General features: G+C 48.2%; 51 protein-coding genes, 3 tRNA genes, 1 pseudogene and 2 other annotated features (1 of these 57 cut by a window edge). Of the genes and pseudogenes, 43 read left to right on the forward strand and 12 right to left on the reverse strand.

The window, feature by feature from the left end; genetic code table 11:
* The 12 genes from EDC32_RS02455 to EDC32_RS02510 all read left to right on the forward strand — a co-directional run.
* On the forward strand, positions 1-850 hold the 3' portion of the coding sequence (locus EDC32_RS02455; RefSeq protein WP_132219877.1) for a PstS family phosphate ABC transporter substrate-binding protein. Its footprint begins 83 nt before the window's first position; 850 of the gene's 933 nt are visible here — the last part of the coding sequence; the start codon falls outside the window, past its left edge; the stop codon is at positions 848-850.
* Between the two features lie 99 nt (positions 851-949).
* On the forward strand, positions 950-1,879 hold the full coding sequence (gene pstC / locus EDC32_RS02460; protein WP_022735842.1) for a phosphate ABC transporter permease subunit PstC: 930 nt from the start codon (positions 950-952) through the stop codon (positions 1,877-1,879).
* A gap of 17 nt (positions 1,880-1,896) precedes the next feature.
* The gene (gene pstA / locus EDC32_RS02465; protein WP_132220901.1) at positions 1,897-2,802 is read left to right on the forward strand and encodes a phosphate ABC transporter permease PstA; all 906 of its coding nucleotides are present in this window, start codon (positions 1,897-1,899) and stop codon (positions 2,800-2,802) included.
* A gap of 19 nt (positions 2,803-2,821) precedes the next feature.
* Entirely contained in the window at positions 2,822-3,583 is a 762-nt protein-coding gene (gene pstB, locus EDC32_RS02470; protein WP_132219878.1) for a phosphate ABC transporter ATP-binding protein PstB, read from the forward strand.
* Between the two features lie 27 nt (positions 3,584-3,610).
* Positions 3,611-4,261 (forward strand): phosphate signaling complex protein PhoU, encoded by a 651-nt coding sequence (phoU, locus tag EDC32_RS02475; protein WP_132219879.1) that lies wholly within the window; start codon positions 3,611-3,613, stop codon positions 4,259-4,261.
* Between the two features lie 219 nt (positions 4,262-4,480).
* A complete protein-coding gene (locus EDC32_RS02480) occupies positions 4,481-5,692 on the forward strand; it encodes a GTP-binding protein (RefSeq protein ID WP_132219880.1) in 1,212 nt (403 codons plus the stop codon).
* Between the two features lie 172 nt (positions 5,693-5,864).
* On the forward strand, positions 5,865-8,513 hold the full coding sequence (gene polA / locus EDC32_RS02485) for a DNA polymerase I (RefSeq protein WP_132219881.1): 2,649 nt from the start codon (positions 5,865-5,867) through the stop codon (positions 8,511-8,513).
* 93 nt (positions 8,514-8,606) lie between these two features.
* The gene (gene mutM / locus EDC32_RS02490; protein ID WP_132219882.1) at positions 8,607-9,431 is read left to right on the forward strand and encodes a DNA-formamidopyrimidine glycosylase; all 825 of its coding nucleotides are present in this window, start codon (positions 8,607-8,609) and stop codon (positions 9,429-9,431) included.
* A gap of 63 nt (positions 9,432-9,494) precedes the next feature.
* Positions 9,495-10,157, forward strand: a complete 663-nt coding sequence (gene ytaF, locus EDC32_RS02495; RefSeq protein WP_132219883.1) for a sporulation membrane protein YtaF — start codon at positions 9,495-9,497, stop codon at positions 10,155-10,157.
* Positions 10,158-10,170: 13 nt separating this feature from the next.
* Positions 10,171-10,773: a dephospho-CoA kinase gene (coaE, locus tag EDC32_RS02500; RefSeq protein WP_132219884.1), complete on the forward strand. Its 603-nt coding sequence runs from the start codon at positions 10,171-10,173 to the stop codon at positions 10,771-10,773.
* Positions 10,743-11,357 (forward strand): lytic transglycosylase domain-containing protein, encoded by a 615-nt coding sequence (locus EDC32_RS02505; RefSeq protein WP_132219885.1) that lies wholly within the window; start codon positions 10,743-10,745, stop codon positions 11,355-11,357. Before coaE ends, EDC32_RS02505 begins: the two co-directional genes overlap by 31 nt.
* Positions 11,358-11,487: 130 nt before the next feature.
* The gene (locus EDC32_RS02510; protein ID WP_132219886.1) at positions 11,488-12,510 is read left to right on the forward strand and encodes a glyceraldehyde-3-phosphate dehydrogenase; all 1,023 of its coding nucleotides are present in this window, start codon (positions 11,488-11,490) and stop codon (positions 12,508-12,510) included.
* A 140-nt stretch (positions 12,511-12,650) separates the two neighbouring features.
* Here the strand turns inward: EDC32_RS02510 and EDC32_RS02515 are convergent, their stop codons facing one another.
* Positions 12,651-13,121: a GyrI-like domain-containing protein gene (locus EDC32_RS02515; RefSeq protein WP_022735853.1), complete on the reverse strand. Its 471-nt coding sequence runs from the start codon at positions 13,119-13,121 to the stop codon at positions 12,651-12,653.
* Between the two features lie 127 nt (positions 13,122-13,248).
* Positions 13,249-14,853, reverse strand: a complete 1,605-nt coding sequence (locus EDC32_RS02520; RefSeq protein ID WP_158283200.1) for a peptide ABC transporter substrate-binding protein — start codon at positions 14,851-14,853, stop codon at positions 13,249-13,251.
* A 298-nt stretch (positions 14,854-15,151) separates the two neighbouring features.
* Between EDC32_RS02520 and nrdR the strand changes: the two genes are divergently transcribed.
* From nrdR to rplT, 12 genes are all read left to right on the forward strand, one after another.
* Entirely contained in the window at positions 15,152-15,649 is a 498-nt protein-coding gene (gene nrdR, locus EDC32_RS02525; protein WP_022735855.1) for a transcriptional regulator NrdR, read from the forward strand.
* Between the two features lie 93 nt (positions 15,650-15,742).
* A complete protein-coding gene (locus EDC32_RS02530; protein ID WP_132219888.1) occupies positions 15,743-17,197 on the forward strand; it encodes a replication initiation and membrane attachment family protein in 1,455 nt (484 codons plus the stop codon).
* 118 nt (positions 17,198-17,315) lie between these two features.
* A tRNA-Phe gene (locus tag EDC32_RS02535) sits at positions 17,316-17,391 on the forward strand.
* 3 nt (positions 17,392-17,394) lie between these two features.
* Positions 17,395-17,469: transfer RNA gene (locus EDC32_RS02540), tRNA-Gly, on the forward strand.
* Between the two features lie 10 nt (positions 17,470-17,479).
* Positions 17,480-17,568: transfer RNA gene (locus tag EDC32_RS02545), tRNA-Leu, on the forward strand.
* A 161-nt stretch (positions 17,569-17,729) separates the two neighbouring features.
* On the forward strand, positions 17,730-18,842 hold the full coding sequence (gene mqnC, locus EDC32_RS02550) for a cyclic dehypoxanthinyl futalosine synthase (protein WP_132219889.1): 1,113 nt from the start codon (positions 17,730-17,732) through the stop codon (positions 18,840-18,842).
* Between the two features lie 238 nt (positions 18,843-19,080).
* Positions 19,081-20,553, forward strand: coding sequence for a flavin monoamine oxidase family protein (locus EDC32_RS02555; RefSeq protein ID WP_246026825.1), 1,473 nt, complete (start codon positions 19,081-19,083; stop codon positions 20,551-20,553).
* Between the two features lie 123 nt (positions 20,554-20,676).
* Entirely contained in the window at positions 20,677-21,315 is a 639-nt protein-coding gene (locus EDC32_RS02560) for a metal-dependent hydrolase (RefSeq protein ID WP_132219890.1), read from the forward strand.
* A 105-nt stretch (positions 21,316-21,420) separates the two neighbouring features.
* Positions 21,421-22,314 (forward strand): putative sporulation protein YtxC, encoded by an 894-nt coding sequence (gene ytxC / locus EDC32_RS02565; protein WP_132219891.1) that lies wholly within the window; start codon positions 21,421-21,423, stop codon positions 22,312-22,314.
* Positions 22,315-22,479: 165 nt separating this feature from the next.
* Positions 22,480-22,620 (forward strand) — a sequence feature (ribosomal protein L20 leader region).
* Positions 22,621-22,703: 83 nt separating this feature from the next.
* Entirely contained in the window at positions 22,704-23,162 is a 459-nt protein-coding gene (gene infC, locus EDC32_RS02570) for a translation initiation factor IF-3 (RefSeq protein ID WP_375163176.1), read from the forward strand.
* Positions 23,163-23,181: 19 nt separating this feature from the next.
* Positions 23,182-23,379, forward strand: a complete 198-nt coding sequence (gene rpmI, locus EDC32_RS02575; protein ID WP_022735863.1) for a 50S ribosomal protein L35 — start codon at positions 23,182-23,184, stop codon at positions 23,377-23,379.
* Positions 23,380-23,422: 43 nt separating this feature from the next.
* Positions 23,423-23,776, forward strand: a complete 354-nt coding sequence (rplT, locus tag EDC32_RS02580; protein WP_022735864.1) for a 50S ribosomal protein L20 — start codon at positions 23,423-23,425, stop codon at positions 23,774-23,776.
* Between the two features lie 138 nt (positions 23,777-23,914).
* Here the strand turns inward: rplT and EDC32_RS02585 are convergent, their stop codons facing one another.
* The 3 genes from EDC32_RS02585 to thiD form a co-directional block, all read right to left on the reverse strand.
* Positions 23,915-24,337, reverse strand: coding sequence for a MarR family winged helix-turn-helix transcriptional regulator (locus tag EDC32_RS02585; protein WP_022735865.1), 423 nt, complete (start codon positions 24,335-24,337; stop codon positions 23,915-23,917).
* Positions 24,338-24,845: 508 nt separating this feature from the next.
* Complete coding sequence (gene thiE, locus EDC32_RS02590) at positions 24,846-25,484, reverse strand: thiamine phosphate synthase (protein ID WP_132219892.1); 639 nt, start codon at positions 25,482-25,484, stop codon at positions 24,846-24,848.
* A complete protein-coding gene (gene thiD, locus EDC32_RS02595; RefSeq protein ID WP_132219893.1) occupies positions 25,474-26,289 on the reverse strand; it encodes a bifunctional hydroxymethylpyrimidine kinase/phosphomethylpyrimidine kinase in 816 nt (271 codons plus the stop codon). The genes thiE and thiD overlap by 11 nt, the downstream gene beginning before the upstream one ends.
* A gap of 183 nt (positions 26,290-26,472) precedes the next feature.
* Here thiD and EDC32_RS02600 point away from each other — a divergent pair, with 183 nt between their 5' ends.
* The 3 genes from EDC32_RS02600 (at position 26,473) to EDC32_RS02610 (ending at position 27,898) form a co-directional block, all read left to right on the forward strand.
* A complete protein-coding gene (locus EDC32_RS02600; RefSeq protein WP_022735868.1) occupies positions 26,473-27,165 on the forward strand; it encodes a DsbA family protein in 693 nt (230 codons plus the stop codon).
* A gap of 20 nt (positions 27,166-27,185) precedes the next feature.
* A complete protein-coding gene (locus tag EDC32_RS02605; RefSeq protein ID WP_132219894.1) occupies positions 27,186-27,623 on the forward strand; it encodes a disulfide oxidoreductase in 438 nt (145 codons plus the stop codon).
* A 92-nt stretch (positions 27,624-27,715) separates the two neighbouring features.
* Complete coding sequence (locus EDC32_RS02610) at positions 27,716-27,898, forward strand: hypothetical protein (RefSeq protein ID WP_132219895.1); 183 nt, start codon at positions 27,716-27,718, stop codon at positions 27,896-27,898.
* 71 nt (positions 27,899-27,969) lie between these two features.
* Here EDC32_RS02610 and sspI read toward each other — a convergent pair whose 3' ends face one another.
* Positions 27,970-28,179, reverse strand: a complete 210-nt coding sequence (gene sspI / locus EDC32_RS02615; protein WP_022735871.1) for a small acid-soluble spore protein SspI — start codon at positions 28,177-28,179, stop codon at positions 27,970-27,972.
* Positions 28,180-28,281: 102 nt separating this feature from the next.
* On the opposite strand from sspI, the gene EDC32_RS02620 reads away from it, so the two are divergent.
* From EDC32_RS02620 to EDC32_RS02645, 6 genes are all read left to right on the forward strand, one after another.
* Positions 28,282-28,944 carry a potassium channel family protein gene (locus EDC32_RS02620; RefSeq protein WP_102991892.1) on the forward strand — a complete coding sequence of 221 codons (663 nt, stop codon included), beginning with the start codon at positions 28,282-28,284 and terminating at the stop codon, positions 28,942-28,944.
* Positions 28,941-29,753: a TrmH family RNA methyltransferase gene (locus tag EDC32_RS02625; protein ID WP_132219896.1), complete on the forward strand. Its 813-nt coding sequence runs from the start codon at positions 28,941-28,943 to the stop codon at positions 29,751-29,753. The genes EDC32_RS02620 and EDC32_RS02625 overlap by 4 nt, the downstream gene beginning before the upstream one ends.
* Before the next feature lie 61 nt (positions 29,754-29,814).
* Positions 29,815-30,046, forward strand: a binding site (T-box leader).
* Between the two features lie 47 nt (positions 30,047-30,093).
* Positions 30,094-31,095 (forward strand): phenylalanine--tRNA ligase subunit alpha, encoded by a 1,002-nt coding sequence (gene pheS / locus EDC32_RS02630; protein WP_132219897.1) that lies wholly within the window; start codon positions 30,094-30,096, stop codon positions 31,093-31,095.
* A gap of 15 nt (positions 31,096-31,110) precedes the next feature.
* Positions 31,111-33,525, forward strand: coding sequence for a phenylalanine--tRNA ligase subunit beta (gene pheT, locus EDC32_RS02635; RefSeq protein WP_132219898.1), 2,415 nt, complete (start codon positions 31,111-31,113; stop codon positions 33,523-33,525).
* A gap of 73 nt (positions 33,526-33,598) precedes the next feature.
* The gene (gene zapA, locus EDC32_RS02640) at positions 33,599-33,847 is read left to right on the forward strand and encodes a cell division protein ZapA (RefSeq protein ID WP_022735876.1); all 249 of its coding nucleotides are present in this window, start codon (positions 33,599-33,601) and stop codon (positions 33,845-33,847) included.
* A 9-nt stretch (positions 33,848-33,856) separates the two neighbouring features.
* A complete protein-coding gene (locus EDC32_RS02645; RefSeq protein ID WP_132219899.1) occupies positions 33,857-34,381 on the forward strand; it encodes a CvpA family protein in 525 nt (174 codons plus the stop codon).
* 60 nt (positions 34,382-34,441) lie between these two features.
* Here EDC32_RS02645 and EDC32_RS02650 read toward each other — a convergent pair whose 3' ends face one another.
* Both EDC32_RS02650 and EDC32_RS02655 read right to left on the reverse strand, forming a co-directional pair.
* Positions 34,442-35,770, reverse strand: coding sequence for an MATE family efflux transporter (locus EDC32_RS02650; protein WP_132220907.1), 1,329 nt, complete (start codon positions 35,768-35,770; stop codon positions 34,442-34,444).
* Between the two features lie 267 nt (positions 35,771-36,037).
* Positions 36,038-37,012 carry an ADP-ribosylglycohydrolase family protein gene (locus EDC32_RS02655; RefSeq protein ID WP_246026826.1) on the reverse strand — a complete coding sequence of 325 codons (975 nt, stop codon included), beginning with the start codon at positions 37,010-37,012 and terminating at the stop codon, positions 36,038-36,040.
* A 376-nt stretch (positions 37,013-37,388) separates the two neighbouring features.
* Here EDC32_RS02655 and polX point away from each other — a divergent pair, with 376 nt between their 5' ends.
* Positions 37,389-39,113 (forward strand): DNA polymerase/3'-5' exonuclease PolX, encoded by a 1,725-nt coding sequence (polX, locus tag EDC32_RS02660; protein ID WP_132219900.1) that lies wholly within the window; start codon positions 37,389-37,391, stop codon positions 39,111-39,113.
* 756 nt (positions 39,114-39,869) lie between these two features.
* On the opposite strand, the gene EDC32_RS02665 is transcribed toward polX, so the two are convergent.
* Positions 39,870-41,261 carry a helix-turn-helix domain-containing protein gene (locus EDC32_RS02665; protein WP_132219901.1) on the reverse strand — a complete coding sequence of 464 codons (1,392 nt, stop codon included), beginning with the start codon at positions 41,259-41,261 and terminating at the stop codon, positions 39,870-39,872.
* A 318-nt stretch (positions 41,262-41,579) separates the two neighbouring features.
* Here EDC32_RS02665 and EDC32_RS02670 point away from each other — a divergent pair, with 318 nt between their 5' ends.
* The 4 genes from EDC32_RS02670 to EDC32_RS02680 all read left to right on the forward strand — a co-directional run bounded on the left by EDC32_RS02670 (position 41,580) and on the right by EDC32_RS02680 (position 43,035).
* On the forward strand, positions 41,580-41,786 hold the full coding sequence (locus EDC32_RS02670; RefSeq protein ID WP_132219902.1) for a hypothetical protein: 207 nt from the start codon (positions 41,580-41,582) through the stop codon (positions 41,784-41,786).
* 8 nt (positions 41,787-41,794) lie between these two features.
* Positions 41,795-41,992, forward strand: coding sequence for a hypothetical protein (locus tag EDC32_RS02675; RefSeq protein WP_132219903.1), 198 nt, complete (start codon positions 41,795-41,797; stop codon positions 41,990-41,992).
* 460 nt (positions 41,993-42,452) lie between these two features.
* Entirely contained in the window at positions 42,453-42,602 is a 150-nt protein-coding gene (locus EDC32_RS16215; RefSeq protein WP_158283201.1) for a hypothetical protein, read from the forward strand.
* A 79-nt stretch (positions 42,603-42,681) separates the two neighbouring features.
* Positions 42,682-43,035, forward strand: coding sequence for a hypothetical protein (locus tag EDC32_RS02680; protein ID WP_132219904.1), 354 nt, complete (start codon positions 42,682-42,684; stop codon positions 43,033-43,035).
* Between the two features lie 4 nt (positions 43,036-43,039).
* On the opposite strand, the pseudogene EDC32_RS02685 reads toward EDC32_RS02680, so the two are convergent.
* Positions 43,040-43,880, reverse strand: a pseudogene (locus EDC32_RS02685) (IS5 family transposase).
* 192 nt (positions 43,881-44,072) lie between these two features.
* Between EDC32_RS02685 and EDC32_RS02690 the strand changes: the two are divergent.
* From EDC32_RS02690 to EDC32_RS02705, 5 genes are all read left to right on the forward strand, one after another.
* Positions 44,073-45,113, forward strand: a complete 1,041-nt coding sequence (locus EDC32_RS02690) for a DNA glycosylase AlkZ-like family protein (RefSeq protein WP_132219905.1) — start codon at positions 44,073-44,075, stop codon at positions 45,111-45,113.
* Positions 45,114-45,160: 47 nt separating this feature from the next.
* Positions 45,161-45,286: a hypothetical protein gene (locus EDC32_RS16695; RefSeq protein ID WP_281275206.1), complete on the forward strand. Its 126-nt coding sequence runs from the start codon at positions 45,161-45,163 to the stop codon at positions 45,284-45,286.
* Between the two features lie 315 nt (positions 45,287-45,601).
* The gene (locus EDC32_RS02695) at positions 45,602-46,090 is read left to right on the forward strand and encodes a hypothetical protein (RefSeq protein WP_132219906.1); all 489 of its coding nucleotides are present in this window, start codon (positions 45,602-45,604) and stop codon (positions 46,088-46,090) included.
* A 160-nt stretch (positions 46,091-46,250) separates the two neighbouring features.
* Positions 46,251-47,039 carry a spore cortex-lytic enzyme gene (gene sleB / locus EDC32_RS02700; RefSeq protein WP_132219907.1) on the forward strand — a complete coding sequence of 263 codons (789 nt, stop codon included), beginning with the start codon at positions 46,251-46,253 and terminating at the stop codon, positions 47,037-47,039.
* A gap of 93 nt (positions 47,040-47,132) precedes the next feature.
* Positions 47,133-49,493: an endonuclease MutS2 gene (locus EDC32_RS02705; RefSeq protein ID WP_132219908.1), complete on the forward strand. Its 2,361-nt coding sequence runs from the start codon at positions 47,133-47,135 to the stop codon at positions 49,491-49,493.
* Positions 49,494-49,651: 158 nt separating this feature from the next.
* Here EDC32_RS02705 and EDC32_RS02710 read toward each other — a convergent pair whose 3' ends face one another.
* The gene (locus tag EDC32_RS02710; protein ID WP_132219909.1) at positions 49,652-50,770 is read right to left on the reverse strand and encodes a S8 family peptidase; all 1,119 of its coding nucleotides are present in this window, start codon (positions 50,768-50,770) and stop codon (positions 49,652-49,654) included.
* Between the two features lie 174 nt (positions 50,771-50,944).
* Positions 50,945-51,443 (reverse strand): S8 family serine peptidase (locus tag EDC32_RS02715; RefSeq protein ID WP_158283202.1); only part of this gene is annotated, 499 nt, incomplete at its 5' end.

Below are 51,443 nucleotides of genomic sequence, written 5' to 3' on the forward strand. Positions count from 1 at the left end.
CGATAGCGGTGGGAAAGGACTGAGCGGAGCGATCAAAATCGATGGTTCTTCCACCGTATATCCGATCTCCCAAGCAGTGGCGGAAGAATTTATGAAAGCCAATCCAGATGTGAATGTAACCGTTGGCGAATCGGGCACCGGCGGGGGCTTCAAAAAGTGGGCCAGCGGTGAAATCGACATTTCTGACGCGTCCCGTCCGATCAAAGAGGAAGAAAAAGAAGCCGCGAAGCCAAACGGAATCGAACCGGTTGAAATTCCTGTCGCTTATGATGGCATCGCGGTAGTTGTAAATAAAGAAAACAACTTCGTCGACAAATTGACCGTTGATGAATTGAAAAAAATCTGGGAGCCCAACTCCAAAGTGAAAACCTGGAAAGACGTCCGTGACAGCTTCCCGGCGGAGCCGATCAAATTGTACGGACCTGGAACCGCTTCGGGTACGTTTGATTACTTTACAGGTGAAATCGTTGGTGAAGAAGGGAAAAGCCGCACCGACTATACTGCATCCGAAGATGACAACGTACTGGTCAAAGGGGTGCAAGGCGACAAAGGCGGATTGGGCTACTTTGGTTATGCCTACTATCTGGAGAACAAAGACAAACTGAAAATCGTTCCAATCGATGCGGGCAAAGGCGCTATTGCTCCGACTGACCAAACGATCAATGATGGAACTTACTCTCCTCTGTCCCGTCCGGTGTTCATTTACCCAAGCAACAAATCGTTGCAAAAGCCGGAAGTGAAAGAATTTGTGAAGTTCTATCTGGAAACGGCGAAAGAACTTGTCAAAGAAGTAGGCTATGTCCCACTGCCGGATGCGAAATATCAAGAGGGTCTAAGTAAAGTGAAATAATCCGGTATGGGAACACCATGCGGAAGTTGGGGCCTCTTTCTCACACGGGAAAGGGGTACCCGTTTTTCTTTCGTTTTAACGATAGAAAGGGGAGTAACCATGTCCCAGTTGGCCGAAAAGAAGAATTTTTTTCGCAAGGACAAGACTTGGCGAGAGAAGATGGAAGCCCTGATCCCCGGCTTTTTACTCCTGTGCGGGCTGTTGTCGGTACTGACCACCGTGGGGATCGTGTTTACCCTTATCAAAGAAACCGCCTCATTTTTTGCGGAAGTGCCGTTTGTCGACTTTATTACTGGAACGAAATGGACGGCGCTTTTCAGTGAAGATCAGCGCGAATTCGGGATTTTGCCTTTGCTGATCGGATCGTTGCAAATCACATTGGGCGCTGCGGTGGTCGCTGTGCCACTCGGTATCGGCAGTGCCATTTATTTGAGCGAATACGCACCGGAGCGTATCCGCCAGGTAATCAAACCGGTATTGGAGGTGCTGGCGGGCATCCCGACGATTGTGTTTGGTTACTTTGGTGTTACGTTTGTCACGCCCTTATTGCGCGATGTTTTCCCTGATATGGATTTTTTTAATGCGCTGAGCGCAAGCATTGTGGTCGGGATCATGATTCTGCCGATGATCGCCAGCTTGAGCGAAGATGCGATGCGGTCGGTTCCCCGCAATATCCGCGAAGCGGCGTACGGGTTGGGTTCTACCCGTTTGGAAGTCTCTTTGAAAGTGGTATTGCCCGCGGCGTTATCAGGTATTGTGGCTTCTTTTGTGCTGGCGCTTTCCCGGGCAGTGGGTGAAACCATGGCGGTGACCATCATTGCTGGGTCGACACCGAACATGTCTTTCAGTTATTTGGAATCGATCCAAACGATGACCGCATTTATGGTGCAGGCGTCGACGGGGGACGTCTCTTATCACAGCCTTCCTTATTATTCCATTTATGCGGTGGGTGCCACCCTTTTTGTAATCACGCTCACGATGAATTTGTTGGCGCTGTATATCTCGCGTCGCTATAAGGAGGAATATTGATGGCGGCTGAAGAGTTGATGTCCAAACACAAAACGGCTCTAAATCACGAACGGGCCTTCGACGAAGAGCGCAAAATCGCATCCCGGGCCAAACAACGCCGCGGCCGAAACCGATTGGCACATGGGCTGTTTTTCTTGGCGACGCTGGCCGGGGTGCTGGTGCTCGCCATCCTGCTGTTTGATATTTTCCAGCGCGGATGGTCTTATGTGACAGCTGATTTCATGAGCAATTTCGCCTCCAGGTTTCCATCGCGGGCGGGAATCAAAGGTGCCCTGTGGGGCTCGATCTGGTTGATCGCAATCACGGCACCGCTGACATTTGTCATCGGCGTGGGTGCTGCGATCTATTTAGAAGAATACGCCAAAAAAGGGTGGATCAGCACGCTGATTCAAGTCAATATCAGCAACTTGGCGGGAGTCCCATCCATTGTGTTCGGTATGCTGGGGCTGACCATCTTCGTGCAAATCTTGGCGTTGAAAAAAAGCGTGCTGGCCGGCGGTTTAACTCTCACTTTGCTCATTTTGCCAGTGGTGATTGTGGCGGCGCGAGAAGCCATCGCCAGTGTACCCAACTCCTTGCGTCATGCATCACTTGCAATGGGAGCAACGAAATGGCAAACCATACAAAAGGTTGTCCTTCCTTACGCCTTGCCGGGGATTATGACGGGCACGATTTTGGCCTTGTCGCGTGCGATTGGCGAAACGGCACCGCTGATCATGGTGGGGGCTGCTACATTCCTGGCATTTACGCCAGGCAGTCTGTTTGATGAGTTTTCCGCGTTGCCGATTCAGATTTACAACTGGGTGGCGCAACCCAAAGCGGAGTTTTCCAACTTGGCTGCGGCCGGAATCATTGTCTTGCTGGTCATCTTGCTCACAATGAACGGACTGGCGATCTTCCTGCGTAACAAATTTCAGCGGTAAACCGTAAGAAGGAGAGATTATGGTGAATCCAACGACGATTTCAGTGAAAAACTTGGATTTGTATTATGGCGAGAAACAAGCGCTAAAAAATATTCATATCGATATCGATGAACGGTCGGTCACGGCGTTGATCGGGCCTTCCGGCTGCGGAAAATCCACTTTTTTGCGTACATTGAACCGCATGAACGACTTGATTCCCAATGTGCGAATTGAAGGGCAAATTCTGATTAAAGACACGGATATTTATTCTGACGAAGTAGATGTGGAAATGCTTCGCAAACGGGTGGGTATGGTGTTTCAAGCTCCCAACCCTTTTCCCAAAAGCATTTATGAGAACGTCGCGTACGGTCCGCGGATTCATGGACTAAACGATAAGAAGAAGCTGGATGAGATCGTTGAACGGAGTTTGCGCGGGGCGGCCTTGTGGGATGAAGTGAAAGACCGCCTCAAGGACCGGGCGACGGGATTGTCCGGTGGACAACAACAACGCTTGTGTATTGCGCGTGCCCTAGCGGTAGAACCGGATATCCTCTTGATGGATGAACCCACTTCAGCCTTGGACCCGATCTCCACCCTGAAAGTTGAGGAGCTTGTGCAAGAGCTGAAAAAGAATTACACGATTGTTATTGTAACCCATAACATGCAGCAGGCTGCGCGCATCTCCGACAAGACGGCCTTTTTCTTGAACGGCGACCTGATCGAGTACAACGACACGGATAAGCTGTTTTCCAATCCGGATCATCAACAGACGGAAGAATATATCACTGGCCGGTTCGGCTAATGCCCGGCAGATAAGGAGGCGTTTGGCATGCGTCAATTTGACCAGTCACTTAATGAAGTGAAGCGTGTGTTGCTCACCATGGGAGAAAGATTGGAAATCGCCGTGGACAAGGCTGTTCGTTCGCTGGCTACGCAGAATGACATCTTGGCCAAACAAGTGGTGTTAGAAGATAAAGAGATGGATCGCTTGGAGACGGTGATCGATGACACTGTTGCCAAACTGATAGCGACCCAGCAACCGGTGGCTAAGGATTTGCGCCTGTTGATCGCCGCGATCAAAATCGCGTCCGACATGGAGCGGATGGCCGATTTGGCGGTTAACATCGCCCAAGTCACGATTGAGATGAAAGAAAGCAATTTGGTGCTGTTCAAAGAGTTGATCGATATTCCCAAAATGGCGCAGATCACGCAGAAGATGGTGAATGATGGGATCAATAGCTACATTGACGGCAATGCCGATTTGGCGAAACAACTGGCCAAGACGGACAATCAGGTTGACCAGATGTACTACGATCTGCTCAAAGAGCTCAGCTATTACATGCAAGAGAAGCAACATGTTGAAGTGGCGATCAAGCTTTGTTTCGTCGCCCGTTATTTGGAACGCATCGCCGATCATGCGACCAACATTGCGGAAAGCGTTGTGTATATTGAAACGGGTAAGCAAGTTGACTTGAATTAACCCCCCCTTTTTCAACATAAGCGATCATGAGATAGACAGCCCCCTCTGATGAGGAGGGCTGTTTTTGTTGCATGCAAATATAGTCCCGCTGGTAAGAAGTTGGTTGCCATAAATACGAATAAATACGTTTTATATGAGAGTTTATGGTTTATTATCGTTTACAAATCGTAATTATTACGATATATTAGGTTTGGATAAAGAGTGAGGGGGCATTAGGTAATGCAAAAGAAGATTCCAGTGACCGTGTTGAGCGGATATCTCGGTTCAGGCAAAACGACGATTCTTAACCATGTGCTAAATAACCGGCAAGGGTTGAAAGTGGCGGTGATTGTGAATGACATGAGTGAGATCAATATCGATGCAGATTTGATCGGAAAAGAAGCCAATCTATCTCGCACCGAAGAGCAGCTGGTGGAATTGTCCAACGGGTGCATCTGTTGCACATTGCGGGAGGATTTGCTGAAAGAGGTGGAACGACTGGCCAGGGAACAGCGCTATGACTACATATTGATTGAGTCGACGGGGATCAGCGAACCGATTCCGGTTGCGCAGACGTTTACCTACTCCGATGAAGAGAATGGTGTTGATCTTCCTTCCTTGTGCCGGTTGGATACCATGGTTACCGTGGTGGATGCCAACCGGTTTTGGCATGACTTCTCTTCTGGGGAAAGCCTGCTGGACCGCAAGCTGGCCTTGGGAGAAGAGGATACGCGCGATGTGGTCAGTTTATTGATTGATCAAATTGAGTTTTGCAATGTGTTGATCTTAAACAAATGCGACTTGATCTCCGAGGCAGAGGCGGATCAGTTGGAAGCAGTGTTGCGCAAACTGCAACCAAAAGCTCGATTTATTCGAGCGGTGCAAGGGCAAATCGACCCGAAAGAGATTTTGCATACTCATCTGTTTGACTTTGAGGAAGCCAGCCAATCGGCCGGATGGCTGAAAGAGTTGCAAGAGGAGCACACTCCGGAAACGGATGAGTACGGCATCACCTCGTTTGTGTACCGCCGGCGCAAACCGTTCCACCCAGCGCGCCTGAACGATTGGTTGCACCAATGGCCGGAAGAAGTGGTGCGAGCCAAAGGGATTCTGTGGCTGGCTTCGCGGAATGAATTCGCTGTGCAATTCAGCCAAGCAGGCCCGTCGATCCAGCTGGGCGCGGAAGGACATTGGATCGCGACTCTGCCAGAAGAAGAACGGCGTGAGGTGTTGGCGGAGTATCCTGAGATTCAAATGGAATGGGATGAAAAGTTTGGAGACCGGATGACAGAGTTAGTGATGATCGGCATCGATATGGATCATGCACAAATCGAAGCGCAGTTGGACGCCATTTTATTGACGGATGAAGAGATGGAGATGGATTGGTGTCTCTTGCATGATCCCTTGCCACAGGAGGAAGTGGTAGAGGAAAAATGGGTAGTTGAGCAGTAAATAAAAGTCCGGTGACGTATCAACGTCACTGGGCTTTTTATATGCCTCGAGCATTTGTTCGGTTTTTGTTACCGAAAAACTGGAAGCGTGATTTTTGCTCGTGTTACAATAGAAAAGTATGAATGAAAGAGGCATAAGGTAGCGAATTTTGGAAAAAGGTGTGAATGCATTCGTGAGCAAGTTGATATTGGTGGACGGCAACAGCATTGCTTATCGCGCGTTTTATGCGTTGCCGCTATTGACAAATTCAAGCGGCATCCATACCAATGCGGTGTATGGGTTTGCGATGATGCTGATGAAAATCCTTGAAGAAGAGAAGCCCACTCATATGTTGGTGGCATTCGATGCGGGAAAAACGACTTTTCGCCATGAGAGTTATCAGGAATATAAAGGAACTCGGCAGAAAACGCCAGGTGAGTTGGCGGAACAAATTCCGCTTGTAAAAGAACTGTTGGACGTCTTTCAAATCCCCGCTTATGAAAAAGAAAACTATGAAGCAGATGACATTATCGGCACCTTGGCCAAAGCGAGTGGAAGCCAAGGTGTTGAGACATTGATCGTTAGCGGCGACAAAGATTTGTTGCAATTGGTGGACGAGCATGTTCGGCTTTTGTTGACCCGCAAAGGGGTGACAGAGACTGAGTCTTACGACATCCCTGCCATCAAGGAGAAATACGGGTTGACTCCAGCCCAGATCATCGATTTAAAAGGGTTGATGGGGGACTCATCAGACAACATCCCCGGCATTCCTGGTGTAGGCGAGAAAACAGCGTTGAAATTGTTGGCGAAGTTTCCCACTGTAGAAGAAGTGATCGCGCATGTGGATGAATTGCCCGGCAAAAAACTGCAAGAAAAAGTGCGCGAACATCAAGAACAGGCATTGCTCAGCAAAAAGCTGGCCACGATCTATACGGAAGTGCCGCTTGATTTCGGATTGGATCACTTGCAATTGCCTGAACGGGATACAGAGCGCATCGTCGAGTTTTTCAAAAAGATGGAGTTTAAAACGCTGTTATCGAGGGTGCACAAGCAAGACCATGCGGAAAAAGGTGAGGCGGTCAAAAACGAGGTAGATGTCCGGGAAGTGGCATCCCTGTCCGGCTTGGAAGAAATGGTGGACGTGTTTAATGCGGGATCGCTTGCCTTGTTTATCGAAACATCGGAGGACAATCCCCATCACGCGGATATCGTTGGCTTGGCTATTTCAGATGGTCAGACCCAGTGGTACCTGCCTTGGGAAGTGGCTGAGCAAAGCGATGCGGTTCGGGGTTGGCTCGCGGATGAGGAACGCGACAAGCTGGTTTATGACATGAAGAAAACGCAGATTGTGTTGGCGAACAAAGGAATTATAGCCGCGGGTCTCACCTTTGACGTCTTGTTGGCGGCGTATCTATTGGACCCTTCCGAATCGCAATTGGAGTTGAGTGACATCGTGTCCCGTTATGGGAATGAGCCGATTCCGGCGGATGAAGATGTGTATGGAAAGGGGGCCAAGCGGAAGGCGATTACCGGAGAAGCGTTGGCTCGGCACTTGGCTGCCAAAGCGAAAGCCATCCATCACGTTACGCCGGTGCTGAAGCAAGAGTTGGCAAAACTCGACCTGGATCAATTGCTGTTTGAGTTGGAGATGCCGCTTGCCAGTGTGCTGGCAGAGATGGAGCGCCAAGGTGTTTTCATTGACCAAGCCCGTCTCGAGGAGTTAGGGGTGGAGCTGAAGCAAAGCTTGGATCGGCTGGAGCAGGAGATTTACGAGTTGGCGGGGGTAACTTTCAACATCAACTCTCCCAAGCAACTGGGAGAGATTCTGTTTGACAAACTTGGTCTACCTGTGCTGAAGAAAACGAAGACGGGATATTCGACGAGTGCAGATGTACTGGAAAAACTGGCGCCCCAACATGAGATCGTTGACAAGATTCTGCATTACCGGCAAGTGGGCAAATTGTATTCCACGTATATCGAGGGGTTGAAGAAAGAGATTGGCGCCGACGGCAAAATTCACACTCGGTTTAACCAAACCGTCACTGCGACGGGCCGCTTGAGTTCGACCGAGCCCAATTTGCAGAACATCCCGATTCGGATGGAAGAAGGGCGGCGTATTCGCCAAGTGTTTATCCCATCCGAGCCGGGCTGGCACATCTTGGCCGCCGACTACTCACAGATCGAATTGCGCGTGCTGGCCCATATCTCCGAAGATGAGCAGTTGCAAAAAGCCTTCAAAGAAGATAAAGACATTCACACGCAAACAGCTATGGATGTGTTTGGGGTGGCTGAAGACGAAGTCACGCCGCTGATGCGTCGGCAAGCGAAGGCGGTCAACTTCGGGATCGTGTACGGGATCAGTGGTTTCGGCTTGGCCAGAGGGTTGGACATTCCTCAAAAGGAAGCGCGTGAATTCATCGATCGCTATTTTGAAACATTCCCTGGTGTAAAACGTTACATGGATTCCATTGTGGAGCGGGCACGCAAGGATGGATTTGTTACCACGCTCTCCGGTCGGCGCCGTTACTTGCCAGCGATCAACGCGAAAAGCTTTGGTGAACGCAGTTTTGCGGAGCGGACCGCGATGAATACGCCCATCCAAGGCACGGCGGCGGATATCATCAAGTTGGCGATGGTGAAATTAGCCCAAGCGATGAACGAGCGGAAGCTGGCGAGCCGGATGTTGTTGCAAGTGCATGACGAATTGATTTTTGAAGTGCCGGAAGCTGAACTGGAGGAGATGAAAGAGCTGGTTGTAGCGGTGATGGAAGATGCGTTGCCGCTGTCGGTCCCACTGTCCGTCGATGTGAACAGTGGCAAGACCTGGTATGAAGCAAAGTGATTTGGCATCAGTCACATAGAAGATGAGACAAGCCGTCATCCTTGACAGGGTGGCGGCCTTGCGTTGATTATTGCATTGGGGAGGGAGTAGATCATGCCTGAATTGCCAGAGGTAGAAACAGTACGAAAAACATTGGAGCGGTTGGTGGTCGGCAAGACGATCAAGGATGTGACGGTCAAGCTGGGCCGCATTATCCAACATCCTGATGATGTGGAACAATTTCGCCATCATTTGATGGGTTGTACGATTACTGCCGTTCAGCGCCGGGGGAAATTTTTGAAAATCATTTGTCCGCCGTGGGTGCTTGTATCCCATTTGCGGATGGAGGGAAAGTATCGGTTAGCGGAGGAAACGGAGCCGCTGGAGAAGCATACGCATGTGATATTTCATTTTACGGACGGTACGCAGTTGCGTTATCGCGATGTGCGCCAATTTGGCACGATGCATTTATTTGCCATGGGTGAAGAGGAGCAACGCAACCCATTGAAAAAACTGGGGCCGGAGCCGTTGTCAGACGCGTTTACCCTGGAATGGTTTCAATCCACGCTGGTCAAGCGCAAGGCTAAAGTGAAAGTGGTTTTGCTAAATCAGGAATATCTCGTCGGCTTGGGCAATATTTATGTGGACGAGTCCTTGTTTGCCGCGGGGATACATCCCGAGCGTACCGCGTCTTCGTTGACGGAGGAGGAAGTGGCGCGGTTGCACCAGAGCATCAGGAAAATCCTCGCTGAAGCGGTAGAAGCGGGTGGTTCCTCGGTTCGTTCTTATTTGAACGGCGAGGGCGAGATGGGAATGTTTCAACTCAAAATCCAAGTGTATGGCCGCAAAGGTGAACCTTGTCGAAAATGCGGCGCGCCGATCGAGCGGATCGTGGTAGGTGGACGAGGCACTCACATCTGCCGGACTTGCCAAAGGTAACCCCGCCCTGATCCTCTTTCATAAGATGGGAAGTATCAGCCCATCTTAAAGAGGTGATTAATTATGTGGCACGGGTTATCGGTGATGTGGTTAGCACTGGCGGTGAGCATGGACGGGTTTGGGGCTGGAACGACTTATGGGATGAGAAAAGTTCGCATTCCTTTTGGCTCCATCTTGATTATTGCGGGTTGTTCGGGGATGGTCATTTATTTAGCGATGTTGATGGGACAAGGGATTTCTCATTTCCTTCCACCTGCGTTGACCCATGGGATTGGAGCTGTTCTCTTTATCGCGATTGGCTTATTTGCGCTGTCGCAAGCAGGGGGGGCTCCGAAGAAAGTGGAAACGAAGGCGGCCGCCCAACTGCCAGCCCAACCTGTCGAGCCCACCATTTGGACGTTTCAGCTTGAGAAGTGGGGATTGGTTGTGCAAATATTGAAAACGCCCATGGTTGCGGATATGGATGAATCCGGCACCATTTCAGGTTATGAGGCTGTTTTGTTGGGAACGGCCTTGTCGTTGGATGCTTTTGCCGCGGGGGTAGGAGCTGCGTTCATCGGGATGTCCCCACTGGTGGCGGCGCTGGCGATTGGGTTGATGAGCGCAGTCTGCCTGCGCGCGGGCATGTGGTTCGGCTTCAAGTACGCCGAACGCGCCCGTTTTCGTTGGATGGGATACGCGCCCGGCGTTTTTTTGATCATATTGGGCTTGTTACGGTTAATTTAGAGGAGCGGTGTGGATGATTTTTGGATTGACCGGTGGAATTGCGACGGGAAAAAGCACTGTGGCCGAGATGTTGCAACGGCACGGGGCAGTGATTGTCGATGCGGATAAGGTAGCCCGGCAAGTCGTCGAGCCAGGAGAAGAGGGCTTAAGTCGGATTGCGTCTGTTTTCGGCGACGAGGTGATAAGCCGGGAGGGGACGCTTGACCGGCCTGCACTGGGTCGCATCATTTTTCATGATGAAAAGGCGCGGCGCAAGCTGAATGAGTTGTTGCACCCGCTCATCATGGATAAAATGCGGCGGGACACGGAAAAGGTGAGGCAGACTGAGCCGCACGCGGTGATTATTTGGGATGTGCCGCTATTGATTGAAGAAAAAATGACCGACCTGGTAGATGAAGTGATTCTGGTTTATGTGCCGCAACAGGTTCAATTGGCTCGGTTGCAGGCGCGAGATCATCTTGATAGTGACGAGGCGGCTGCGCGCTTGGCGGCCCAACTGCCGATTGATGAAAAAAAACGGTGGGCCGATTATGTGATCGACAATAGCGGAACACGGGAAGAGACTGAGATGCAGGTGGCGCGCCTATGGAGCGAACTGTGCGCAAAAGTTGGCTGAATCCGGTCAAGGGAATATGGCCAAGCCAAAAAAAGGTCTGGGTGTTGCTGGCGCTTTTGTGGGTGTTGTGCTTGATTGTGGTCCAGAGGATGGAATGCCTGATTTATCCCTTGCGGTATGAGGAGTTGATCTTTAACAGTGCCGAAGCCACCGGTGCAGACCCGTTTTTGATTATGGCTGTGATCCGAGTGGAGTCCAGATTTCAGCTGGATCGAGAATCGGCGGCGGGTGCACAAGGGTTAATGCAGCTCATGCCGGAAACCATGGATTGGATGATCCGCCGGGGCGGATTTTCGCCGGCGCTCAAGGAGCACATCCGCGACCCGGCGATCAACATCCATATGGGCGCTTGGTATCTTGCATATTTGACCAAGCGGTACCATGGCAATAAAGTGGCGGCAATCGCTGCCTACAATGGTGGACACAACCGTGTCTCACGTTGGCTGGACCAAGGTGTTTGGGATGGAACGAGGCAAGGAGCAGTACGGATTCCGATCAAGGAGACCCGGGAATATGTGTACCGGGTTAGTCATTACTATCAGAAATATAAAGAATGTTATTATGATTTACTCAAAGAACAATAATTTGTTTAAATATGTGAACCTGTTCCGGATTTGGGACAGGTTTTCGTTTTTATATTGAAAAATGTGTTATACTGTTTATAATAAAAAAGAGAGATGGTATGTAACATATAGCGGAGGGGAGAGCGGCTACATGGCTGTGCGTATTGCAATCAATGGTTTGGGACGAATTGGACGGATGGTGTTTCGCAAAGCGGCACTTGATCCTGCTTTGGAAGTAGTGGCGATCAATGCGAGCTATCCAGCGGAAACGTTAGCACATTTAGTGAAATATGATACCATACATGGCATGTTTGCTGGTGAAGTGGAAGCGGTTGAGCAAGGGTTGATGGTGAACGGCAAACTGGTTCGCCTAGTGTCCAACCGCAACCCGGAAGAACTGCCTTGGGCGGAACTGGGTGTAGATATCGTGATCGAAGCGACAGGCAAGTTTTGCGACCGCGAGGGTGCGTCGAAGCATTTGAAAGCCGGGGCGAAAAAGGTTGTTATTACGGCACCGGGCAAAAATGAGGACATCACCATCGTGATGGGTGTGAATGAAGAAGCGTACATTCCTGAACAGCACGACATCATTTCCAACGCGTCCTGTACCACCAACTGCTTGGCCCCTGTAGCCAAAGTGTTGCATCAAGCGTTCGGGATTGAATACGGTTTGATGACGACGGTGCATGCATATACCAATGACCAAAAAAACTTGGACAATCCCCACAAGGATTTGCGCCGGGCTCGCGCATGCGCTCAATCCATCATTCCGACGAAGACGGGAGCGGCAAAAGCGTTGGGATTGGTGCTGCCAGAATTGCAAGGGAAGTTGAACGGTTTTGCGTTGCGGGTGCCAACCCCTAACGTGTCTGTAGTTGATTTGGTCGCCGATTTGAAAGTGAAGGTCACAGCGGAAGAGGTTAATCAAGTCTTAAAAGAAGCGGCCGAAACAAAGATGAAAGGCATTCTGCAATATTGTGAAGATCCACTCGTTTCTTCCGACTTCAACGGCAATGAGCACTCCTCCATCGTTGATGCTCTGTCGACGATGGTAATTGGCGAGCGCCAGGTGAAAGTGCTCGCTTGGTACGATAACGAATGGGGTTATTCCTGCCGCGTGGTTGATTTGGCGAAATATGTGGGTGAGCGATTGGCATTGGAAGTGACTGTCTAACCTGTTAAAAACCCTTCTCCACTGTCGGAGAAGGGTTTTTGTGTGCCACATGCCGAATGCAAAGGAGATGTAGCCTTAAACGCGCCGCCTGCATCCCTGAATGTAAAAAGGAATGCTGGCGGCGCGTACGCCATGTGCGTCTATCGTTTGATGGGGATATAGATGTCATACATGTTGTCCGGCGCATCAGGATCGTGGGTGACTGGCGTGTAGCGGTGATCGTACATCTCTAAGCCCAATGTACTGTGATCTTTGCGATACCCCATCTTTTCAATCCATTTCCACGCCCGCTGATAGGTAGCGGGGACGTTTCTTATCGAACCACGATGGGTGAAAACTGCGTAACGTTGGGAGGGAACGGTGAATGACAACATTCCTTCAGGCACATTTTCGGCCAACTTCACTTCAACTGCGATATAACAAGTAAAATCTGTCACCCGGTCATGGCAGGGGCAGACAAAAGAACCGGGGCGTACCTGATGCGGGATTTCGTGAATTCGTTTAACTAATTTCTCCCACACTTTGGGGATTTCCCTGGACATGGTGTACGGTCCCGTCCAACCGAATCCGACGATTTGAAAAGATTCTTTGGTAATGATCCTTCCTTGCATGAGCGCCCCCCTTGGTATATGAGGAAAGAATATATGTTCTCAGGATTATTGTAAATCATATTCAGAATACGAACAAGATTCCTGCGATATTCCCATATCAGCGCGAAATTGGGCGTCAAGTCAAAGCTTATGGCTCTTCGATATACGTCCATTTGAATGAGTACGGCGCGCCAAACGGATGGTGGACATGTCCTTTCACTCTTTGTTTGATGAGGATGGTGTCATTCACATAATAGAGCGGGATGGCAGCATGGTCTTTCTCAATCAGAAATTTTTCCGCTTGGGCCAGGTACTTTACTTGCTTTTGAACTTGAGGTGAATGGGCGGCACGTTTTAATGTTTCATCATAGGGTTTGTCTTTGTACCCTCCGGTGTTGGCGGGATGATCGCTGGTGAATGTATCCAACAGAGTGTAAGCATCGGGATAAGTGGTTGCCCAATCGGACAAGGTGAGGTCAAACTCTCCCCTTTTCTCCAATCGATACTTTTCAGCCCGCGATGTCGTGTTTAGCAACAGGTTAAGATCCAGCGCCTGTTTCAGTTGTTTTTTCAGTTCAACTGCCAGTTGCATGCGGTCATCCTCGTAGCTGAGCATGACCAGGGCAGAAGGCGGTTGGCTGATCCGCAGTTCTTGCATGCCTTCTTGCAATAGGGTGCGGGCTTGGCCTGAGTTGGCCTTATCTGGTGGCAAAGGAGCCTCTTCACGAAACGCGGAGCGGAAACCTTTCACAGACGGTGGAATCAGTCCGCCTGCGGGTTGCGCTTGGCTTTTCAGTACAGAGACCAACTGTTCCCGGTCTATGGCCAGGCTGATCGCTTGTCGAATCTTTTCATTTTGAAAAAAACTGTTTTTACTGTTGAACCGAATATATTGGGTTGTCCATAGTTGGATGGAATGGAATTCGGGCGTATTGGCGTAAGCTTGGGCGAATTCACGAGCGATGCGGGTGATGTCTATTTTGTCGGCATTGTACAAATTAATCGTTCGCGTGGGGTGGTTGGACACATAGAAGATGATATAATCCAGCTTTACCTGTTCCTGATCCCAATACAGTTCGTTTTTTTTCAGGACGATGGTGCCGTCGGCCGACACATCAAGAATGACAAACGGGCCGTTGTGCTTGAGGTTAAGTAGGGTGCTTCTGTTTGTGCTTGGCGGCTGGGTAAATGAATCGCGTTGCGGCAAAAAGGGAGTGAGAGCCAGCAATGTCAAGAAGTTGCGCGTAGGTTGGGACAATCGGACTTGAAGCGTTTCTTCGTTGACCACAGTGATGCCCACTTTATCGGCGCTAACTTCCCCGCGATGGTAATTCTGCGCGTTGACAATCGGATAAAACAGGTAAGCGTTGGGTGAATCGGTTTTCGGGTGCAGGGTGCGCTTCCACGCGCGGGCGAAATCGTACGCCGTAACGGGTTCCCCATCTTGCCACACGGCGTTTCTAAGCTGAAATGTATATACGGTTTGGTCGGCGCTGACGTTCACTTTTTCTGCTAAAGCTGGGATGGGCCGGTTGTTTTGATCCAACCGCATCAAACCTTCAGCCACTTGATTCAGGATCAGCGTCTCGTTGGCGTCCACGGCGAGCGAAGCGTCCAATCGCCAGATTTCATGGGGAATCGTCAGCCGCAGGGTTTGCCGATTGGTTAAGATGTCGTCCGCGGCGGTGGTCGATTGGCATGCGGCCAAACTAAACAATGAGAAGAGAAGTAAACAATTGCGCAACATAGACATGGGATTCCCTCCTTCACTTGCATGGAACCAGAGCATATGAGTTATTATAGAGTGCGGGTTTGAATGACAAATGGTAGAGCATGCGTGTTTTCATTAAGCCTTGGTTAATTTATGGTTGAGGATAAACAGAGAACATGTGACGAGCGAATAACGAAGGGGATAGGATTTTTCTGTTGACAAAATAGCATTGATTTGCTGACGTTTATCTTTAAAATGATAATATAGTCGATATTTGTGATTTTTAGGTATCGCATTCCTTCCGTTGCCAAGGCAGGTAGGATAAAGGAGGAACGGATTCTTGAGATGTCCATTTTGCAATCACAATGGCAGCCGGGTGCTGGATTCGCGTCCAGTACATGAGGGACGTGCCATTCGCCGCCGCCGGGAGTGCGAAAAGTGTGAGCAGCGCTTCACCACGTTTGAAATGGTGGAGGAGCAACCGTTGATAGTTGTCAAAAAAGAAGGAAGCCGCGAAGAATTCAGCCGAGAGAAGTTGCTTAGGGGTTTGATTCGCGCCTGTGAAAAGCGTCCGGTACCCTTGGAACGACTGGAGTCGCTCGTAGTTGAAATCGAGCGGGCTCTGCGGCAGGCAGGAGTGACGGAAGTGCCTTCCAAAGAGATCGGGGAAATGGTGATGGAGCGGCTGATGGAAATTGATGAAGTGGCCTATGTCCGGTTTGCATCGGTCTACAGGCAATTCAAAGACATAAATGTTTTTGTAAATGAACTGGAAGAGTTGTTAAACCGTTCAAGAAATGCGTTGGCAGAAGAGAAAAAGCGGGGCGGCGCCGTATAATTCATTGCCAAATAAGGTTTGGCTTCAAGCGTTGGTTGTATGTTACAATGATACAACCTGACTGAGGCAACATTGGTTCGAGGAGGCCGGTTGATGGCGATATTCTGGAAAGATATCGGCTGGCGCTGCCGCTCGGGACGCCCTGTCCACAGTGCTGATCTTATGAGTCTCATCCATTTGTATCAACCGATGATCGGCGCATCGGCCATGTCGTTATACATGACCTTGGCGTATCAGCTTCCCCTGACCCGTGCGGGGGTATCAGAGATTCACAGCCACGCCTATCTGTTAAAGCTATGTTCGTTTAATACAGAGCAACTCTTAAAAGCGCGCCATCTGCTGGAAGGAGTGGGGTTGCTCAATGTATATGAAAGAAAAGATTCCCAACACGGCTCATTCTATGAGTATGAGTTGATCGCGCCGCTTTCTCCGGTGAAATTTTTCCAAAGCGACATATTGAGCATGACGCTGTATCATTTCTTGGGAAAAGAAGGTTACCTTGCGGTGCGGGAGTTGTTGATTGATAAAGAAGCGGTTGCCAAACAGTCGGATGGCAGCCAAGTAAAAGATATTACCAAGTCGTTTCAAGAAGTGTTTGAAAGCCTTTCTCCCGCAGATTTGGCTAGGGCTGCGGAACAAAACCGCGACACCGTCTGGTCAGGCGTGGAAGGCGATGAGAGCTTGACGGAGGGAAAAGAACCGCAACTGTGGGAAGACATTGATTTTGCGATGTTGAAAATGCGACTTTCTTCCATTGTTGACGATGATTGTTGGACAAACGAATTGATGCGGGATTTAATGCAGATTCGCTTTTTGTATCAATTGGACGATTGGGCCTTGTTAAAAGCGTTGCAAAATCCCTATGTGACCAGACATGGGCGCATTGATGTAGATCGGTTGCGTGCTTACATCAAGAGCGAATATCGCTTGCGATTTGGGGGAGCACCGATTGTATCGCATCGTGCTCCCAAAGAAGTGGAAGCGACCGCACCGGTAACTGTGTCAACTGCCAGTTCGGAGCCGCTGTCTGAAGAAGAAAAGCATTTTCAGCAATTGGCGCAGATCTCCCCGTTGGAGTTATTGGCTTTTTACCAAGGCGGTTCGCGTATTCCCGACAGTGATGTGGAATTAGTGGAGACATTGGTCAGGGACTACGGTTTACCGCCTGAAGTGATCAATGTGCTGTTAGAATACGTCCTCCTGAAATATGATTACCGCCTGCCGCGCAATCTGGTGGAGAAGATCGCCGGCCATTGGAAAAGACGGGGAATCAAAACGATTCAAGAGGCGTTGGAGCAAGCCCGGAAAGAGACGTGGGAGACAAATAAGAAAAAAGAAGCCCCGCGCAAATCCAAGTCTAAAGCCAACAAAAGAGAAGAAAAACTGCCGCAAGCGTTGCAATCGCAATGGGACGCCAACCAGGAGGATGAAACGGCACTTCCCGCCTCGGAAGAGCTTGCCGACAAACAGGCAGCGATTCAAGCCAAGTTGCGCCTGATGAATGAACGGTTGCAAGCCAACAAGACGGGCAAGGAACCTATGCCATAAACACGTGTTTGGCCGGGGGTTTGATAAAAATCAAAAAAACATTAAAAAAGTATTGCTTTTGCATCAACCCCCGTGCTATAATCTTTTTTGTCAGCAAATGATTCTCTTATTCTTAAATGGTTCGGTAGCTCAGTCGGTAGAGCAGAGGACTGAAAATCCTCGTGTCGGCGGTTCGATTCCGTCCCGAACCACCATTCGCGGAAGTGGCTCAGGGGTAGAGCATCGCCTTGCCAAGGCGAGGGTCGCGGGTTCGAATCCCGTCTTCCGCTCCAATTTCAATATGCTGGGGTGGCGGAATAGGCAGACGCACAGGACTTAAAATCCTGCGGTGGGTGACCACCGTGTCGGTTCGAGTCCGACCCTCAGCACCAAATGCGTGCCCCCGAATGCACACGGATTGATGCCGTTGTGAATTCGGGGGCTTTGATTGTTGATGGAGCAGATTGTGGGCACGGGCAGACAAGGTTTTCTGTTTGTGATAACATTAGCATATTGAATCGAGTTTCGACCGAATGGTTGGAGGGTGGATAGCATGTCAAACATTGATGCGATCTTAAAGCGGGCTCTGGACGGAGAGCGTCTCGGGCTTGAGGATGGGATCGCTTTATGGGAAAGCAATGAGATAGAGAAGCTGGGCCACGTGGCCAATCAGCTGATGTTAAGAAGACATCCCGAACCGATTACCACCTTCGTAGTCGGACGCAATATTAACTACACCAATGTGTGTGACACTTATTGCCGTTTTTGCGCTTTTTACCGAGCACCAGGCTCCAAAGAAGGCTATGTGTTGCCGAATGAAACGATTTTCCAAAAAATACAAGAGACGATCGACGTCGGCGGCACCGAAATTCTGATGCAAGGTGGAACCAACCCAGACTTGCCGCTGTCCTACTATACTAATTTGCTTCGCGAAATCAAAAAGCGGTTTCCAACGATCCATATGCACTCCTTTTCGCCAGCGGAAGTGATGAAGATGAAAGAGGTTTCCGGCTTGTCGCTGGAAGAGGTTGTGAGGGAATTGAAGGAAGCCGGGCTGGACTCTATTCCCGGAGGCGGAGCGGAAATTCTGGATGATGAAATCAGACGGAAAATCAGCCGCTTGAAAGGCTCTTGGCGGGATTGGATGGATGTGATGCAGACGGCCCAACGCCTCGGCATGACAACGACCGCCACCATGGTGATCGGTTTTGGCGAGACATTGGAGCACCGCGTCAAGCATTTGTTGCGTATCCGGGAGGCGCAGGATCAGACCAAGGGATTCTTGGCGTTCATCGTCTGGACATTCCAACCGGATAACACCAATTTGAAGCGCGAAAAGCTGGGGGCGGAAGAATACCTCAAAGCAGTCGCTGTCAGCCGCATCATGTTGGACAACATCCCCAACTTGCAGTCTTCCTGGGTAACGATGGGACCAGAAGTGGGCAAGCTGTCCCTGCAATACGGATGCAATGATTTTGGTAGCTCGATGATTGAAGAGAATGTTGTTTCGGCGGCGGGAACCACGCACAAGGTGAACAACAACCTCATCTTGCGGCTGATTCGGGAAGCCGGTAAAATTCCGGCGCAACGCAATACCCACTATCGCATTTTGCGCGTGTTTAAGGATGATGAGCAATTTGAGCATGACTTTGTGATGCAGAACTAAGGTGCCGTGTAGCGAGGTGCTCATCAGGAAAAGATGTCTTCATCAGACACATGCTAAAACCGCTGATGCTTTATAAAAACTCCGCAACGGTTGCGGAGTTTTTTTGTATTCAATAACGGCTTGTCCGCGTGAATTGCTCAATTGTGGCAGATGCCGCGACCGCCATTTCTTTGGATGAATAAATTGTTTTGGAAAAATCCAGAGGGCTCGTTTGGCAGAGCCGCAAAGGGGAAACGACATGAGTGTGTTACAAATGACTGATATGAGCACAGGACGAATGTTGTCCATCATTCGTGACGGGTTGCGGAAAACAAGGCAACCCAAAAAAGTGATCGTTGTCGGGGCCGGTATGGCCGGGTTGGTCGCTGCTTCGCTGTTAAAACAGGCGGGGCATCAAGTAAAAATCATTGAGGCCAGCTCTCGGGTAGGAGGGCGTGTGTACACGCTCCGCAGTCCATTTACTCAAGGGGAATACTTGGAAGCGGGGGCGATGCGCATCCCCAATGTCCATCAGTTGACACTGGCTTACATCAAGAAGTTTGGTTTGCCGATCAATCCGTTTATCAATGCCACCCCCAATGACCTGATTTACACCAACGGGGTGCGGACAACGGCCAAGGAGGCTGAACGCAATCCCAATATCCTGCGGTTTCCCGTAGCGGCGAAAGAAAAGGGCAAGTCCGCGGACGAATTGTTCCTGGCTGCTTCGCGGAAAATTCTCGACTTCGTCAAGCGCAATCCGAAGCGCAACTGGCCCATTGTCGTGAAGCGGTTTGATCACTATTCACTCGACACGTTTTTAAGACATAATCCAGTGGGGCCCAAACTCTCTCATCAGGCGATCGACATGATTCAGATCATGCAAGATACCGAAGGCATTTCGCAACTTTCATACATTCAGACCCTGCAAGCATTTCAGCTACTTTATCAACCAAACATCCGGTTTTATGAAATCACGGGTGGCAACGATAAACTGCCCAAAGCGTTTTTACCCCAGTTGCGGCGGGATATCTTGTTTAACCACAAGATGACGAAGATCTCCCAACGCAATGGAACGGTCACCATCCATTCAGTGAATACGAAAACGAAACAGCCGGTCAAAACGATGGGGGATGTGGCGATTATCACGGTTCCTTATTCGCTTTTGCAATTGGTGGAAGTAGAACCCAAGCACCTTTTCTCCTACGGCAAACGTAAAGCGATTCGCGAATTGCATTACGCGCCAGCCACCAAGATTGGAATCCAGTTTAAACGCCGTTTCTGGGAGCAGGAGGGGCATTTGGGTGGCAAGATTGTGACGGACTTGCCGGTGCGTTATGGATTTTATCCCAGCCATGGCTTGGGCAAGCGGGGACCAGGCGCGGTACTGGCCAGTTATACATGGGAGGATGATGCTTTGCCCTGGGATGCGTTGAGACAGGAAGACCGAGTGCGACAAGCGTTGGAAAATTGGGCGAAGTTGCATGGGAAAAAGGTGTTTCGCGCGTTTGACTCCGGAACGTCGTGGAGTTGGTCCCAGTATCAATACAGCGGTGGCGCGTTTGTGTTGTACCGGCCTGGGCAGCAGAATGAGCTGGGTCCTCACTTGGCCAAACCGGAGGGGAGAGTCTTTTTTGCTGGTGAGCATGTATCTTCCACTCCGACTTGGATTCAGGGGGCGATCGAGTCAGCGATAAGAGCAGCGGTCGAAGTACATCAATTTAAAGGATGAGACAATAAAATATCTCTATTTCATAGATTTGATTTTTTGAATTTGATATTTTTAATATAAAACCAAATAGTAACGTTTACCAACTGTTCGCCCCTTGATACAGAGAGAGGGAGGGAAAGATCGGTGGAAGGAAAAACACATGCGGCGATTGGCATGGCCACCGGCGTGGGTTTGGCGTGTGGCATGGGTGAATCAGCTGATGTGGCGGTGCTTGGCTTAACAGTAGTGTCAGCGGTGATCGGATCGCTTTTGCCAGACATAGATGAAGATGGGAGCATGATCAATAATTTTTTGTTTCCTTCGCTTAAACGAACATACCGCTCGTTTGCGCTGGCAGCCTTGGGTGCTGTGATGGTACTGTTTTATTTCCTCAAGGGTTTGCCCGCATGGGTGCTTTGGTTGGGGCTGTACGCCGCGGTGGTCGCTTATGTCCCCCACCGCACCGTCACGCATTCGCTGTTGGCTTGCGCGTATGTGGGCTGGGTCGTCTACACGATCGCGCCCACATACACATGGGCGGTGGTATTGGGATATTTGTCCCATTTAATTGCCGACACCATGACCAGCGCCGGGGTTCCTTACTTGTGGCCGTACAAGAAGCGGTTCAATCTCAAAGGGTTTGGCGTGAAAGTAAAAACAGGAGGGGCGGGGGACCGCCTCATCGGCACGGTAGCCATCATTGTGGCGGCCTTGGGCTTTGTGTATTTGGTAGGACAGGTCTTGTATGATGAGGCATTGACGGCCGGGTGGATCTCACCCTAAGGCAGACTGGTCCGGACAAGGTCTTTCTTTGGTCAATTGAAGTATACACTTCCTTTATCTCCCATATACTATTATCAATTTAAGGGAGGAGGAAGGAGGAGCCAGGTGGCTTATGTGATCTCGCTAGATCATCATGATCGCGCGAAAATCATTTGTCTGAGCGCCCATTTGAAGGAATGTGTCGCCCTTTTCCAAGAAAATGTGCTGGGTTGCCATATAGATGAATCCATATGGGGAACGCGGTATCGATGTACCATCGGACTGGAACGCCGTAGCCGGTTTCAGGAGAGGGAATTTCGCAAACGGCTGGGGCGAGCAGTGGCCGAATTCATTTGCGAACACATGGAACCGGAAATGATTCGGCAAATCATTCAACACGAACACGGCTTGCGACAACAGGAAGAAGTGAAGCAAATTGAGGGCCGAGTGAGGCGCTTGCTTGAAACAAGTGCCTGGGAATGCGCAAAGGTGGTGTATGCCAACCGCCGGGATAAAATCGCCCGTCAAGTCAGCTCTTTTTTAAAAGGATCGGCGGAATTGGCCATTGATGGATTCGCTCGGTTCAGGATGAAAACCTATCGTTACGTGCTGGCAACATGCGTGCAAGAAGCGTTACACGACTATTTGTTGGATCAAGAATACAAGGAATTCATCCACTTGTTGCGTTCGTTTGTGGAGGTGCAACCACCCAAACTGGATTTCGTCCACCTGATCCATGAAGGGAGGGGCGCATTCCGGTTGATGCAAGCGGATGGCACACCGTTGGCATGGAAAGAGGGAACCGAAGCGTTAAACGAGATGTTTGAATTTTCCCTTTCGCGTGAGGATATGATTGTCAGCACCCTGTTGTCGATCGTTCCACAAGAAATGTGCCTGCATACGCAGAATCCTCAAGAAAATGTGATCCGCACCCTGATTCAGATTTTTGAGGGGCGCCTGCACCTATGCGAAGGATGTCATCTTTGCAGACGCCCGGTGCATTGTCAGGAAGATGCGTGATTCCGGCGTGAGACGCAGAAGTGATCAGCTTGGTATACATAGTGGGTGAATTTTTTCCAATTGACGCCGGTGCTGTTTTTCGGTAAGCTAATACTCGTTGATTCTAGGAAGGCAATAAGCCGTATCCTTGACATATGACTTGTCAGTGTGCTAACATAATGACATTGTTCAAAGCAGAGGCGCCCGCTTCTCACCTGGTCGACGCGAACGCAGTTGGCAGGTTAATGGTTCGGAAGACACATTTCCTATGTTTGCGCAGGGAAATTGAATGTGGGCGTTATCTGACGCCCACATTTTTTATTTGCCTAAAATTTTTTTGGAGGTGGCAGGTTATCAGCAAGGATCAACAACACCAAGTCAACGAGGCGATTCGCGCTCGTGAGGTTCGCTTGATTGGAGTCGACGGCTCACAATTGGGTATCAAACCGCTCAGAGAGGCGTTGCATTTGGCGCAAGAAGCGAACTTGGATCTGGTGAACATAGCCCCACAAGCAAAACCGCCGGTTTGTCGTATCATGGACTATGGTAAGTTCCGTTACGAGCAAAGCAAGCGGGAGAAAGAAGCGCGCAAGAACCAGAAGATCGTTCAGGTCAAAGAAGTGCGCCTGAGTCCGACCATCGAGGAAAACGATGTTAAGACCAAGCTAAACCATGTGCGCAAGTTCTTGCAAGGCGGAAACAAAGTCAAATTGTCGATTCGTTTCCGCGGTCGGGAAATCACCCACCAAGACATTGGTCGCCGCATTTTGGATCGTTTGGCTGACGAAGTGAAAGATATCTCTGATATTGAGCGCCAACCAAAGTTGGAAGGCCGCCAAATGATCATGATCTTAACACCGAAACAGTAGTTGCAAGGAGGAGCATCCAATGCCAAAAATGAAAACGAAACGCGCTGCAGCAAAGCGTTTTAAGAAAACGGGTACCGGCAAAGTAAAACGCAATCACGCGTTCAAAAGCCATTTGCTCGGAGGTAAAACGGCGAAACGCAAACGTCATCTGCGCAAAGACGCTGTTATGCACTCCGGCGATGTGAAACGCATTAAACAACTGATCACATACATGTAAGGTTCGCTTAGATAGGAAAGGTTTACTTCAGGAGGGATTTACAGTGGCAAGAGTAAAAGGTGGTACCGTAACTCGCGCTCGTCGCAAAAAGGTACTGAAACTGGCTAGAGGATATTTTGGTTCCAAACACAGACTGTTCAAAACGGCGAAACAACAAGTGATGAAATCCTTGATGTACGCTTACCGCGATCGTCGCCAACGCAAGCGTGACTTCCGCAAACTGTGGATCACACGGATCAATGCTGCGGCACGCCTGAACGGTTTGTCCTACAGCAAATTCATGCACGGCTTGAAAGTGGCTGGTGTCGACATCAACCGCAAAATGCTGGCTGAATTGGCTGTTACCGATGCAAAAGCATTTGCTGATCTGGCTAACATCGCAAAAAACGCGAAGTAATCATACAGCAATCATCATGCAAAACCCCCCCGGTTCATCATGAATCGGGGGGGTTGTCTTTTGTATCAGAAACGGAGCCGATGAGGATTAAACCGATCATCAAAGGCGGTTTTTCACCTATGATGGCAACCGCGAACGTTAGCTCCAGTCGATTTTGTTAAGCAGGTTGAGCAGGGTTTCAATTTCATCGGTAGCCAAGTGTTCAAATTTTTCCCTGTAGTATTCCGTTTTCCGCTGTGCCAATTTTTCAATCACGTCTTGCCCCTGTTTGCTGATGTGAAGCTCCACCACGCGCTTGTCCAGCTGCGAACGCTTGCGGTAAGCCAAGTTTTTCTTCTCCAAGTGGTCAGCGACGTGAGTGATGTGGCTGACGGAGCAATCAAATTCTTGCGCCAGAGCTGTCACGATTTGCGGACTTTTGTCTTGCAGACTTTTGAGCACGTTGAATTCGGCACCGTTGATTTGTTCTTCACAAATGTCCGCCATATCTTTGCGCATTTGGCGGAACATGTGGCGGAAAGATTGTTCCAACTCTAAAATCATTTCTAAGCGATCTGGCATGTCGGATCTCCTTAATGCTTGTTTCATAAAGTCGAGTAATTGCGCTGTGCTGTATTATAACGTTCTGATGATGTTTGGGCAAATGGAAAATTTGTAAACGTCAGTGCGGTTTTGCAAAATTTCTATGCTTATAGTGGCAAAAGCTAATGAATGCGCATGCCCACGATAGAGATTGCGGTCGCCGGGATGCCTTGTTACGACTAAAGAAAGAACCAGCCGGTGGGACTGGTTATGATCATCAAGTTGAGTTTAGGTTATTTTTTGCAATCGCAGTCTGGGCATTGGCAATCGGGAGTGCCGCATTTGTTGCATTTGGAAGTGCGGGGTTCAACAATGGTGTTCATATGGTTCACCTCCACACAGGTATCCAGGTTGTTATATTTCATTTTATTATATTTCTTTGCTGTTGTAAATTGAATATGCATAATTTATTGAATAATCAGCGGATAGATATGCCCACCCGCCATGTCAAGTCGGCGGGTGAGACAGGTGACCGAGCGAATGTGCATTAACGATAGCATTGTCGCAACTGTTGCGCGGCCTGTTTGGGGGAGTCGGCGCGAGTGATGGCGGAGATGACGGCAATGCCATCTGCCCCAGCTTGACGTACTGCAGCCATGTTATCAACGGTGATGCCACCGATACCGACGATCGGAAAGTCACCAAGTGCTTGGCGAATCTCAGCTAATGCCTTTGGCCCAATTGGCTGTTTGGCATCAGGCTTGCTCGTCGTGGCAAACATGGGACCGATGCCGATATAATCCGCTCCTTCTTGCTGTGCTTGTCGTGCTTCAGGGATGCTGCGGGCGGATACCCCAATTACACAAGACGGGGGAAGGATGCGTTTGGCCTCGGTCACGGGCAAGTCGTCTTGGCCGAGATGAACTCCGTCGGCATCGAGGATTAAAGCCAAATCCACCCGGTCATTCACCAGAAAGGGAATCCCATGTGTGCGGCAGAGGGCGCGCAGGCTGTGACCCAACTCCACCGTTTCACGCAAATTGCGCGCGGAATGTTTTTCACGAAACTGAAAACAGGTGATGCCCCCTGAGATGGCGGCCTGAAGCACGTCAACCGGATCACGGTCGAGGCAATCTTGGCTGCCCATCACCAGATATAGGCGCAAATCTTCTGCTTTAATCGGCATACAGCTCACCTCCTAGGCGATGAGCCCAATGATTGGTTGGCCCATGGCCGCTTCCCAGCGGAAATGCATGAGAAATGGCAGCTGAAATGAACTGCTTTGCCTGGGAGACGGCGTTGGCCAAGGTAAAGCCGCGGGCCAGATAGGCAGCAATCGCAGCTGAAAGCGTGCATCCTGTTCCGTGAGTGTGGGGGGTGTCAAATCGGGGTGAACGGAGAAAGACGAACTCTTTGCCATCATAAAAGAGATCGACTGCTTCATCATCTTCAAGATGCCCACCTTTGATTATCACGGATTGGGCGCCGAGTGCATGCAAGGCTTGTGCCGCTTGTTTGCGTGCGTTCAGATCGGTAAGCGGCGTTTCCGTCAATGCTTCGGCTTCAGGGATATTGGGGGTGATTACGGTAGCGAGCGGAATCAGTTCTTCTATGAATTGTTTTCTGGCCGCCTGATCCAACAGCAGATGCCCGCTGGTCGAGACCATCACGGGATCAACCACCAAAGGAAATAATTGGTGCTCCTTCACCTTGCGGGCGACAAGAGCTGTAATCTCGGCATTGGCCAGCATGCCGGTTTTGGTCGCGTCCACACCGATGTCTGTTGCCACAGCATCTAGCTGCTTGGCGACAGCCTCTGCAGGGAGGGTTTGTACATCAAAGACCCCCAGGGTGTTTTGTGCCGTCACGGCCGTGATCGCGGTCATGCCGAAAACCCGGAGTTCTTGGAACGTTTTTAAATCCGCTTGGATGCCGGCGCCTCCACCACTGTCTGAACCGGCGATGGTCAGGGCCCGTGCAAGTTGAGTCATCTGGGTTCCCCTTTCTATCAGTTGTGTGAGATCCGGTGTCTTCATTTATACAACCACATTCTATCAGAAATAAAGGGGTTCAATATTAATTTGAATAGTTCGTCTATAGTGAAAGTGGGCAACTGGCATATATAGAAATTTACAAGTTTTTATTGTACCATCTAGAAGAAGGAGTGTGAAAACATGGCCAATAAGCACAAGAAGAAAAGCGTGTCTGATCGAATGGGCATGATTACCATGGTTACCGTTTTGCTGGTCTTTTTGGGTTTGGGCATTTTTGCGGTGATCCAATCCATCACCCAAAGCGGTGAACAGGCGAAAGAAAAAGTGAACATCAAGCTTGACGGTCAACCGGTTGTCGGGAACCCCAATGCGCCGATCAAGCTGGTTGAATTCGGTGATTTCAAATGCCCGACCTGTAAAATGTTTCACGATGAGATTTATCCTCTGCTGAAAAAAGAGTATATCGACACCGGCAAAGTGCAAATGGCATTTATCAATTATCAATTTTTGGGTGCTGATTCCGTGACTGCTGGCATTGCGGGCGAATCGGTATACAAGCAAAATCCGGAAGCTTTCTGGAAATTTTATGACGCAATTTACAAAAATCAAGGGGATGAAGCAAAAACCTGGGCCACTCCTGAGTTTTTGACTGAATTGGTCAAGAAGAACATTCCGGAAGTGAATGCGGATCAAGTGAGCAAAGACTTGAAAAGCAAAGCTTACGAGAAAGATGTGCTTGCGGACAACCAATTGGCGCAAACCTATAAAGTGGATGGTGTTCCGACCGTCTTTATCAACGGTGTCATGATGGATAACGCGATGGATTATGCCGCCTTGAAAAAAGCGATTGACGCCGAGCTGAAGAAAAAATGAGAGAGGGAAACTGATCCAAGATGAAGCGGATATTGTCTACATATGGTCTTTACTTTGCCTGGCTGGTCGCGCTTGTGGCCACAGGAGGCAGTCTGTATTTCAGTGAAGTGTTGGGCTTCATTCCCTGTACCCTGTGCTGGTATCAGCGGATTTTAATGTATCCGCAAGTGATTCTGCTCGGAATCGCCTCTTATCGCAACGACCATCGTATTATCCCTTATGTTTTGCCGTTGTCGGTGTTAGGGGGATGTGTTTCGCTCTGGCACTATATGGAGCAGAAAGTGCCGGGTTTTGCGACGATCCTGCCTTGCCGCGTCGGCGTGCCTTGTGCGCAAGCCTATATTGATTGGTTTGGATTTATCACGATTCCATTTTTGGCATTGGTCGCGTTCATCTTGATCATTGTCTTTCTCTCATTTGCCCGCAGTGGTTCAGTTGAAGACGAAGCTTCAGAATAAACGGGCGTATTTCCCTTGGCATTTGCCGGAGCCTGTTGTGACGGCGGGTACATAGACTAGTACTGAAGTCACAACGAAGGGAGATCGTATCCGTGAAAAATGGAACGTTGAAGACAAGCGGCATAGGTTTTGGCGGCTTCGGCGGGATAGGGTCGGCAATCGCCATCGCGATCATCGTCATCCTGATCATCGCCTTCTTCTGCTTCTGGGGCTTTTTCGGAGGCGGCTGGGGTTTCGGTGGGGGCTGTGGTGGTTTCCCCGGATTCTGCCTGTAACGCATAACAACGAAAAAAGCAAGCCTGTTCGTCAAAAACGAACGACGGGCTTGCCTGTTTTTTTTAAAGCCTTATTTAGGAAGCGCTTCGTGCAGTGTTTCGATGAGTTGATTGCGCTCGGCGTCTGAGCTGTTTTTCCAGATGACTTCAAACAGTACACCCAGTCCGGGCAACAATTTTTCTTCGCCTTGTTGAATAGAGTCCACCACTAATTCTTGCAGTTGTTGCGGATTCATGGTATGAATGTTGTGTATTACTGCACCGCGAATGTCAAAATTCATCCTGATAACCCCCTTTTACATAAGTCTGTACGGAAAAAATAACTTTATCCCTGAACGATTTGGGTTAAGCTAATTTGCAGAGGCATTGCGGAGGCGACAAAAGTGAGTAAAACGTTTGCAATTATTGGTTTGGGTCGATTTGGAGGGAGCGTGGCCAAAACGCTTCATTCCATGGGATACGAAGTGTTGGCCATTGATAAAGACCACCAACGCGTTCAGGATATGTCCCAAGTCCTGTTGCACACCGTGGAAGCGGACACGACCGATGAAAACGCGTTGAAAGCGCTGGGAATACGCAATTTTGACGTAGTGGTGGTTGCCATCGGCAATGACATCCAGGCCAGCATCTTGACCACGTTGGTGCTCAAAGAGATCGGATGCCCGAAAGTCGTGGTGAAAGCGATCAACGAGATGCATGGTAAGGTATTGAATAAGTTGGGAGCCGACCGCGTGGTGTTCCCGGAACGCGACATGGGGGTGCGCGTAGTTCACAGCTTGATTTCACCCAATATCCTGGAGTATATCGAACTATCCGATGACTATAGCATCATTGAGGTAATCGCCGGTGAATTTTTCAATGGGAAAACACTGCAGGAATTAAATATTCGCGCGAAATTCGGCTGCAATGTGATGGCCATCAAAAACGGGTCGCAGTTTAACATTAATCCTGCGGCGACCGATATGATACATAAAGGTGATACGTTAGTTGTGATCGGCCATAATGACGATTTGAAAAAATTACAGGAAAAGACAGATGACCAATGACGATAAAAAAACGCATTTCCATTACATCTCCTCATAATGAGCAAGTAAAACGCTGGAAAAAGTTGAACACCAAAAAAGGGCGGGCGCAAGAGAAGGCGCTGTTGATTGAAGGTGAACACCTGGTATTGGAAGCGGCGCGGGCATCTGCACAGTTTGAAGCGGTGCTGGTCCACAGGGATAAAGAAGAGGTTTACCAACGCATCAAAGGGGAATTGCCGCCCGATGCGCCCGTGTACGAACTGGCTCCTGCTGTATTTGGCGCACTGGTGGATACTGAAACGCCGCAAGGGTTGGCAGCTGTCATCACTGCGCCAGTTTGGCCACATGACGTTTGGCTGGACAAAGATGGTGATTTGACCGTGCTACTGCTGGATGCTGTCCAAGACCCTGGCAACTTGGGGACAATCATCCGTACAGCTCAAGCGGCGGGAGTGGATGGCATCCTGCTGGGGAAAGGGACGGTTGATCCATTCAACGCCAAAGTGGTTCGTTCGGCGATGGGTGCGTTGTTTCGCATGCCGCTTATCCAGATTGATTTGGCGGAAGCGATTCCCATGTTGCAGTCCCGGGGAGTGACAGTTGTGAATGCCTCTCCACATGCTGGCACACACCATTTTGATTATGCTTTTCCAGCGCGGGTGGCACTGTTATTGGGCAATGAAGGCCGAGGTGTCGATGAGAAATATCTGCCGCTGGTGGATGCGGACGTCACCATCCCCATGCCGGGTGGAACCGAGTCATTAAATGTATCCATCACCGGCGCGATTTTGCTGTATGAACGAATCAGGCAACATTTTCAGGCAAGGTAACTGTTGCAGGTTGACTTTGCCATGGCTTATAATATTAAATAATTTAATCTGACAATGGATTTGAAAAGCGATGACAGAGAAGAGTAAGCAGTGCATCCTTTCAGGGAGGGGACACCATGACTGGAAGTGTTCCTAAGGAACTGGCTGCTGAAGTTCGCTCTGGAGCTGTCCCCTGAACGGACGTGAACGCGAGTAGGGGGAACCGGTTTGACCGTTATCTCTGTAAGTGGAAAAGAAGGAGAAGACTGCCTTCTTTTCAAAAAGGGTGGTACCGCGAATCTCTCGTCCCTTTGGACGCGGGATTTTTTTATTTTCCATCAAAAAGAGGGGAGTATCAATGATGCGCGAACGTTTAACAAGTTTGCAAGATGAAGCGGCCATTGCGATCGCTAATGCGGAGAGCTTGGACGCACTGAGGGAACTAAAAGTAAAGTATCTGGGAAAAAAAGGCGAATTAACAAGTGTATTGCGCGGCATGGGGAGTTTGCCCCCGGAAGAGCGGCCGGTGATTGGCGGATTGGCCAATGAGATTCGGGCACAACTCGACCTGTTGATCGCGGAGAAAGAAGCAGCCTTTGAAGAGGCGGCGCTCAATGAGCAGCTGGCCACGGAAACGATTGATGTCACGTTGCCAGGAACCCCTGTTAAGTTGGGTTCGATTCATCCATTGAATCTGGTGATTGAACAGCTGGAAGACGTCTTCATCGGCATGGGATTTGAAATCGCCGAAGGGCCGGAAGTGGAGACGGATCAATACAACTTTGAAGCGTTAAACCTGCCCAAAGACCATCCAGCACGCGACATGCAAGATTCGTTTTACATAACGCCAGAGACGTTGCTTCGCACACACACTTCGTCGGTGCAAGTGCGCACCTTGGAGAAAAAAGAAGGGCATGTGCCAGTAAGAATCATCTGTCCTGGTAAGGTGTACCGCCGCGATGATGACGATGCGACACACTCACATCAATTCACCCAAGTTGAGGGTTTGGTAGTTGACCGCGGTGTGTCGATGAGTGAGTTAAACGGTGTCTTGTTGGCTCTGATTGAAAAGATGTTTGGCGAAGGAACCGAAATGCGGTTGCGCCCCAGTTATTTCCCATTCACTGAGCCGAGTGTGGAAGTGGACATCTTTCATCCGGAAAAAGGCTGGGTAGAGATCTTGGGAGCGGGCATGGTTCATCCGCGCGTGTTGGAGAAAGCTGGTTACAATCCGGAACGTTATTCTGGTTTCGCCTTCGGCATCGGGGTAGAGCGGATCGCCATGCTGAAATACGACATTGATGACATTCGTCATTTTTACAATAATGATCTGCGTTTCTTGCGCCAATTTCGTTCTGAGTGAGAGGAGTGACATCTAATGCTAGTATCTTATGAATGGTTGTCTCAGTATGTGGATTTAGAAGGGATTTCTCCGGAAGATATCGCTGAAGAGCTGAATCGGACGGGGATTGAAGTGGAAGTAATCTACACCCGCGATCCCGGCGTGTCTGGTGTCATCATCGGGGAAGTAATGTCAGTGGAACGCCATCCCGAAGCGGATCGGCTCAATGTTTGCTTGGTCAACGTAGGGAAAGGGCAAGTGTTGCAGATTGTGTGTGGCGCGAAAAACGTGGCCGCCGGACAACGGGTGCCCGTCGCTTTGGTCGGAGCCAAATTGCCGGGCGGTTTGCACATCAAAAAAGCCAAACTGCGCGGGGTGGAGTCAAATGGTATGATTTGTTCCGCTCAAGAATTGGGCTTCCCGGAAAAAGTGCTGATGAAAGAACAAACGGAAGGCATTTTGGTGTTGGAGCCCGACGCGCCGATTGGCATCGATATCAAAGAATTCCTGGGCATGAATGACCAGGTGATCGAATTGCAATTGACGCCGAATCGTTCCGACTGCTTGGGAATGATCGGAGTTGCTTATGAAGTGGCGGCTATTTTTGACCGTGAGTTGCGTTTGCCCATGACACAAGATATGCCGCTACAATACGAGGCACCCATCAACGTGTACATTGAATCGGAAGAAGATTGTCCTTTTTATGCGGCGCAAGTGGTACATGACATTAAAGTTGGACCATCCCCGCAATGGATGCAAAACCGCTTGATTTCGGCGGGTATTCGTCCGATCAACAATATTGTGGATATTACCAACTACGTGATGTTGGAGACGGGCCAGCCGTTGCACGCCTTTGATTACAACCGCGTACAAGGAGGGCAAATTATTGTCCGCCGCGCGCTGTCCGGCGAACAAATCGTGACATTGGACGGTGTGACCCGCACGTGTGACGATCAAATGTTGCTCATCACCGACGGTGAACAGCCTCTGGCTTTGGCCGGAGTCATGGGCGGAGAATCTTCCGAGGTGACCGACGAAACGGTAACCATCTTGTTGGAATCGGCGTTCTTCGATCCGCAAATGGTTCGGCAAACCTCCCGCAAAGTGGGATTGCGTTCCGAGGCGAGCGCTCGCTTTGAGAAGGGGGTCGATCCGGAAGGGATTTTGCCAGCACTGGCGCGGGCTGTGCAGTTGCTCTGCCAAATCGCCGGTGGCGCGGTAGCTTCTGAAGCGATCGTGAAAAAAGTGGGCGATGTTGAGGAGATGGTGATCAATCTGCGCCATGAACGTTTGGTCAATCTGCTGGGAGTGCAAATAGATCCGGAAGAAGTACTTAATATTTTCCGTCGTTTGCAGTTCCCGACCGAAGTGACCGATGAGGGATATGCTGTGCAGATCCCGACACGGCGTCCTGATATCACGATTGAAGTGGATCTGATAGAAGAAGTGGCTCGGTTGTACGGATATGACCGAATCCCGACGACACTTCCGTGGGGTCAGCAACCGCCTGGGGGCTTGACTGAGGAACAGAAGGCGCGTCGGGTGATTCGCCACACATTGATGGATTTGGGATTGCATGAGGTGTTGACGTACAGCTTGACTTCAACGGAGCTGGAACAAGAGGTGGCCTCTTTGTTTGCGGTGGAGAACCATGTATCCTTGGCCATGCCGATGAGTGCGGAGCATGCTGTATTACGTAGCAACCTGCTTCCACACTTGATTGAAACTGCTTCATACAACCACCGCCATGGAAACGAACGCGTGCAAATCTTTGAGTTGGCTCATGTGTACTTGCCTGGACAGGCGGACGAGACGTTGCCAGAAGAACGGTTGTTCTTGGGTGGGTTATTGACAGGGAAGCAACCCGCCAGCATCTGGAAAGAGCAGCCGTTGCCTGCCGGTGAATTCTACAAGGCCAAAGGGATTTTGGATGCTTTGTTCGCTCGCTTGGGTGTGGTTGATGTGGAATATCAAGCTGTTGCACCCCACGGTTTCCATCCGGGACGTACCGCCCAGATATTGATTGGTGGCGAGGTTGCTGGACTGCTTGGTGAACTTCATCCGCAGCTGGCCAAAAAACATGATCTCTCGCGCCCTGTCGCATTCCAGCTAGATGTGGAGAGATTGTTCGCAGCAATCGAGGGGCCGTTGGTGTATCAGCCGATTCCGCGTGTTCCAGCGGTTACGCGTGATTTGGCCGTCGTTGTCGATGAAGCCGTTCCAGTCGGATTGTTGGAAGAAGGAATTTGGCAAGCTGGCGGAGAATTGGTTGAGTCTGTGGTGTTGTTTGATGTTTTCGCCGGAGAACAGATTGGAGTCGGCAAGAAAAATGTCGCCTTCTCATTAGCTTATCGCGCGGCGGACCGCACGTTGACTGATGAGGAAGTTTCGGCAGTGCATGAGCGTGTGATTTGCCATCTGGAAGAGACGTTTGGCGCCAAGTTGCGTTGACGGATTGCGGCTTTTTTGGACCTGTGAATCCATTGGGCATAAAGGCCTTCACCTTCTGTGAAGGAGGCGTAAGATGAAAAATAGACTGAGTGTGGAGATATACGGTCAGCAATACAATTTAACCGGCAAAGCGAGTCCGGGGCACATGCGCCAAGTAGCCAGCCATGTGGATGAGAAGATGCGGCAAATCGCCGACAAAAACCCCCGGCTCGATACGACGCGACTGGCCGTGTTGTCCGCGGTCAACATTGCCGACGAGTTTTTGAAATTAAAACAAGAACATGATGAAATCATGCACCTGATCGAAGATGAAGAACCGTAGGAGGATCATATGGGATGGTTTGATCTGATCGTACTGCTCTTCTTGATCGGGGCTGTGTTACAAGGTTACAGGCGGGGTTTGGTGCTGCAGGCCGCCTCGCTCGTCTGTTATGCGGTAAGCATTTGGCTTGCGTATCTGTTTGCCGATGATTTGGCCCCTGTCTTGGCCGAAAAGTGGCCTTTGCCAAAGACGGGCGAGACCGCTTTGCTTACTTTCCTGAAGGTGGATAAACTGTTGTATACGGTCTTGGCGTTTTTTGTCCTGATGATCGGCATTCGGCTTGTGTTGTCTTTGGTAGTTACCTTAATCAATCAAGTGACCAAACTGCCTGTGGTGTCCACCTTGAACCGTTCCGGAGGCGTGCTGTTTGCGGTGGCCAAACTCATGGTGATAATTGTGGTGATCGTGCACATGCTGACGGTCTTGCCATGGGAGACTGGCCAAACGGCGATGAAAGAATCGGTTGTTGCTCAGGCTTGTATCCAAATGACCCCGATGTTGGCTGAAGAGCTGACGAGTTGGTTGAAACGGTAAAGTAAAACACCTTGCCTTTGTGGCAAGGTGTTTTTTCTTTGTGTTCATTACATGGACTGATTAATGAATCAGACTGGTGATGCTCTTTTTCTTCCAAGACCAACGATAGTAGGCGTATTGCAAGCCCAAGTTGACGATGAATGCGGCAGGGTAGCCGATCCAGATCCCGATGATGCCAAGACTGGTGAAATTGGATAGGAAATAAGCAACAGGCACTTCCACTAACCAGATAGAAGTGACACTGAACACGGTCGGCCAAAAGACGGTGCCACTGGCGCGCATGGTGGCACTGATAATCATGGCCTGGCCGAAAATCAAATAACTCCACAGCGTGATCATGAGCAGATCATGGGCGATGGTTAGCGTCTGTTGGTTGGTCAGGAATAAGGATAAAATTTCTTTGGAGAGCAGATAGACCAAGGTGATTAATATGCCACTCATGACGACGTTGAGCAACGCACCGGCTCGAATGACTTGTTTCAGGCGATCCAATTGCTTAGAACCAATTGATTGGGCTGCGAAGATAGAGACGGCAATCCCCAAACTGATGGCTGGCATCGATACATAACTTACCACTTGATTGACTGCGCCATAGGCGGCAGTGGCGTTGGAGCCAAACTGATTCACAAAGGAGATGACGGCGATTTCCGACAGTGAAATGAGGATCATTTGGATACTGGACGGAATCCCGAGGCGAAGGAGCAATTTCAATAAATCCCAATCCATCCGCAAGTGTTTGCGCACAGAGGCATCAAATTGCAACGGATGTTTGGTTTTGCTAAGGTAGATCAGCGTAATGATAAACGTCAGTACGGTGGATATCACAGACACGTAAGCAGAGCCGTAGACGCCCAGACGGGGCAAACCCAACCATCCGAAGATGAGAAACGGCATCAGCGCCACATTCAGCAACGTACTGACAATCAGTGAGTAAAATGGCGTTTTGGAGTCCCCGATCCCTCGGATAAACGTGGTGTAGGAGATATATAAAAACATGACCGGCAGAGACCAAAAGAGGATGCGCGCATAATGTACGCTAACGGCGATGATATTCTCGGGTGTGCCGATGAAGCGCATGATCTCCCAAGTGAACAAGCTGCCAACTACGGATGACACCACGCCGAGAAAAAAAGTAAAGGTGAGCGTAGTGCCGACGATGGCTTTTAAGCGCTCTTCGTTTTTCGCGCCATGTGCCTGACCGATCAGAATCGAACTGCCTGAACCGATTCCGATGGTGAATGAGACAAGTAGAAAAAATAGTGGAAAGAAGGACGAGATGGCGGCTAAGGCTTCCACACCAAGCCAACGACCTACAATCAAGCTGTTCACAAACTGGTTGATTGATTGCAGTGCATTACTGAGGATCAACGGGATCAGAAAGATAAACATTGCGCGCCAGACGGGGGTATCTGGTTGATTGTGATTTTCGTGCACTGATTCCACTTTAATACATCCTTTATTTTATTATTACGACCGAGCATATTTTTCCCGATGACAGCGTGACTGAAACGAGATGTTGTTACCAATGCTTTCTACCCTTTCATGGAATGGGTGAATTTCCCCTCTTGTCTTTTCGGCAGTGGGCGCTTTTTTAAACAAAAAAAGACCCCAGCCGTTCTCAGCTAGGGTGTCAAAGTCAAATGACGGAAGTTGGATTCAGGCATGACGATGCTCTAACAATTTTTTAATCAACGGGTTTAATCGTTCTTGGCCGCGAAGTTCGGAGCGCCAATTAACAGGAATCGATTGGATGCCATCACGCAATCCGGCCAGGCCGCCGGCGATCGCTGCATTGGTGTCGGTATCCCGTCCTAAGAGAATGGCCGCCTTCACCACATCGGGATATGTTTTCTCCTTTAATGCTAAGCGGGCAGCGTGCAGACTTGCGACAACATAGCCGCTTCCGTCACTGAATGGTTCGCTGTCGGGGCGGATTTCCCATTCCAAGGCCTGTTCATGTGACGGCAGGTTTCGGTATAGGTCGCGCAACGTGCGTACAGCATCACTGTAAGCTTCATCCCATGCCAGGCCTTGTAGAAGGCGCCGTGCCCACAAACAATACAGGGCACAACAAGCTTGGTTGGTCTCATGCCCATGCGTGACGACGGATTGTAGATGTGCATCCTGTACCAAGTCTTCATCTGTGCCATGATGCCACAGGGCGAGTGGCAATACGCGCATCAATGATCCATTGCCTTTTCCTTCAGGACGGAGATATCCTGCTCGAGTCGGGGGTACCCCGTGGTGTTGAATGGCGCGCAATGCTTCACTGGTCTGCACACCGATATCAAAGACGCGGTGATCGACTGCATATTCCCCACGCTCAGCCCAAGCGATCAACCGTGACGAAAAGTCGTCAAGATCCAATTGTTCGCATGTGAGCAAGGAATCGAGCAGAGCCAAGGCTTGCGCACCGTCATCTGACCAGGTGCCTGGCGGAACGGTTGGATAAGTGCGGGGATACCCGGCTGGCGGGTGGAAGTCGATCTGACTAGCCGGGGGTAGCTCGCGTGGTTGCTTAAATTCGTACGGAACTCCGAGTGCGTCGCCGATCAAGAGACCCCACAAGCCTCCTAAGATGCGGTCTTCTATGTTGATTTGAGCTTGTGCCATGGCATTGTTCCTTTCCATTAGATGAATTCCCCTATATTATAAATCAAAAAGGGAACGGGCGGTCGTATGCCGAAGCGATTTGAATGAAATCGGAACGCCGTCTGGAAAGTGGCTAATTGCATTCAGCTACCAGGAGAGGTTATGTGTTTGATGTCAAGGAATTTGCAGTGGATTTACTATAAAATGGATTATGGTGGTATCATGGTTATCGAACGTATCCTGATGAAAACAAAGGTACCATATTGTTGATCCCAAGTGGGTTGCGAAAGAATAAGTGTAGAACTGAGAAAAACGGAGGAAGCATAGAGGTACTCTGATAATAGAAAAAAAGTACACAAAGTGGAGCTATTAGTGATTATTTTGTCTAGAATAAGGAAAGGTAGGAGGGAATTAGATGAATAATAAACAGATCGTGGCAATATTAAACCAGCTGGCTGATTTGATGGAACTAAGCGGTGAGAACGCTTTTAAAGTTCAAGCTTATCGTAGAGCAGCACGCACAGTGGAGAATAGTCGTACACCGGTAGTTGAGATGAGTGACGAATTGGAAAAACTATCAGGAATAGGAAAAGGAACTGCATCTGTGATTCGGGAGATTATTGAAACAGGACGTTTAGCACAACTAGATGAATTAAGACAACAGTTGCCTCCCGAACTTCCTGACTTACTCGCACTGCCGGGAATAGGTCCGAAAACCATTTATACCTTATATAAAAAATTACATATTACCAATATGGAGGAATTGAAACAAGCGGCTAAACAGGAAAAAATTCGTAGCTTGGCTGGATTTGGACCGAAAAAGGAACAAAAGATACTCGAAGCAATTGAACAATTTTCAAATCGCCCCAAACGAGCGCATCTTCATGTGGCGATGGCTGTTGCTTCTGCAATCAAAAAGCGATTGGAAGGAATCGCTGAAATTGAGAATATTGAATTAGCAGGAAGTATACGGCGATATAAGGAAACAATCAAAGATATTGATTTTGTTGTAGCTACAGATCATCCTGTAGAAGTGGCTGAGCAGATTGCTAACTTACCTGAAGTAATACAAATTGTTGGGCAAGGTGAAACCAAAGTAAGCATTGTTGTTGACGTAGATGGTATGGTGATGGGAGTAGACGTACGGCTAGTTACCTCAGACCAATTCGGTAGTGCTTTAAGTCATTTCACAGGATCTACAGAATTTAATATACTCATCAGGCAACGAGCGAAGCAATATGGCTGGAAAGTAAGTGAATATGGCATTTATGATCCTGATACAGATCAAACAATGACTTTTAAAGATGAGGCTGATTTTTTTGCTCAGTTGGAGTTACCTTTTATTCCACCAGAGTTGCGTGAAGATCGTGGTGAAATAGAAAAAGCTGAACTGGGAGCATTACCTGCATTAATTCAGTTAAGAGACTATCGCGGAGATTTACATGCACATACACTCTATAGTGATGGTTCTCATTCGATCAAAGACATGGCGTTAGCCGCAAAAGCAAAAGGATATGAGTATATTGCGATTACAGATCATTCACAGTCGCTGAAGGTAGCAAGTGGTTTGACAGTGGATGAGGTCTACGAACAATGGGCTGAAATCGATCAACTGAACCAAGAAGGTTTAGGGATCACAATTCTTAAAGGTGCTGAAGTAGATATCTTAGCAGACGGAACACTTGATTATCCAGATGAATTGCTGAAACAAATGGATTTGGTTATTGCATCTGTACATACTCAATTTAAACAAGACGAAGAAACCATGACACGTCGAATAATCAAAGCGATGGAAAATCCTTATGTAAATATCATTGCACATCCGACAGGACGACTGTTATTGCGGCGGGATTCATATGAAGTCAATGTGGATCAATTATTTAAGGCTGCACAGGAAACGGGTACTATTTTGGAATTAAATGCTCATCCTCATCGTCTGGATTTAAATGACCAGTTGTTAAAGAAAGCCAAAGAAGAATATGGATTAAAATTTACCATCAACACGGATGCACACTCGGCCGAGGGCTATGATTATATTATTTATGGAATTGCTACAGCACGTCGGGGTTGGTTGGAAAAGAAAGATGTGATTAATACATATTCATTGGATCAATTAAGAACCGTCTTAGCTAAAAATTAATGTTTAATATCAGAAACCATGCCAAGTTGGTCTGTGTCAGGTCTAACCCACACCGTTCAGCTTGGCACTAACAAGAACTATCTTAAACAAGAACGAATTAAAACTAGAATAATGATTACGAGACTTTTCAGTCCAGTAGGCGCAGCAGAATTATAATATTTACTTTCGTTCAGGGAAAAAAAGTAAATGTAAACGATGCGATAGAATTGGTTTTTCGGTTGGTTCAATGTTCGACTGACTATCGGTTAGGCGCGTTAAAAATACTGCGACATACCAGCGTAAAATATAGGCGAATATAGGGTTTGCTAGGTTGGTGCTAGTCGAAAGGGATGTCACTAGCCACCTTTTTTTCGCTTGTTTAGCGCTTTTTCGTAATGAATAATGGCAGTTTTGGAATCGTTCATTTTTTAGTAGTCACCGAGAGCAACCAGCGCGTGATGATAACGGACAATATCATCACTTTTTTTTGCTAACTCAATGGCGGCCTGTTATTATGAAAGAGAATGTTCAAAAAGACTCCGACTAAATTGCGCCCAAACGAGGAAATTGCTTTGGTTTTAATTTTTCTTGGATCGTAAAAAACTGGAGTTTACACTTATTTTAAATATAGGATATAATAATGATGGTTGTTTGATAAACGATAAATAAATAATCCTCAGAACCTTTAAAAAAGGTAATGAGGACTAATAAAAAATGGATCAGCTCTTATAACTCAGGAAAATAATAGGTGTTTTCTCTGAGTTTTTTTATTTTTTCTTAGCCAGATGGCGGTTCACCGATAGATCTACGGATCATCTTTTCTTCACCTCCCTCCAGAGTATCAGCATAGTCATCAAAGAACTCTCGTATAAACTTATTCGCATTGGGGTCACCTAATTTCACTAGTTGTTTACCCAAAATTAGATTAATTCGGTTCTTTAAATCTTGGAATGAATGTTGCTTACTTAATTCCCGAGCTTCATTCAAAATTTGAATGGCCTCGTCGTTTTGATGTTCCTTAAAATAAAGCTGTCCTAACATGATAAGTGCTTCACAATATCTAAATGCGTTATTGGCTTTTTTGGCGAATTTTGCTGCCCTTAGTGAATTGTCTATTGCTTTTTTGTTTTCTCTACTTTTAGAGTACAACAGGCCTAACTGGTTGTAAATATACGATAGCAGAGATTGACTGTCAATGAGCTTTTCGAACTTTAACGCTGTTTCAAAACAAAGCTGAGCTAAGTCAAGCTTATTTTTTTGTACGTGGATTTTACCCAAAGTGGTCCAAAGTTTACATAAACGGTTGTACATTTTATCAATACGAGCGAGCTCTATGCCTTTAAGTGCGTATTGGATAGCTTGTTTGTACATTTTAGATTTCATAAAAAGACTTGAGCGAACATCATACATATTTAGTGCGGCTTCTTTACTAAAGCATTTGCGATGATTTCTCTCTTTAGGAAAGATTATGTTTTCCATTTCATCAAGGGTTGATTGTGCACCATCAATATCATTCAGATTTTGCAAATAAATTGCTTTACTGATTAAGATCATTTCTTGATAATATTCTCGTTCTCCATCTGGCAAAAAACACATTGATGCTCTTTGGGAACAAGCCAGTGCTTCACGATAATTATTCTGTAAATACGCTATAATCCCTAGCTCATGATAGGCAGCTGCTTGCAAGTTTGAATAAGCTAGGTCCTCAAACTGATGCTGAATATTATAAATAGTGTCATAGAAATATTTGTGCGCTTTTTTCCAGTTCTTCTTGTGCATAAATACTTTCCCTTTTAGGTAGTTGCTATAAACTATAAACGGATTGTCATCCGAAAGATCTAGCTTCCTTATCATCTCAAGTCCTTCATCAGGATCTAACAAGTCGATTAAGTTTTCAGCAATATTCAATTTGATAATTATTTCTTCACCAGTATCCTTATTTTCTTCATCATTTTCAATAATGTAAAAGTCTGATAGATCCCGAGATGAATTTAGCTTTTTAAGTACATACCTCATTTTATCTTCGCTAACACCTGGTTTCCCTGTTTCGATTAAACTCAACAGTGGTTGAGTCAGAACATCGTCAACTAGATCTTTCTGTTGTAACTTCTGCCGTTTGCGTATCCTTCTGATGTGCTCTCCAAAAGCAGCACGATCAATTATATTCATTATATTCACCTCAAAAAAATTTTTTTCAAGGAGAAAGCGGAGTGAAATAGCCTGTTTTCGAATTTATTTCATTCCTTGTTCTGAATATTAAATGTATCGTGCTTTATATTAGAGTGAATTAGTCATATATTCTAATATATTTCATTTCGATAATTCGATATATTAGAAAATTTACATCCGCTTAATGCAGATTATATAATAAAGTCAAGAAAAACATCAACAATTTCTTTTATGCACTTGATATTCGTTTAATATTTGTACGGATGATATATTCAGACTAAATTTTCTATTCGAACTTTATCGCGAGGAGGGCTAAAAGTGGAACATTTTGCAAAAAGTAGCAAACCACTTGTAAAATTTCAATTCCAGCCTCTGAAAAAAATTACCTTTCATACAACTCAATCTACAAGGTTAACTTTTTCTATTGGATCAAAAGGAACTGTTCTCAAAGGTACTCAAATCGATGGTACTCAAACCATATGTATTCGCGGTACTGGCTTTCAGCTACTGGAAACGGGGGAGTGAGAGGGCTTATGTCTGAATGGGTAAAAAAGACAGAAGTAGTGCTCGCGATTTCCCATGTTTTAGCTAGTAAGGGGTTAACTGCTCAGCAGGTACAAGAAATATGTGACGAGATCGATAGACTATTTCCAGATATTAAGCTTGAAGTAAAAAATATCTACCGACCGCTGATCCTCGAACTTTCAGCTGAGAATCAACTAAGGGAATGAAAGATCATGGAACAACTAAAGCGAGCTTATTGGTTTACTTTTTGGATTAAAGATAATGGCCCATCAAAAGGCGAGTCAATAACATTTACCAATAATATGAGTCTCCGTAGAGCTTATTCTTTATTTTATTCCAATCTAAGATCATACAGAATAGGTGGCAGCGGACCAGATTCACGACCTGCAGGAATAAAAGATGTGTATTGGACTTTAAATGAAGTCTACTGTGACCCAGAAGGTATACTCACTATCTCACACCAAAAGAAACTCATGAAAGACTTAGTGAAATTGGTGTCCAGCCTGATTTCCCTCCGTGGATAGGGCATGACATAAAAACATATAGCGTAAGGAGGTGAGAGTCCATGAAAAGTAATGGTTTTGGCTTCTACAACAACCTAGATTCTCCTTTCATAACTCAATAATGATCAAGATCCCTTGATTTTCCTGTAGGGGAGGTGAGAATATGAGTGCTGCGATTGCTCAACCGATTGAAAAATCGGATAACAAGAAGAAGCTAAGACAACTCAAAAAGACATCAATTAAGTTGATGTCTCCAAAGAAGCCGATTGTCATGTGGTATGGTTGGAACGAAGATGATGGCGAAGGTAAGTAAATAGGTCAAGTAAAGATTCGACCCCATGTTTTGTTGAGTCCACTACCTAGGGGTCGAATCTTTCAAGGAGAGAATGCTCATGATTTATGAGTCAGATCATCTAATCCAAGTAGAAGTCGAATGTCCCTTTCCATCACAAGGGTTTGTCGCTCGTACTCTAGTTGAATGCCTAAGTAAGCGTTACCAGTCGTCGCCTTTAGAAAATGAGCATGCCCCAATGCTTCGGGACTTATGGGTTGGCACTAGAGATGAGATTAAACCATCCATGATGGAAAAAACAAAGTGGGAGCGCCCGTTTCGTTTTTACCCTAAAGATCATTTAATAAATGTTGTAATAGACGGGGCTTATTTTGTCCATCGTTTGCTGAAAGATCAAAATAAAACATTCCTTCTTGTGATAACGGGTGCAAATTACTTAGGGCGTGTCTGGTGAATGATTAATTGAGCCACATGATCAAGGAAATCAAGGTAATGGCAGCACAAAAATAAACCGCCCGTTTTTCATAACGAGTGGCGAAGCCACGCCATTGCTTCAGGCGGTTAATACAGCGTTCAATCACGTTTCGGCGTGAATATTGTTCTTTGTTGAAGGTCAGAGGACGTCCCGGCTTTTTTGCCCGACGCTCCGCCTGATCTCTGCGTTCGGGGATGGTATGGGAAATCCCACGTTTTTGAAGAAATCGACGACAAGACGGATAACTGTAGCCGCGATCGGCAATCAGATGATCCGGCCTCTTGCGAGGCCTTCCTTTTCCCAAACAGGGAACGGAAATGGAATCGAGTAATGCTTGTAATTGGGTACAGTCATGCTGTTGACCGGGAGTAATTGTAAAAGCAAGCGGTCGACCTTTTCCGTCACAAGCAAGATGGATTTTGGTCGTCAGACCTCCGCGGCTTCGTCCGAGTGCCTCATTCTGGAAGCGAGGGTTCCCCTTTTTTCGGCGCGCCTGCGGCGTGCTGATGAGCTCGGACAATCGTGCTGTCAACGAAAACAACCCAATCGACATCGGAAACGGCGTGGGAGTAAGTCTGAACATGCTTAAGCAAGCGATCCCACGTCCCATCCTTTTGCCAACGTGTAAAACGATAGTAGCAAGTTTTCCAAGAACCATAACGTGCAGGCAGATCCCGCCAGGGAGCTCCCGTCCCAAACTTCCATAGGATTCCGTCCAAAATGGTTCGGTGGTCTTTCCACTGTCCGCCTCGTTTCCCATTCGAAGGCAATAAAGGCTCGATCTTTTCCCAAGCCTCATCTGTAATCTCATAACGCCGTCTCATCATGATGTCTCCTTGCTTTTGTTGTTATGAACATTCTAACAGGAAAACATGATGGATTCACCAGACACGCCCTAATTGGCGGTGTATAGCAATGACAAGTCTAATTGAAAAGACAAACGACCAATTTGCTCCTAACCAAGTGATGAACTACTTAAAAAACATCATGTAGTTCCAGGGTATCAAAGCAACAGCGTGATTGATGTAGCTAATGATTTGCTTGGGCTTCATGCAGCGAGATTGCCAACCCCTTTTGTCTCCCTTGCAGTGCGTGTAAATAATTTTAACTCTAATATGCTATGGGAGCCTCTTTACAAAGATGGAGATCTTATCAAGCTGCGATGTATGAGACGAACCTTGCACATCTTATCACCTTTATTCTCACCAATAGCCCATCGTGCGACACTTTCTTTTCGGATTGCTGACTGTAATACAAAGTATAAAAAGATTCAAATCGATGACAGGAAAAAGGAAGAAATCAAATCAATTATTGTCGAGCTTGTTAAAGAAAATCCCTTATCTGCAAATGATATCCAATCATTAAGTAAGTTTAAACTTGGGTCATTGACTGATGAATACTCTCAGGCCATCTCTATTGCAATTAAAGAGTTATGGGAGAGTGGAGAGCTTTGCTATATTAATGAGTCACCCCATTGGGGAAAAGAGCAACGCTTATATGGGCATGCTCCAACACTCTATCCCAAGCATCGCCTTAATGATCTTTCTATAGAGGAAGCACGAAGAAGGCTTGTTTTTCATCATATTGATACGTTCGGTCCCGTCACAGAGGTTGATATTGCTTGGTGGTCGGGTCTTGGGAGAACGGTAATTCGGGAAGCAATTGAGCATTATGCCGAGAAATTGGTTAACGTGACCATCCAATCAAGTGATAAAACCTTCTATATGACCAAATCCAATTATGAGCATTTATGTAAGATACGGGATGAGAATGATCGTTGGATTTCGCTAATGGCTTATGAAGACCCGAGTTTAAAAGGTTTTTATGAAAGCCGGTTCCTTTATGTAGATATGCAACATTACAATCGTCTCTTCAATACAATTGGTGAAGTCCGCGCAAGCATCTTTTCTAACGGAAAAGCGATTGGTATTTGGTCAATAGATAAGGTGATGAAGAGAATTGATTGGGAAATGTTCGAGAAAACGGATCGGCAAACAAAGCATTATATTGAAAAGAAAATCAGTGAAATGAGAAACTTCTTGTTTGAACAAAGCTAGGCCCTGGGAGGAAACTTCCTCCTTGGGTTTAGTCGGAGGTCTCTTGAATGAAAAAAGGGAGATTGATTGTACTGGAAGGGAAAACGCTTGCTCGAAATTGGGTCAAAACCCTGACAGATAGGGAAGTGCCCGTGATTTACCTTCATGGAGCGTTATCGAGGGGATATATTTGAAAAAGACCAAACCAAAAATCACGTTAATCAGCGTCGGAGAGCCAAATCCACTAATCATCGCTGAAGCATATCGAGACCTATTAAATTAATTGTTGGACAAAACATATTTAAAAATAAGAGGACAGTCAAAGCGACTGTCCCCTTTTTATCTGTAAATGATTTCGATTGTAACATCTTCCTCCGGTCTCGTAAGAAGAGGATGGGATATAACCTGGGTATTTGAAGATGCCGCTGCTAGTGAGCCTCTAAAACAGGAGCTTATTAAAAGCGGCATAAAAATCAAATTTGAAAATTCAAGAAAAGTAGGTGTTGATTATGTCAAGACAGGAGTTTTTTTCTTCAAGAGATGAATTTGAGGAATGGCTTTTTTTTCAATCGGATGCAGTTGAAAACTTTATTGATGAGTTTCGTCACTTAAAATTGGACTATTCTCCAGAATCACTACTTAGACTGGAAAAATGGATTTTAGATCGGCATTCATCTCCCCAAACTTTAGTGAAAAATGAAAAGGCAGCAGTACTTGATGGTATGCTTCGATATGTTGGGCAAGTTTATGTGAAGCAGTTGAAATGGATATGGGATGTAGAACTGAACGATAAGAATTATGTTTTTTACAGTATGCCTTTGGTAAAGCAGAGAGACGATCACGACAATATCTATGCTGAGTCTCCGTGGTCACTTCTTTTGGCTAGTGTAGATCGTAGGCAGGGAGAGTATATGTATCGTATGTTTATGAACATGAAAGAGGATATGGAAGAAAAAAGTTTTTGTAAAAAAGAAAAGATTAACTTTATTAAAGATTGAACGTAGGTATATCATTGCTGATGGCTTGGGTGTAGGTGCTTATAGTTGGCGGAGTTGAAAAAAAGCTGGCTAAGTGAATTTTCCACCACAGGAATGAATCGGCGCCTGGTTCGGCATAATAACGAAAAATACCAACCTGGGAAAGGGTTGTTGTTTGCTTATGAAACGCCGAACCATATATCGAATTCTTCTCAGCGTGCTAGCGATGGCGCTCATGTTGTCTAGCGGGGCGACTTCATTGTCCGCGATGGCTGCACCGCCAGACGAAACTGCGGTGCCCGCTTTCGGACCGGGTGTGCTAAAGCCGGGAGCTAAGGGTAAAGATGTCAATGAATTGCAAGGCCGTTTGAAGTTGTTGGGATTTTACACGGGTCCGATTGACGGCGTGTTCACCCATCGCACCTATTTGGCTGTGCGGTTGTTTCAGTACCGCTTTGGTTTAAAAGTGGACGGGTCGGTCGGACCCAAAACGAAACTGATGTTATGGAAAGCGACGAAGCATTGGACCCCGTCCATGACGGAACCCAAAAAACAAATCGCCAAAAAAGCGGCACCAACTACTGGAACCAAGCTTCCGCGTTCTTCTAACGGCTTTAGCCAAAACGATTTAAAATTGTTGGCGCAGGCCGTTTATGCCGAAGGGCGTGGCGAACCGTATGTGGGTCAAGTGGCCATCGCGTCGGTGATTCTTAATCGGATTGAGAGCGACAAGTTTCCTGATACCGTATCTGGAATTATCTTCCAACCATTGGCATTTGAAGCGGTTGCTGATGGCCAGATTTGGATGGAGCCCGATGAGACGGCCAAAAAAGCGGTGATGGATGCGGTGAATGGATGGGATCCATCAGGAGGTGCGTTGTATTATTTCAATCCGGCTCGCGCGACTTCCAAATGGATTTGGAGCCGCCCTCAAATCAAGACCATCGGCAAACACATTTTCTGTCGATAAAGTCAGGCATCGAGCCTTTCCGGGGCTCGATGTTTCCTTTTGTTTGAACATGTTATAATGGTAGAGGATTTTATCGATAGAGGAGTTGTCGGCGTGGAACAGTGGACGCTGAAATCATTGGAGTTTCATCGAGTGAAAGAAATCGTCAAAGAACAAGCGGCGACGTTTTTAGGAAAAGAAAAAATAGATCAATTGGCGCCGTCCGCTGACCGCGACATGGTGGAGCAGTGGCTCGCTGAAACGCGGGAAGGGATGGATCTGTTGCGCCTCAAAGGAGATGTCCCCTTTGGCGGCATTCGCGACATTCGCGCCTCCATTCGCCGAGCCAAGGTGGGCGGCATGTTGAATGAAGCGGAGTGCTTGGATATCGCCACGACCATATCAGGCGGTCGCAAGGTGAAGTCCCACTTGCGCCAACTTGAAGTGGAGACGGCGCCTTTGCCGCGGTTGCGTGAACTGACTGAACAAATAGAAAGTCTAGACCAGCTGGAAGCGGAGATCTTGGCTTGTATTGATGAACATGCGGTAGTCAAAGATCAAGCCAGCCCAGAGTTGCGTCGCATTCGACAGCAAATGGACGGTGTTCGACAACAAATCCAGCAAACACTGAATCAGATGTTGCGCAGTTCCCATTACACCAAAATGATGCAAGAGCCGTTGATCACGCAACGGTTCGACCGCTATGTGATTCCCGTCAAACAGGAGTACCGGGGACAGTTTGGCGGCATTGTGCATGATCAGTCCTCTTCGGGAGCCACTTTGTTCATTGAACCGGAAGCCGTTGTGCAATTGGGAAACCGATTGCGCGAGTTGGAGATGGCCGAGCAGAAGGAAGTAGAGCGAATTCTGAGCCTGCTTACATCCAAAGTCGCAGAAGTGGCGGAAGAGCTGAGCCAGAATATCGAACGGCTGGGAGTGCTTGACTTTATCGTGGCCCGCTCCCGTTATGGTTACCTTGTTAAAGGGGTGTGCCCAAAGATTGCCGAAGATCGGGTGCTGGTGTTGAAACAAGCGCGGCATCCGCTCATTCCCAGCGAAGAAGTGGTGCCAATCCATGTGGAGATGGGAAAACATTATCAAGCCATCATTATTACGGGGCCGAACACCGGCGGGAAAACGGTCACTCTCAAAACTGTCGGTTTGCTGGCATTGATGACGCAATCGGGCCTGCCGATCCCCGCTCAGGAAGAAAGCGTGATGCCGATATTCAGCGGCGTGTTTGCCGACATCGGGGACGAGCAGAGCATCGAACAAAGCTTGAGTACATTTTCCGGCCATCTGACCAATATCATTGGCATTTTGCAGAAAATAGATGAGTCGAGTCTGGTTTTGTTCGACGAACTGGGGGCGGGGACTGACCCAACCGAAGGGGCAGCCTTAGCCATGGCTATTTTGGAACATGTGATTGAGCGCGGTTCCATGGTAGTGGCGACCACTCACTACAGTGAATTGAAGCTGTTTGCTCACACGCATCCGCAAGCGATCAATGCCAGTGTGGAATTTGATGTGGAAACCTTACGACCCACCTATCGCCTTTTGATCGGCGTGCCGGGGCGCAGCAATGCCTTTGCTATATCAACCCGACTCGGATTGCCGGCACCGATTATTGACTTGGCGAAACGGCACATTTCCAGTGAGGAGAACAAGCTGGAAGAAATGATCACCAGCTTGACAAATGAGCGCAAATGGGCTGAGGAAGAGCGCAAACAAGCGGAAGCGTTGCGAAATGAAGCGGAAGCATTGTATGAAGAATTACGGCAACAGATGGATCAATGGGAAGAAGAAAAAGCACGGCTCAAGGAAAGAGCTCGCCAAGAAGCGATTGAGGCTGTGGCCAAGGCGAAAACGGAAGCGGAAGACGTGTTAAAAGAACTGCGAGAGTGGGCGAAGTTGCGTCCGCAGGATATCAAGGAACACGAATTGATTGAGCTAAAAAAACGATTGGACGCTTCTATTCCCGAAGCGGCGTTGCCTAAGAAAAAGGCTGCCCGTCCGCCAAAACCGCAACAGATCCAAGTGGGGGACGAAGTGCTCGTTTTGACCGTCAACCAAAAGGGCACCATCGTAGAGGATCTGGGTCAAAATGAGTACCAAGTGCAGATCGGTGTATTGAAAATGAAAGTGCATCGGGATCAACTGGAGAAACAAGCAGCACCGAAACAAAAACCAAAAGCGAAAAGCCATGCGACGGTGAAACGGTCAACGGCTGATGTCAAACCGGAATTGGATTTGCGGGGCAAACTGGTGGAAGAGGCCTTAATGGAGATTGATCAATATCTGGACAAAGCAATTCTATCAGGTTACAAACAAATCTCTTTGATCCACGGTAAAGGTACTGGCGCTTTGCGCACAGGAGTGCAAGAATTCTTGCGTCGGCACCGCGCAGTGAAGACATTCCGTCTGGGAGCCCACGGTGAAGGTGGATCGGGAGTAACGGTTGTTGAGTTGCGTTAGAAACGAGGTTGGTTGCGACGGAGGGACGATATGAAGTATTTACCGCCAATATTGGGCACAGTGGCCCTGCTTTTCTTTCTGGTGGGAGTGATTTGGTTCATCATTAACGCTTAAAATGGGGAAAGCCCGGCGATCATGGAGTGATCGCCGGGCTTTTTTCAGGGGCAATGAATGCGTAGCCGGCCAAAGGTTTGTCCTGCGACGGGGGCCGGACATTGTTCTTCAATGGTGTAGCGGATCTGGGAGTTTGTCTTGCCAAGGCTTGCCAGGTAGGCCGCAGTTCCGCTGACAAACGCGGTGGAGAGGGATACGCCGGACATCGTTTTGTAGGTATTGCCAAGGTAAGTAGTGATGATATTTAGTCCAGGTGCGCCGATGTCAATCCAATTTCCGTATGAGGAGAAAGAGCATTTGTTATCGTTTGGATCGGTGCAGGCAACGGCGATCACATTGGGATAGTAAGCCGGATAGGAGGGAGACGTGTTGGCGGAACTGCCTGCCGCGGCGACGAGAACAGCGCCTTTGTTCCAAGCGTAATTCACCGCATTTTCTAAGACGGAACTACTGGTGGACCCGCCCAAGCTGAGGTTGATCACCCGTGCCCCTTGATCTGCGGCATACGTGATTCCACTGGCGATATCGGCGAACGTGCCACTTCCGCTGTTGTTCAGTACACGAATGGCCAAGATTTGCGCCGTGTTGGTCGTTCCTGCAATGCCGATGGCGTTATTGATTTTGGCTGCAGCGATTCCGGCGACAGCGGTGCCGTGACCGTTTTCATCTTGCGAGATGCTGTCATCATCGACAAAGTCCCAGCCCTGTATGACTTTTCCACTGAGGTCTGGGTGGTCGGATTGAACGCCGGTATCAATCACTGCCAGTTTCACCGCGTTTGCGGTTCCCTCAAATGGGCCACCGATCTTTTGCAAGCCCCACTGTTGCGGATAGAGGGGATCATTGGGAACAGCCAGGGCTTGTGCGAGGTAATTGGGCTCTACGTATTCCACATATGGCGATTGTTGGTACCGTTTCATCATGTCGGGAACCGATGTGCCTTGAAATTGGATGACTTCAAACCCTAACTGGGCGTTTTTCTCCAGCACGACAGCCCCGTGTTGTTGATGGAAGTTTGCCTTTGCTTTCATGGTCAAGTTGGGTTTGAATTTGACTATCAATTGGCCGGGTGCGTAGGGCGGAGAAGCGGCTTGCGCGGTGGAGGAAACCGGCCATGCCAGAGCCAACAGGATGATGAAAATAATCATTGCGCATTTTCTCAAGATGGTCACCTCTTGACAAAAGGTCGGGAAAAGCGTGAGGCTCCTGTATCCTCACTTCATAGGGCCGGTGCGGGATGGTTTCAGATTGATCATCGTGCCGAAATCCCAGAAGGAAAGCTGGATGCATGCGGAAAGCTGACCACACCCAGTTGGGTATGGTCAGCGGTTGGTAGTTCAGTATTGAACAGCTTTGTAAGCGTTGACACGTCCTTTGGCCCAGTAGGTGCCAGTGCCGCTGATTTTGTCGGCGGTGTTTTCAATGGCGGCGCGGATATTGGAAGCGCTACGGCCTTGGGAAGCCAGGAGTCCAGCCACACCAGCTACGTGAGGAGTAGCCATGGAGGTACCGCTCAAGGAAGCGTAGGTGCTGGTCGGGTAGGTGGAATAGATGCTGGAACCAGGAGCAGCTACATCTACCCAGGAACCGTAAGTGGAGAAGGAGGATTTGTTGTCATTTTGGTCAGTGGAAGCTACCGCGATGGCGTTGGAATAGTAAGCGGGATAGTTAGGAGCGGTGTTGCCGGCGTTACCAGCCGCGGCCACGACAACGGAACCTTTGCTCCAAGCGTAGTCGACAGCTTGTTGCAGACCGGAGTTACCAACGGTGCCGCCCAAGCTCAAGCTGATGACTTTAGCGCCTTGGTCTGCAGCATAGGTGATACCGTTGGCGAAC

Source organism: Laceyella sacchari (genome assembly GCF_004343255.1).
In the GTDB taxonomy this organism is placed as follows: Bacteria; Bacillota; Bacilli; order Thermoactinomycetales; family Thermoactinomycetaceae; genus Laceyella; species Laceyella sacchari.

Excerpts from the sequence above, each read along its gene's own strand:
- pstC (WP_022735842.1), top strand. The coding sequence starts at position 950 with ATGTCCCAGTTGGCCGAAAAGAAGAATTTTTTTCGCAAGGACAAGACT.
- pstA (WP_132220901.1), top strand. The coding sequence starts at position 1,897 with ATGTCCAAACACAAAACGGCTCTAAATCACGAACGGGCCTTCGACGAA.
- pstB (WP_132219878.1), top strand. The coding sequence starts at position 2,822 with ATGGTGAATCCAACGACGATTTCAGTGAAAAACTTGGATTTGTATTAT.
- phoU (WP_132219879.1), top strand. The coding sequence starts at position 3,611 with ATGCGTCAATTTGACCAGTCACTTAATGAAGTGAAGCGTGTGTTGCTC.
- EDC32_RS02480 (WP_132219880.1), top strand. The coding sequence starts at position 4,481 with ATGCAAAAGAAGATTCCAGTGACCGTGTTGAGCGGATATCTCGGTTCA.
- mutM (WP_132219882.1), top strand. The coding sequence starts at position 8,607 with ATGCCTGAATTGCCAGAGGTAGAAACAGTACGAAAAACATTGGAGCGG.
- ytaF (WP_132219883.1), top strand. The coding sequence starts at position 9,495 with ATGTGGCACGGGTTATCGGTGATGTGGTTAGCACTGGCGGTGAGCATG.
- coaE (WP_132219884.1), top strand. The coding sequence starts at position 10,171 with ATGATTTTTGGATTGACCGGTGGAATTGCGACGGGAAAAAGCACTGTG.
- EDC32_RS02505 (WP_132219885.1), top strand. The coding sequence starts at position 10,743 with ATGGAGCGAACTGTGCGCAAAAGTTGGCTGAATCCGGTCAAGGGAATA.
- EDC32_RS02510 (WP_132219886.1), top strand. The coding sequence starts at position 11,488 with ATGGCTGTGCGTATTGCAATCAATGGTTTGGGACGAATTGGACGGATG.
- EDC32_RS02515 (WP_022735853.1), bottom strand. The coding sequence starts at position 13,121 with ATGCAAGGAAGGATCATTACCAAAGAATCTTTTCAAATCGTCGGATTC.
- EDC32_RS02520 (WP_158283200.1), bottom strand. The coding sequence starts at position 14,853 with ATGTCTATGTTGCGCAATTGTTTACTTCTCTTCTCATTGTTTAGTTTG.
- EDC32_RS02530 (WP_132219888.1), top strand. The coding sequence starts at position 15,743 with ATGGCGATATTCTGGAAAGATATCGGCTGGCGCTGCCGCTCGGGACGC.
- mqnC (WP_132219889.1), top strand. The coding sequence starts at position 17,730 with ATGTCAAACATTGATGCGATCTTAAAGCGGGCTCTGGACGGAGAGCGT.
- EDC32_RS02555 (WP_246026825.1), top strand. The coding sequence starts at position 19,081 with ATGAGTGTGTTACAAATGACTGATATGAGCACAGGACGAATGTTGTCC.
- rpmI (WP_022735863.1), top strand. The coding sequence starts at position 23,182 with ATGCCAAAAATGAAAACGAAACGCGCTGCAGCAAAGCGTTTTAAGAAA.
- EDC32_RS02585 (WP_022735865.1), bottom strand. The coding sequence starts at position 24,337 with ATGCCAGATCGCTTAGAAATGATTTTAGAGTTGGAACAATCTTTCCGC.
- thiE (WP_132219892.1), bottom strand. The coding sequence starts at position 25,484 with ATGCCGATTAAAGCAGAAGATTTGCGCCTATATCTGGTGATGGGCAGC.
- thiD (WP_132219893.1), bottom strand. The coding sequence starts at position 26,289 with ATGACTCAACTTGCACGGGCCCTGACCATCGCCGGTTCAGACAGTGGT.
- EDC32_RS02600 (WP_022735868.1), top strand. The coding sequence starts at position 26,473 with ATGGCCAATAAGCACAAGAAGAAAAGCGTGTCTGATCGAATGGGCATG.
- EDC32_RS02605 (WP_132219894.1), top strand. The coding sequence starts at position 27,186 with ATGAAGCGGATATTGTCTACATATGGTCTTTACTTTGCCTGGCTGGTC.
- sspI (WP_022735871.1), bottom strand. The coding sequence starts at position 28,179 with ATGAATTTTGACATTCGCGGTGCAGTAATACACAACATTCATACCATG.
- EDC32_RS02625 (WP_132219896.1), top strand. The coding sequence starts at position 28,941 with ATGACGATAAAAAAACGCATTTCCATTACATCTCCTCATAATGAGCAA.
- pheS (WP_132219897.1), top strand. The coding sequence starts at position 30,094 with ATGCGCGAACGTTTAACAAGTTTGCAAGATGAAGCGGCCATTGCGATC.
- pheT (WP_132219898.1), top strand. The coding sequence starts at position 31,111 with ATGCTAGTATCTTATGAATGGTTGTCTCAGTATGTGGATTTAGAAGGG.
- zapA (WP_022735876.1), top strand. The coding sequence starts at position 33,599 with ATGAAAAATAGACTGAGTGTGGAGATATACGGTCAGCAATACAATTTA.
- EDC32_RS02645 (WP_132219899.1), top strand. The coding sequence starts at position 33,857 with ATGGGATGGTTTGATCTGATCGTACTGCTCTTCTTGATCGGGGCTGTG.
- EDC32_RS02650 (WP_132220907.1), bottom strand. The coding sequence starts at position 35,770 with ATGTTTATCTTTCTGATCCCGTTGATCCTCAGTAATGCACTGCAATCA.
- EDC32_RS02655 (WP_246026826.1), bottom strand. The coding sequence starts at position 37,012 with ATGGAAAGGAACAATGCCATGGCACAAGCTCAAATCAACATAGAAGAC.
- polX (WP_132219900.1), top strand. The coding sequence starts at position 37,389 with ATGAATAATAAACAGATCGTGGCAATATTAAACCAGCTGGCTGATTTG.
- EDC32_RS02665 (WP_132219901.1), bottom strand. The coding sequence starts at position 41,261 with ATGAATATAATTGATCGTGCTGCTTTTGGAGAGCACATCAGAAGGATA.
- EDC32_RS02675 (WP_132219903.1), top strand. The coding sequence starts at position 41,795 with ATGTCTGAATGGGTAAAAAAGACAGAAGTAGTGCTCGCGATTTCCCAT.
- EDC32_RS16215 (WP_158283201.1), top strand. The coding sequence starts at position 42,453 with ATGAGTGCTGCGATTGCTCAACCGATTGAAAAATCGGATAACAAGAAG.
- EDC32_RS02680 (WP_132219904.1), top strand. The coding sequence starts at position 42,682 with ATGATTTATGAGTCAGATCATCTAATCCAAGTAGAAGTCGAATGTCCC.
- EDC32_RS16695 (WP_281275206.1), top strand. The coding sequence starts at position 45,161 with ATGAAAAAAGGGAGATTGATTGTACTGGAAGGGAAAACGCTTGCTCGA.
- EDC32_RS02695 (WP_132219906.1), top strand. The coding sequence starts at position 45,602 with ATGTCAAGACAGGAGTTTTTTTCTTCAAGAGATGAATTTGAGGAATGG.
- sleB (WP_132219907.1), top strand. The coding sequence starts at position 46,251 with ATGAAACGCCGAACCATATATCGAATTCTTCTCAGCGTGCTAGCGATG.